Below are 48674 nucleotides of genomic sequence, written 5' to 3'. Positions count from 1 at the left end.
ATGACCATAGCAAGTTGGTCCCACCCCTTCCCATCCCGAACAGGACCGTGAAACAACTTTGCGCCGATGATAGTGCTGCAACCAGTGTGAAAGTAGGTTATCGTCAGGCTTGTTATTCGTAGTAGAGAAAAACCCGTCAAGCAATTGACGGGTTTTTTTTCGTCCGCTGGTTTTGTCTATGCTGGCGATTGCCGGGTTTTTGAAAGGGATATCTTGTCTGCTTTGCATACGCTGGAGCAATTACGTACTGGCCAATTAGCCGGTGTGCGCCGCCTGAAGCTGTCGTGCGGCTTGACCGATTTCCCCCGCGAAATCTTCGAGTTGGCCGATAGCCTGGAAATCCTCGACCTGTCCGGTAATGCGCTGTCGGCGCTGCCTGACGAGCTGCCGCGCCTGCACAAGCTGCGCATCATTTTCTGCTCGGATAATCTGTTTACCACCTTGCCAGCCGTGCTCGGTTCCTGTCTTGCACTGGAGATGATCGGTTTCAAGGCGAACCGGATCCGCCAGGTACCGGCCGCAGCCTTGCCGCTCAAGTTGCGCTGGCTGACCCTGACCGACAATGCCATCGAAGTCTTGCCGGACGAGTTGGGCAAGTGCGCGCAATTGCAGAAACTCATGCTGGCAGGCAATTGCCTGAGCAGCTTGCCAGCGTCCCTGGCGCACTGCGGCCGGCTGGAACTGGTGCGTATCGCCGCGAACCGCTACACGGCGCTGCCCGATTGCCTGCTGTCCTTGCCGCGCCTGAGCTGGCTCGCCTATGCCGGCAACCCCTGTACTGAAGCGCGTGAACTGGCAGCCCTGGCCGAGGCTGGCATGCCAGGCGTGGCGTGGCAGCGCTTGCAGCTGGCGCAGCAGCTGGGCGAGGGAGCATCGGGCGTCATTCATCGCGCCCGGCTGGATGGCCGTGATGATGTTGCCGTGAAAGTTTTCAAAGGGGCGATGACCAGCGATGGCTTGCCGCGCAGCGAGATGGCCGCCTGCGTCAGCGCGGGCGCGCATGCGAGCCTGATTCCCATCCTGGGTACGCTGGACGCGCATCCGCACGGGGCGCCTGGACTGGTCATGCCGCTGATCGATGCTGCCTTTCGCAACCTGGCTGGACCGCCCAGCCTGGTATCGTGCACGCGCGATGTATATGCCGATGGCATGCGCCTGAGCGCGCCGCAAGCGCTGGCGATTGCCCATGGCATCGCCTCGGCCGTGCGCCAGTTGCACGCGCGCGGTATCGTGCACGGCGATTTATATGCGCACAACATCGTGCATGCGGACGCGGGCACCTGCCTGCTGGGTGACTTTGGCGCGGCGTCCATGTTTGCGCCCGGCTCGCCAGACGCGGCCTTGTTGCAGGGGATCGAGGCGCGCGCCTTTGGCGTGCTGCTGGGCGAGTTGATCGAGCATGGCGACACGCCATTGCCGGCCTTGTGGGCCTTGATGGACGCTTGTTTGCACGAAGAAGTATTGCGGCGACCACAATTTGATGTCATCGAGCGGACGCTGCAGGCAATGCTCCCCGCATAAAAAAATGGCGCAGCCTTTGCAGGCTGCGCCATTTTCATTTCAGACTGGCAAGATTCAACCCGCTACTTGACTTTCTTTTTCCGGCAGGGCGATTTGGTTGTCGACGCTGAACTGGTAGTCCTTGAAGACGTGTTCGGCCGTCAGGATCTGGTATTCACCGTTGTCGAGCTGGTGCGTGGTGTCCTTCAGGCGGTAGGTGTAATGGCCGCAGGTCCAGCAGTTGAAGTTGCGCATGTGCGTGCACAGGCAGGTCTTGTCCATCACGACGACCGTTTTTTGCTCCGGATGGGCAGCGACTTCGCGGTTGTACGAGTTGATGTAGGCACAGTTGCCCGTTGCATCGAGCAGGTAGCCATACGATTCGCAGCCCGGACGGATGCCGGCGCCAATGGCTGGCGTGTTTTTCAGCATGCGCATCGGGTAGCCCGTCGGCGAGATGCCGTTGACGATGATGTCTTCTTCCGATGCCTTGTAATATTCCTGCTTGACCTTGTTTGGCAAGCCGCATTCCTTGGTGACGGTAAAGCGCGTCGCCACTTGCACGCCGGCCGCGCCCGCTTCCAGGAAGGAGACGGCGTCGCTGCCCGTGAAGATGCCGCCAGCGGCGATCAGTGGGATGTCGAGCTGTTCGGTCTTCAGGTAAGCCAGGACTTCCGCGGTAATCGTGTGCAGGTCGTAATTGGCCCAGTCCATGCCGAAACCCAGGTGGCCGCCAGCTAGCGGGCCTTCGACGATGATGAAGTCGGGCAGGCGGTCCAGCTTGGCGTTCTTGCGCAGGAAAATCTGCAAGGCGCGCACGGACGAGACGATGATGCCCAGCTTGGCATCGCGGAAACGCGGGTGGTCGGCCATCAAGGCAAACGAGCCGAAGTGCAGGCCGGCCGACAGGGTGATGCCGTCGACACCCGCGTCCAGCGCTGCATTCAGGCGCACGCGCAAGGTTTCGCGCGGGCCATTCATGGTCAGCTTTTCCATGCAATTGACGAAGATCAAGCCATCGCCTTTTTTTGCTTCCATGGTGCGGCCGATATGCAAACGCTGCGCTTCGGCCAGGCGGCCCAGGTCGAACTGCACCACGGCCTTGTCGCTGTTATTGATGTTGAACTTGTACAGTTTCGTCTTGTCTTTGACGAAGGTGGTGTCGAAACGGCGATCCGACACGTCTTCCACCATGGCATCGGAGATATGTCCGATACCGTTCAGCCGGGCCGCTTCCAGGGCCAGCTCCGACGTGGAAATATCCACACCCATTCCGCCTATCATGATGGGCACATATTCTTTTTTGCCAAATCGCAGGCGGAAATCATCAACACGTTTCATTGCTATCCTTAGACTACCGTGGTTATCACTGAGCCAGATGTACTCATGCTCGCCGCCGGTCGGGCGTGCGGGCGCGCGCATGTAGCTGTGCACAGCTTCAATTCTACCCCAAGCGGGCAGGCTCTCCGAGGCAGCTTGCCACCATGGCGGTGCAAGCGCTGGCCGGATCGCGCTTAATCGCGGAAATTGTTAAATTCCAGCGGCATGTCGGGCACGTCCTTGCGCAGCATGGTCATGGCCGCCTGCAGGTCGTCGCGCTTGGCGCCGGTGACGCGTACGGCTTCGCCCTGGATGCTTGCTTGCACTTTCATCTTGCTGTCCTTGATGACGCGCACGATTTTCTTCGCGTCATCCGTTTCAATGCCATTCTTGATCTTGATGATCTGCTTGACCTTGTCGCCGCCGATCTTCTTGATGTCGCCTTCGTCGAGGAAGCGCACATCGACCTTGCGTTTGGTCAATTTGTTCGTCAGCACGTCGCGCACCTGGCTGAGCTGGAAATCCGAATCCGCAAACGCGGTCAATTCGTTTTCCTTGTGTTCGACGCGGGCGTCGCTGCCCTTGAAGTCGAAGCGGGTCGAGATTTCCTTGTTGGCTTGCTCGACTGCATTCTTGACTTCGATCATATCGGCTTCGGAGACTACATCAAATGACGGCATGGTCTGTTCCTTTCATGTTAGGGCGAACGCGCTCGTAGCGCGCCGGGCGCGCGCATTCTTTGTAAAATGGCACAGCCCCGTTAAAGATGCGACATTTTAACGGACAACGGACGGCCTGCCCTTGTCTTGCGCTGGTTTTTTGTCAGTTTCGCTCTATAATCGAGCAAAATAATCGCTATCCCATGTCTGCAGAGCTCACCATCGAACACAATTACTCCCTCCAGCGTTTGAATACCTTCGGCATCACGGCCAATGCTGCCGCCTATGTACGCATCACCTCCCAGGCCCAGTTGCAGGAGGCTCTGCAAGATCCTGCTCTGTCCGCCATGCCGCGCCTGATACTGGGCGGCGGCAGCAACATTGTCCTGACGGGCGACTTTCCTGGCGCCGTATTGCACATGGCCACGCGTGGCATGCGCTTGGCGCAGGCCGATTTCGAAACCATCCTCGTCACGGCAGCTGCCGGCGAAAACTGGCATGATTTCGTGCAATGGACCCTGGCGCAGGGCGTGGGCGGGCTGGAAAACCTGTCCCTGATTCCCGGCACGGTGGGCGCGGCGCCTATTCAGAATATTGGCGCGTATGGCGTTGAAATCAAGGACTATTTGCATAGCGTGAGCGTGATGCACAGCGCCAGCGGCATCGTCTTCGACATGGACCGCGGCGCTTGCCGCTTCGCTTACCGCGACAGCATCTTCAAGCAGGCCGACGGGCGCGACCTGATCGTGCTGGAAGTGACGTTCGCCTTGCCGGCCGAGTGGCAGCCGAACTTGCGTTATGCGGAACTGGCGCAGGCCGTGGCCGAGCGCAATATCGCCGAGCCGACACCACAGCAGGTGGCCGAGACGGTGATGGCGATACGCCGGCGCAAATTGCCCGATCCGGCCGTGATCGGCAATGCAGGCAGTTTTTTCAAGAATCCGGTGGTGTCGCGCGAGCAATGTATGGCCTTGCTGGAACGCTTTCCTGCGCTGGCACACCATGCGCAGCCCGATGGCACGGAAAAGCTGGCGGCCGGCTGGCTGATCGATCAGTGTGGCTGGAAGGGGAAAAACCTGGGGCCTGCGGGAGTGTATCCCAAGCAGGCGCTGGTTCTGGTGAATAACGGCGGCGCTCGTGGCGCGGACATTACCCGGCTGGCCGAAGCGATACAGGATGATGTGGAGGCGAAATATGGCGTGCGCCTGTCGCCCGAGCCTGTGTTTGTTTAATCAAGCGAAGTGGCAGACATAGTCGACAATTTCGACCGTTTCAATATCAAAATAGCTATTGCCCGCTACCTTGAATTCCTGGCCCGCGCCATAGCTGTTCCATTCGGCCGCGTCGGCCAGGCGGACCTTGCACAGGCCGCTGACGATTTCCATCGTCTCCGGCGCGCCCGTGTTGAAGCGCAGCGATGACGCGAAAATTACGCCCACGCTTTTTTTCGTGCCGTCGGCCAGGATGACGTTGTGCGAGACGCACTTGCCATCAAAGTAAATATTCGATTTCTTGACGACGCTGACATTGTCCAGTTGTGTGCTCATGCTTCACTTTCCTTGCGGTTAAAAATTAGTCATTGACGTCTTCGGCGCTCAGCACGCTGTTGCGTCCGCCGCGCTTGGCCGCATACAGGGCTTTATCGGCGCGGTTGATCAATTGCTCGATCGTCGATGCCGGTGATGGCTCGACGGTGGCCACGCCGATCGAGATGGTGACGATGCCGGCCGCTACTGCCGAGTTCTCGATCTGCAAGCCTTCCAGGTGGCGCCGGCATGCTTCGGCGATCAGCAGCGCGCCAGCCGCTTCCGTTTCCGGCAGGATCAGGGCGAACTCTTCGCCGCCATAGCGGGCAGCCAGGTCGGCCGGGCGCTTCAAATGTTCGGTCAGCACGGCGGCGACTTTTTTCAGGCACAGGTCGCCTGCCAGGTGACCGAACTGGTCGTTATAGCTCTTGAAATAGTCGATGTCGCAGAACAACAGGCTAAGCGGCGTCTTGTCGCGCTGGCCCCGCTGCCATTCGAATTGCAGGGTTTCATCGAAGCGGCGGCGGTTGGCGATGCCCGTCAAGCCGTCGAGGGCGGCAAGTTTCTGCAATTCAATATTCGCCTCGGCCAGGTTTTTTTGACTTTCACGCAGGAAACGGAAGGCCTGGTTGCGCTGCAAACGGCTGATGTGCGCCGCTGAGTGGTAGCGTATGCGCGCCAGCAATTCCAGGCGGTCTGGCAGTTTCACCACGTAATCGTTGGCGCCCACGGCAAAGCTGTGCGCCTTGAGTTTCGGGTCATCCTTGGCCGACAGCACGATGACGGGCACGTGCGCCAGCGTTTCGTGTTCACGGTACAGCTTGATCAGGGCGAAGCCATCGATGCCCGGCAGCACCAGGTCTTGCAGGATGACGGTCGGTTGCAAACGCAGCGCCGTTTCCAGCGCCAAGCTGGCGTCGGTCACGTAATGAAACTCGATGTCCTGCTGGTCACTCAGCATGCGCCGGATTGCCTCGGCAATGATCAACTGGTCGTCCACCAGCAGGACGCTGACCTTGAATTCGGTCAATGCCGGTTCGTGCTGGATGAAACTGGAGGAAAATTCTGGCATTGCATTCTTTTCAGATGTTAGGGGAGGGTTCCCACCCATTGTTGGGTTTGACGCCCAGGCGGCTGCGCAGGCTCGCGCCGATCTTATCCAGAGGCAAGATTTGCTGCGCCGCATCAAGTTCTGCCGCCGCGCGCGGCATGCCATACACGGCACTGCTGGCCTGGTCTTGCGCTATCGTCGTCTTGCCAGCGCGGCGCATGGCCAGCAAGCCATCGCCGCCATCGCGTCCCATGCCAGTGAGCAATATACCGATGGCATCGCCGCGCCAGTGCTGCGCCACGCAATGGAAGAACACATCGACGGACGGACGGTACACATAGTCGCGCGGTGCTGCATCGTAACCCAAACGATAATTTTGATCTAGCAGCAGGTGATCATTGGTCTTGGCGATCAGCACCGTGCCGGCCACCAGTTCGTCGCCCTCGCTGATCACGCGTACCGGCATGCTGAGTTGATCATCGAGCCATTTGGCGAAATGCGAGGCGAAAGTTTCGTCGATGTGCTGCACCACCACGATGGCGCAGCCGGGCGGCGCCGTCCAGCCGGAGAGCACCTTGACCACGGCCGAGGGGCCGCCCGTCGAGGCGCCGATGGCCACCAGCGTGGTGGCCTGGCTGTCGCCGCGTTCGCCGCCATTGCCGTGTGCCTGGCGCGGCGGCGGTGCCTCTGCACTGTGGCGTATCAGCTTGCCGATGGTCTTGATCTTGGCCAGCAGTTCGCTGTCGCCGCCGACCTTGCCTTGCAGCATGGGCGTGGCGGTGACGTCGAGCGCGCCCGCACCCAGCGCGCGGAAAACCTGGTTGACATTGTCTTGCGGACGGCCCGTGACGACCAGGATGGCGCACGGGCTTTGCTCCATGATCAATCGCGTCGCCTCGACGCCATCCATCTCCGGCATGTTCAGGTCCATCAGGATCAGGTCGGGGCGGTTGCCCTGGCACATGCGCACCGCTTCGAGGCCCGTGCGGGCTATCCACAGCACCTGGTGCTCCTGCGTGCTGGCCACCACCCGGCGCAAGGCCTCGGCAGCCATCGCGACATCGTTGACAATGGCAATTTTCATGAAGTGCAACTCATAAGCGCGCATCTCCTATCAGGTCGGCCACCGCGTCGAGCAGGGTCTCGTCGTGGAAGCTGCCCTTGGTCAGATAATAGTCGGCGCCGGCGGACAGCCCGCGCGCGCGGTCTTCCGGGCGATCCTTGTACGAGACGATCATCACCGGCAGCTTGTGCAGGTGCAGGTCCTTCTTGATCAGCGAGACCAGTTCGATGCCATCCATGCGCGGCATGTCGACATCGGTGATCACCAGGTCATAGTCGCCGCTGCGCACCACATTCCAGCCGTCGATGCCATCGATGGCCACGTCGACCTCGAAGCCGCGCGCCAGCAGCAGCTTGCGCTCCATTTCACGCACCGTCAGCGAGTCGTCGACCACCAGGATGCGCTTGGCGCGGCGCTGCTGCGCGTGGCCGGCCTGCGCCAGCTGGTGCAGGCCGCCTTCGTGCAGCAGCTTGTCGATCGACAGCAGCAAGTCGGGCACGTCGAGGATCAGCACCGGTTCGCCGTCATCCAACAGGGCGGCGGCGGAAATGTCGCGCATCTTGCCGAAGATCGGGTCGATGGCCTGCACCGCCAGGCTTTGCTCGCCACGGATGGCGTCCACCACCAGTGCATAGCTTTGCTTGCCGCGCCCGATCACCACCACCGGCAAATCCTCGGCGCTGCTGGCGGTGTCGCCCAGTTCGAGCACCTGCGCCGCCGACACCAGGCCCAGATGCTCGCCCTTGAGTTCAAAGAACTGCTTGTTTTCCAGGGTATGGATGGCCGCCTGCGGCACGCGCACCACGCTTTCCACCTTGACGATGGGGATGGCGTAGGCTTCGCCCTGGATGTCGATCACCAGCGCGCGCACGATCGATTGCGTCAGCGGCAAGGTGATCAGGGCGCGAAACCCCCGTCCCGGCTCGGACTCCAGGCGCACGCTGCCGTTTTGCTGGCGTATCGTCTCGTGCACGATATCGAGGCCCACGCCGCGTCCGGATAATTGATTGGCCGTGGCCTTCAGGCTGAAGGCGGGCAAGAACAAAAATTCCAGCAGCTCGCCCGGCGACAAGGCGGCCGCCATGGCAGGGCTGGCCATCTTGCGCGCGATGACGGACTGGCGGATTTTCTCCAGGTCGACGCCGCGTCCATCGTCGCTGATCTCGATGCTCAGCATGCCGGCACGGTGGCGCGCCTCCATGCGTATCGTGCCCTGCGCCTCCTTGCCCGCCTCGATGCGCTCGTACGGGCCTTCCATGCCGTGGTCGACGGCATTTCTCAGCATGTGGTTCAGCGGGCTTTCGATCTTCGCCAGGATGTCGCGGTCGACCAGCGTGTCTTCGCCGTCGATTTCCAGCTGCACGTCCTTGCCCAGGCTGCGCGCCAGGTCGCGCACCATGCGGGGAAACGCGTGGATGCCGTCGCGGAAAGGGCGCATGCGCAGCGCCAGCACTTCGTCGACCATGCCTTGCGAGACGGCCAGCAAGCGCCGTTCATAGGTTTCGGTGTCGGCGATATGTTCCAGCATGAACTGCTTCAGGGGCTGCGTCTTTTGCAGCGCCAGCAAGGATTTTTCCATCAGGCCCGCGTCGCCCGAGCGGGAAATGGCTTCGTGCAGCTGCTCGATGGCAGAAAACAGGCTGCTCTGGTTGCGCTTGAAACGCTGCAGCGCACCGATGAACGGGTGCATCTGGTGCGCATTGATGCGCGACTCGCTGGCCAGCGACAGCAATTTGTCGAAATTTTGCGCCGGCGCCTTGGCCAGCGCGCGCGGTGCGGCAGCGGCCGTAGCCGCTTCGTCGCCAGCGAGCACGTCGATGACGTCAGGCTGCACAGGCGCGGGTGCGGCCGCAGGCGGCGGGGCCGACGGCAGGGCTGGCAATTCCGGCAGCTCGGCGATACCGGCGATGGCGTTCAGGGTCTGGTCGATCTGCGCCGCGTTGGCGGCAAGCCACGTTTCGGCACCCGCGTCATCCAGGCGCGACAGTTGTACGATCAGGTCGACGCCCGACAGCAGCACGTCGACCCGTTCCGGCGTGAGCTTCAGACGACCATGCTGGGCGGCAACAAAACTGTCTTCCATGCCGTGCGCCAGCTGCACCACCACCTGCAAGCCGACGATGGCGGCGGCGCCCTTGATCGAGTGCGCTGCGCGCATCATGGCCTCGATGGCGGCCGCGTCGCCCGCCTGGCGCTCCATGGCCAGCAGGCCATCGGTCAGGATCTGCGTCTGGCTGTCCGCCTCCATGCGGAACAAGTCCAGCATGGAAAACGCACTCAGGTCGCCGTACTGGTCCTGGCTCATCGTAATAATCTCGCAAGTTGAAAGCCGATCAGCGCCGCGTCGAGGCAGCCGATGCGCAGGTCGCCCTCGGTGATCACGCCCGACAGGAAGCGCGACAGGCCTTTGTTGATGGTGGCGGCCGGCGCCTGCACGGCCGCCGAGGCGTAGCGCACGATGCCATGCAGGTCGGCCACGGGCAGGGCATAGGCTTGCTCTTCCCAGCGCATCAGCAGCAGGCGTGCAAACGTATGCCGGCCTTTGGCAAGCGGCGCGTTCAGTTCATCGATGCCCAGCAGGTGTGCCAGCGACATGCACGGATACAGCTTGCCGCTGATATTGACGATGCCGCCCAGGCCACGCCCGCTGCGGTGCGGCAGCGCATGCGGCTTGGCCTGCGGCGCCACGGAGTCGAACACGCGGGTGGGCAGCGCCAGCCATTCGCGGCCGATGCGAAACACCAGCGCCGAGCTGTCGCGCACCGCGCCGCCCGCATCGAGCTGGCGGAAGTGGCTGGCCCAGTCCTGCTGGTAGTGCGCGTCCACGGGGCGCTGCAGGTTGCGCTGGGCGGCGTCGGCATACACATCGCAGTTGCGGCAATGGATGTTGGCCGGTAGCTTGGGGCAGCTCTGGTCGCCGACCACGCCGATATGCTTCCAGCAATCCTTGATGGCTTCCAGGGTCTCGCTGCCGGTGATGGTTGTCATGCGTACCCTTTAGTTGGACGCCTGGCGGCGCTGGTAGATGCGCGCCGCGCGCGCCTTCAGGGTGGCGGCGGCCGTCTGGTTGCCATTGCGTTCGGCCAGCAGGGCCAGATGGCACAGCGCCTCGTAGTGGTCGGGCTGCAGGTAGATGCAGCGGCGCCAGTAGTCGTCGGCCAGGTCCATCTTGCCGGCCAGTTCGTTGATGATGCCGAGCATGAAGTACGCTTCGGCCGCCTCGGACACCCGGGCCAGGTGGGCATGGCATTTTTCGCCCGCTTCGTGCAGCTGGCCACGGTCGGCCAGCAGGCGCGCTTCGGCCAGCAAGTCTGCCTGCGCAGATGGTGCTGGCACGGGCACGGGGCGCGGGCGCGTTAGTGCTGGCAACGGTGCGCTCGGCGTACGGGCAGGCGCCGGCCGTGGGGCCGGCGGCACGCTATGCAGCGCCCGCGCCCGCAGCGGCGGCAAGGCGGCCACCTGGATGACGGCGGCCGGTGGCGTGGCTTCCTTTTTCAGGGCGAAGGCCTGGCGGAACTGCAGCGTCGCAAAGCCGTTCTGGCAAAACGACGGCACTTCCGCATAGCCTGCCAGCAGCATGCCGTCGTTGGCCAGCAGGGCAGAGAGCTTGGCGATGGCTGCGCGCGTGGTCGGTTTGTCGAAATAAATCAACAGGTTGCGGCAAAAGATGACGTCGTAGTGGCGGCTGTAGGCGGCGCTATCGAACTGCAGCAAATTGCCCTGTCTGAACGTGACCTGCTCGCGCAGGGTGTCGATGATGCGGTAGGCATCGTCGGCCACGTGCGTGAAATAGCGTTCGCGAAAGGCCACGTCTTGCGCGCGGAAGGCGTTGCGGCCATACACGCCCGCCTGCGCCCGCTCGATGCAGCCGGGACTGAGGTCATAGGCGTCGATGCTGAAGGCCTGTTTCGGCACGCCGCCGTCGCGCAGCGCCATGGCCATCGAGTACGGCTCTTCGCCGCCGGCGCACGGTATCGACAGGATGCGCGTGGCGCGTCCCCGCGCCCAGCGCTCCTGCACCAGTTCCACGGTGGCGTAAAACGCCTGCGGGTCGCGGAACAGCCACGATTCGGGCACCACCACCAGTTCGATCAATTGCGTCATTTCGGCCGGCGTGAGCGCCTGCAGATAGGCCTCGCTGTCGGCAAATCCCGTCAGCTCCATGCGCTGGCCGACGGCCCGCTCGGCTACCGATTTCGACACGGACAGCCCGGTGGCGCGGTGCAGCAGTGCTTGTGCCGTCATGCCGCGCTCCCGTGTTGAAACAGCAGCGCGCGCACGTCGGGCGCCAGCAAGTGTTCCAGTTCCACCAGTTGCACAATGCCGTCCGCGTCGCTCGCTACCTGGCCCAGGAAGGGCGCCGTCGCCACGCCGCTGTCCTCCAGCTTGTGCGGGTCGATGTCGGCGATGCCGCGCACCTGTGAGGCCATCAGCCCCAGCGCATGCGTGGTGCCGCCAGGGGCGCGGTAGTCGACGACGACGATGCGCGTGTCGAATTGATGCGCTGCCGGCGCCAGCCCCGCCAGGCGCGACAAGTCGATCACGGGCACGGGCGCGCCGTGCAAGTCCATCAGGCCGGCCACATAATCGGGCGTGAGCGGCAACTGCTTCAGTTCCAGCAGTGGCAAGACGCGCACGATGCCGACCAGCGGCAAGCCGTAGCGGTCGCGTCCGATGTGAAAAAGCAGCACTTTCATGGTTCAGATGGTCACGGCGAAGGTCGAGACGCTCGATTGCAGGTCGCCCGCCGCATATTGCAGCTGATGCACCGCTTCGCTGGTGGCCTTCAAGGACTCCACGGTTTGCTGCGTGGCATCATTGAGCTGCATCATGGTGTCGGAAATCTGCGAGGCGCCGATCGCTTGCGATTGCATGCCTTGCAGCACAACATCAAATTGCGGCGTGAGTTTTTGCACCTGGTCCATCACCGACGACAGTTGCTCGGCCACTTGCCGCACTTCGCCCACGCTGCGGCGAATTTCCTCCGAGAATTTATCCATGCCCATCACGCTGGCAGACACGGCCGATTGCATTTCCTTGAGCATTTGTTCGATATCCCAGGTGGAAACGGAGGTCTGGTCGGCCAGGCGGCGAATTTCGGTAGCCACCACGGAGAAGCCGCGCCCCGCTTCGCCGGCTTTTTCAGCCTCGATGGCGGCGTTCAGCGAGAGGATGTTGGTCTGGTCGGCCACCTTGGTAATGGTGATCAGTACGCTATTGATATTGCTGGCTTTTTCCGACAGGGCGGCCAGCTTGGCGTTGATGGAATCGGTGGCCGAGACCATGTGCTGCATGGTCGCATCCATGCGCTTGAGGTTGTTTTGCGCTTCGGCCGTGGCGTTTGTCGTGTAGTCGGCCACGGCGGTGGCGTCTTCCATGGTTTTCAGCAACTGGCTGGTATTGGCCGAGATTTCCTTGGTGGTGCTGAGAATTTCCACGCTGGTTTGCGCTTGCTCAATACCCGTGGCTTCCTGCTGTCGCGCCGAGGCGGCAATTTCCGTGGCCGAGGTCGTTACCTGGATGCCGGCCTTTTGCACATTGTTGAGCAAGCTGCGCAGGTTCTCGAACATCTTCGCCAGGCCATTGCCCAGCTGGCCGATGGCGTCGCTGCCAGTGATGCTGACCTTGCCCGTCAGGTCGCCCGAGGCGGCCTTCGAGACCACTTCCAGCAAGGAGTCGACCTTGGCGCGCAAGCTGTTGGTGGCGGCCAGCTCATTGGCCTGGTTGTCCTGGATAGTTTGCGCCATGCGGTTGAATTCTTCCGTCACCTTGCCCAGCTCGTCGCCCGAAACGATGGCCGCGCGCGCGCCTTGCTCGCCGCCAGCGATGCGTCCGACGGCGTCCGTCAGGTTGTTCAGCGGACCGAGGATGGATTTGCCCAGCAGGTAGGCGATGCCCAGTGCCAGCACGATGCACAGCAGGCCGCCCAGCGCCAGGGTCAGCAGCATGGTTTCCTGCAGCTTGGCACTGGTGGCCGTGCGTTCGGCCAGCAAGCGGGTTTCTTCGGTGGTCGCTTCGTTGAGCAGCTTGTTGGCCTGCGTGATGGCGGGGTAGCCGGCGGGCGGCAGGATGCGCGCCACCGCCTCGGTGGCGCCCGGCGCATTGCCCAGCGCGCGGCGCTTTTCGATCAGCGGGTTGATCCAGTCCTTGACCCAGGTAGTCGTCAGCTGGTCGATTTTCCTGAAACGCTCCGATTGCTCCTTGTTGTCGGCCGTCATGCTGATGGCTTTTTGCGTATGCTGGCCGAGGATCGCCATCTCGTCCGTTTGCGGGTTCAGCGATACTTCATTGCCGGTCAGGAGGTAGCCGCGCGTTTCCACCTGGATTTGCAGGATGGAATTGTGGATCTTGTCGATCTCGACCTGCACTTCCATCGTATGCCGATCCCATTTATTCGCTTCCGACAGGCGCGCAAAACTGTTGTAGGCAACAGCGAGCAAGATCAGGATGATGGCCACGATGGAGCCGAAGCCCAGGTACAGTTTATTCTTGATACGCAGGTCTTTGAACATGGGAGGGCTCCGGAAGCGGGAAGGTCAGCATAATTGCACTGTAGCATTTTGCCACGCCGACAGCGAAATGGGGACAATCCGGGGGCGTGCGGCTGCGTAAATTGCAGCCCAGTGCGCTCCAGACGCAAAAAAGCCGCCCGCAGGCGGCTTGTGGCAAGTCAAGGAGAGGCGATCAGCCTCCCTGGCTATGCTTATTTCTGGCCGCGCTTTTCGCGGGCGATGGCGGCGATGCGCATGCGCAAGGCGTTCAGCTTGATGAAACCGCCAGCGTCGGCCTGGTTGTAGGCGCCGCCGTCTTCGTCGAAGGTGGCGATGTTCATGTCGAACAGCGAGTCGGTCTTCGAATCGCGCGACACGACGATCACATTGCCTTTGTACAACTTGATGCGTACCCAGCCGTTCACGGTTTCCTGCGTATGGTCGATCAGGGTTTGCAGGGCGACGCGCTCAGGCGCCCACCAGTAGCCGTTGTAGATCATCGAGGCGTAGCGCGGCATCAGGTCATCTTTCAGATGGGCCACTTCGCGGTCCAGCGTGATCGATTCGATGGCGCGGTGGGCTTTGAGCATGATGGTGCCGCCCGGGGTTTCATAGCAGCCGCGCGACTTCATGCCGACGTAGCGGTTTTCCACCAGGTCCAGGCGTCCCACGCCATGCTTGCCGCCAACTTTGTTCAGTTCGGCCAGCACGGTGGCGGGCGACATGCGCACGCCGTTGATGGCGACGATGTCGCCTTTTTCGTATTCGATGTCCAGATATTGCGCTTCGTCTGGCGCATTTTCAGGGCTGACGGTCCAGCGCCACATGCTTTCTTCGGCTTCGGCACTCGGGTTTTCCAGGTGGCGGCCTTCAAAGCTGATGTGCAGCAAGTTGGCATCCATCGAGTACGGCGCGCCGCCGTTCTTGTGCTTCATGTCGATGTCGATGCCGGCGTCTTGCGCGTACTGCAGCAGTTTTTCGCGCGACAGCAAATCCCACTCGCGCCATGGGGCGATGATCTTCACGTCAGGTTTCAGCGCGTAAGCACCCAATTCGAAACGCACCTGGTCGTTGCCCTTACCGGTCGCGCCGTGCGAGATGGCGTCGGCGCCGGTGGCGTTGGCGATTTCGATCAGGCGCTTGGCGATCAAAGGACGGGCGATCGAGGTGCCGAGCAGGTATTCGCCTTCATACACGGTGTTGGCGCGGAACATCGGGAAGACGAAATCGCGCACGAATTCTTCGCGCACGTCTTCGATATGGATGTTTTCCGGCTTGATGCCGAACTTGATCGCCTTGGCGCGTGCCGGTTCCAGTTCTTCGCCCTGGCCCAGGTCGGCCGTGAAGGTGACGATTTCGCACTGGTAGTTATCTTGCAGCCATTTCAGGATGACGGAGGTGTCGAGTCCGCCCGAATAGGCCAGGACTACTTTTTTAATGTCGCTCATATTGCTTCCAGTTGTCGTTGTCTATGTATGTGTTGCGATACTGCCAGGTTTTATGCCACTTCCTGGCCAATTACTTGATTTTACCGAGTAACAGGTATTCGATCAGCGCTTTTTGCACGTGCAGGCGGTTTTCTGCCTCGTCCCACACCACCGATTGCGGGCCGTCGATCACTTCGGCGGCCACTTCTTCGCCACGGTGGGCCGGCAGGCAGTGCATGAACAGCGCGTCGGGCGCGGCGCGGGCCATCTTCGCGCCATCGACGATCCAGCCGTCGAAGGCGGCAATACGGGCCGCGTTTTCCGCTTCGTAGCCCATGCTGGTCCACACGTCCGTGTTGACCAGGTGTGCGCCTTCACAGGCATCCGACGGCTTGGCGAAGTAGGTGTAGCGCTCGGTCTTGACTTGTGCCAGGTCAATGTCGTAGCCCTTTGGCGTCGACACGTTGACGTGGAAACCGAACACTTCGGCCGCCTGCAGCCACGAATACAGCATGTTGTTGGCGTCGCCGATCCAGGCGACGACCTTGCCGGCGATCGAGCCGCGGTGTTCGATATACGTGAAGATGTCGGCAAAGACCTGGCACGGGTGGTGTTCATTGGTCAGGCCATTGATCACGGGCACGCGCGAATTGGCGGCGAAGCGCTCGATGATTTCCTGGCCAAACGTGCGCACCATGATGATGTCGCACATGCGCGACATGACCTGGCCCGCGTCTTCCACCGGTTCGCCGCGGCCCAACTGGGAGTCGCGCGTGTTCAGGTAGATGGCTGCGCCGCCCAGCTGATGCATGCCGGCCTCGAACGAGAGGCGGGTGCGGGTCGAGTTCTTTTCAAAGACCATCACCAGGGTGCGGTCGATCAGCGGATGGTAGATTTCGTAATTCTTGAACTTGCGCTTGATCAGATGGGCGCGTTCGATCACATATTCGTACTCTTCCAACGTGAAATCGGAGAACTGGAGGTAGTGCTTGATCGGTTTTTTTGTCGACATAATGACCACTTGAAGATGCGCAGGCCGCCGGCGGCGTGCCTTTCCCGCCGGGTTGCATCAGCAGTAAAACTGCATGCTGATGGTTGCCTCGCCCGGCGCGCTGCTGTGTTGAGCGTCGTCCGCGCAAGCTTGTTGCGTGGAGCGATGCAGTTTGCCAAGTTGTAAATCATGCAATGGCAGGGACTTCAGCCATTCAATTATAAGGGTTTTGCTTTTAGATTGGAAAGACTGGCTGGACGGGTACTTGTGTAGACAAGTACCCGCGTCCGGCCAGCGCTCAATAGATGCTGGCCGGGCCGCTTGCATCGAGCTGGGGCGCCGCCAGTGGCAGATCCAGTGTGAAGCGCGTGCCGGCGGGGCTGCTGCTGACCTGGATGGTGCCGCCCAGGAGGGCCGTGACGATGTTGTAGCTGATCGACAAACCCAGGCCGCTGCCGCCCTGGCCCAGCTTGGTGGTAAAGAAAGGGTCGAAGATGCGCGACAAATACTCTTCAGCAATGCCGCCGCCATTATCGGCAAACACGATCTGCACGCGCGCCGCGTCAGCCGTGGCGCAGAGGCGCATGTAGCCCATGCTGGCGCTGCCGTCGTTGGGCGCCTGATCGAAGGCGTGCAGCAGGGCATTGTTGATCAAATTGGTGAGCACTTGGCCGAACGGACCGGGATAGCTGTCCATGGCGATGCCGAATGCGATCTCCATGTCGATGCGGTGGCCCGAGCTGCGGATGCGGTTCATGACGGTGGCGATGATTTCATTGCTCACTTGCTGCAAGTCAAACTGGCGCCGCTGCTCGGTAGTGCGGTCGACGGCCACCTGCTTGAAGCTGTTGACCAGGCCGGCTGCGCTGTGCAGGCCGCGCATCACCAGCGCCGACGCCTTGCCCGCATCCTCGATATAGCTGGCCAGGTCCGAGCGGCGCAGGCCGGGACCATTCATCAGGCGTTCCACGTCTTCCGTTTTCTGCTGCATGGTGCTGGCGATCAACAAGCTGTTGCCGATCGGCGTATTGAGTTCATGCGCCACGCCCGCCATCAGCGAACCTAAGGCGGCCAGTTTTTCCTGCGACACCAGTTGCGCCTGGGCATCTTGCAACTGGCGGTAGGCGCTGGCGTTGTCGAGCGCGATGGCGCCATACGCGCACAGGGTGCGAAAAATCAGCCGCTCGCGTTTGCCATACGCATTGGCATGGCATGCCTGCACCGTCATCACGCCCAGCACGCGCTCGCCCACCATCAAAGGCACATACAGCACGCTTTGGTTATGCAGCGTGCCGGGCACGGTGTAGGCGTGGCGCCGCGGGGGAACTTGGGCGATATACACTTCGCGCCGGCCCAGCAGGCAGCGCACGGAGTAGGCGCGCAGATTGCTCAGCGCAATAGCATTGTCGGGCAGGGGCCGGCCCGCTTCCATGCCGTGCGCACGGCGCAGCGCCATGCCGGAGGCGTCGAGCATGTAGACGGCGAAGGTGTTGACGGGGAGCAAGGCATGCACATGCCGGTCGAGTACCTGGAACACGGCGTTGGCGTCCAGGTGGGTGGTGATTTCCTGGCCGATGGCCGACAGGCGCTCCAGGGTGTCGCTGGTCTGCTGCAGAACTTCGGCGCGGCGCGCTTCTGAGGCGGCCAGTTCGCGGTGATGATAGCCTTCCGAACGCGCATGTTCCGTCTGATGGTAGACCTGCATGGCGGTAGCGCGGTTGCTTGCTTGCTGGGTGTGGCTTTTTTCACGCGCTACGCCCGCGTCGAGGGCGATGTCGTAGGCGCGCGCATAGTCGCCCGCATGCGCGTATTCGCGCGCCAGCGCATCGAGCAGTTCACCGGGCGGCACATAGCCATCGATGGAGGCCGCCACCTGCAGCGCCTGGTGCAGGAAATGCAGGGCCGGATTGCGTTCAAGCATGCCGGGCGGCGGCGGCAGTTCGTGGCGCGCATGCAGCATGGCCAGCACGCGCAGCGCCGCTACCTGGTGCATGGCGTCGCCTTGCGCGGTGGCCAGCTGGCAAGCCCGTTCGGCCGCCTGCAGCGCTTCGTCCGGACGGTCCAGGTAGGATAGCGCATGCGCGCTGCCGCGCTGCGCCATGCTGCGGAAATCGGCCTGGCCCAGCGCTTCGGCCCGCTGCGCCAGCCGGCTGAAGGCATCGAGCGCCATGTCGTAATCGCCCTTGTCCAGGCTCAATTCGCCGAGGTGGAAGAGGGCGTTGGCATACGTACGCGCGCCGGCCACGGGCGCCAGGATGTGCAGCGCTGCGTGCAGCATTTCCTCGGCCGTGGCAAGGCGGCCCAGCTTGCGCAGGGTTTCGGCCGTATGCGTCTGGCAGGCGCCGATGCTGCGCGGCCAGAGCGTCGGGCGCGCCAGGTCCACCGCGCACTGCATCCATTCCAGCGCCGACTCATGGTCGTTCAGGGTGGCAAAGCAATCGCCGATATTGATGGCGGCCGTGATGGCGCCGCGTACCTGGCCGCTTTCCAGTGCCGCTTCGTAGCTTTGCATGTAGTGGCCTGCGGCCGCGCCCAAGTTGCGCGAATGGTGCGCTTGCAAGCCGTGGAAGTCATGCACCCAGGTGGCCAGCGGCGCGGGCAGCTTGCCGCTGTCGCCCGGGAAGTGGCTGCCCCAGCGGGCCTGGGCGGCCGGCGCGTCGCGCAGCACGGCCCAGCGCGCCGTGGCCGCATCGGCCAGGCTGGCGCGCATGCTGTCGCCAGCGCTGCGCGCCTGTTCGCCTGCCGCTTGCAGCTCGGCATCGCAGCGCGCATGGTCGCCCCGGTCGACGGCGATCGAGGACAGCAGCCAGTGGACGTCGGCGCAGCCGGCGCCATCGTTGTGCGCGCACAAGGTGGCGTGCGCCGCCATGGCCAAGCTCTCGGCCTCGTTCAGCGCGCCTTGCAGCCACGCCACCTCTGCCTGCACCAACTGCAGGCGCGCCTGCGCCTGTTCCAGCGCGGCAGGCTCCAGGCCGGCCAGTGGCAGCAGCAAACGCGTTTCGTCGACCAGGTGGATGGCGCGTGCACAATCGCGCTGGCGCAGATGCCAGGACAGCAACAGCAGCAGTGGGATGCGTTCGGCCCCGCGCAAGGGCAGCAATGCGTCTTCCCACTGCGTTATTTCATGCCCGAGCGCGAACATTTCCATTCGACAAATCTCCCCACTGCGCCAGCCTGCAAGGGATCAGGCCGTACTCCATCGCATTGTAAGCTGCAAACGGGGCAATTGTTCAGCGCATCGGACAGATTTTGCGCGCAGGGCCAGCATCGGCTCCCTGCGCATGCGGGTTCGCCTAGCGAGAGACGAGGCGCACGGAATGCGAGCCTTCGACGCGCATGGCATTGCGGCTGTCGGCGGGCATGCGCAAACCTGGCAATGCCTGGGCATCATCGATGGCCACATGCTCACCGGCGTCGCTGAAGGCGAAGGCGGCGCCGCGCCGGGTGAGGAACACGCCGGACGCCTGCGGGAACAGTTCCACTTCTGTTTTTTCGCGGCGTTCGTTCTTGTCGCTCAGGCGGCCATAGAAATGCCGATTCTGTTCGCGCACGATCAGTATTTGCTCGTTCGACAGCAAATACTGCTGTTCGATCTGCTGCGCTTCCTCTGCAGTGACGTGGTAGGGCGAGCTGACGCTGACGTGTACGCTGTCGGGAGCCGGTGGGGCGCTTTGCGCCAGGGCGCCAGCGCTGGCAAGAGACAACAGTACGGCGGCAATCGGGAAGAGACGTGAGCTTTGCATGACATTCACCTTCAATCAGGGTTGAGGACAGGAGATAGAGCGTGGCGTCACTGCGAGGTTTCCTGCAGCGACTGATGTCAAGGTAGCAAACGCCCTGCGCCATCGCCAGCGACAGGCGATGAACGGCCGGTTTCATGCGCTGGAATGCATAAAACCGGTGTTGAATGGTTTTGGGATTAAACGTGGAAAGCAGCCTCGGCAACAAAATTAAATTTCGCCTGTCTGCCTGTTGCTATCGTGAAATTCGAAATCGGGGCTGTGCCCGGGGGGCTGGTCAGTACAGCGTCTGCGCCGATTCGTGCAGCAGCTGGCCATACAGGGTATGGCGCATCCTGGCGATCTTGCCTTCGGACATGGCTTGCAATATCGCGCATTGCGGCTCGATCAGGTGGCGGCAGTTGTAAAACTTGCAGCCGCCCAGATACGGCTGGAATTCGCGGAAAGCGCGCTCCAGCATGCCTTCGGAGAGGTGGTACAGGCCGAATTCCTGGAAGCCGGGCGAATCGATGATGGAGCTGTTCTCGCCCAGCCCGTCGAGCTTGTACAGGCGCGTGAAGGTCGTCGTGTGCTTGCCCGTGTCGAGCGCAGCCGAAATTTCGCGCACGGCGATGTCGGCGTCCGGCACCAGCAGGTTGATCAAGGAGGACTTGCCCATGCCCGACTGGCCGATGAGGATCGACGACTGGCCCGCCAGCAGGGGCGCCAGGGTGGCCACCGCGTGCTCGGGGTCGGCGCGCGCCGACACTTCATGCACAGGGTAGCCGAGCGAGGAATACGGCAGCAGGCGTTCGCGGGTGCGCTCCAGCGAGGCCGTCACATCGGTCTTGTTGAGGATGATGTGCGCCTCGATGCCGGCCGCGTCGGCCGCCACCAGCGAGCGCGAGATCAGGTCATCGGCAAAGCCCGGTTCCGTCGCCACGACGATGAACAGCTGCGTCAGGTTGGCCGCCAGCAATTTCGATTTGTACTGGTCCGAGCGGTACAGCAGGGTCTTGCGCTCTTCGATGCGGTCGATGACGGCCTGGTCGTTGGAGGTGCGCGTCAGGTGCACGATGTCGCCCACGGCCACATTGGTTTTCTTGCCGCGCGTCACGCATTGCAGCTTGGCGCCATCCACGTCGGCCAGGTAATGGCGGCCGTGGGCGGCGATGATGACGCCGGTCAGCTTGTTTTCCAACTTCGCGTCGCTCATGGGGCTACCTGGCTGCTTTGATAGATGAGGTCTGCCTTGGCGGCGCAGATGAAGTCGTTTTCGGACAGGCCGCCGGCGCCCAGGTTGACCGAGTGCGTGTCGTAGCGCGCGGCGCAGGTTGTGTAAGTAATGATGAGCTCCGGATGGTGATCTTGTGTATGGGTCATGTAGGCCAGGGCATTCACGAATGCCAGGGTCTGGTAGTAATTCTTGAAGCCGAAATCGCGGCACAGCTTGCCGTTTTGCAATGTCCATTGCGGCAACAGGGCTAGCCAGGCGCCGAGGTCGGCGTCATTTATGGCCAGCTGGCGCGGCGCGCAGGCCAGCTGGGCCAGTTCTTGCGTGGTGGCGGGGAGGTTCATGCGGCGGCCCCTTTCAGGTGGCGGATGCGCACGCTGGCCGGTGGGTGCGAGTCATAGAAGGCCGAATGCAGCGGATCGGGCGTCAGGGTCGAGGCATTGTCTTCGTACATTTTTACCAGTGCCGAGACCAAATCGTCGGCCTGCGTGTGCGTGGCGGCAAAGGCGTCGGCCTCGAATTCATGCTTGCGCGAGCTGAGCGAGGTCAACGGTCCCAGCAGGAAAGTGAAGACGGGCAATACCAGCATGAACAGCAGCAAGGCCAGCGCATCGGTCGGCTGGCCAGTCAGCGCCAGGGCGACAGGGTCCACGCCGAGACCCGCGTAGAACCACGGCTGCGTCTTCAGGAAACCCAGCAGCGCCAAAAAGCCCAGCGAGATGAGAAACATCATGCCGATGCGCTTGACGATGTGCTTGAGCTTGAAGTGGCCCAGTTCATGCGCCAGCACGGCTTCGATTTCCTGCGGCGCCAGGCGCGACAGCAGGGTGTCGAAGAAAACGATGCGCTTGTTGGCGCCAAAGCCCGAGAAATACGCGTTGCCGTGGGCGCTGCGCTTCGAACCATCCATGACGAACAAGCCTTTCGAGGCGAAGCCCACGCGCTGCATCAAGCCTTCGATACGGCTTTTCAATGCCTCGTCGGCCAGCGGCGTGAATGTATTGAACAGCGGGGCGATGACGGTAGGAAACAGTACCATCATCAGCAACTGGAAGCCGCTCCAGACGCACCATGCATACAGCCACCACAGGCCGCCCGACTTGGCCATCAGGGTCAGCACCACCCAGATCAAGGGCAAGCCGATGGCCGCGCCCAGCAGCACGCCCTTGAGCATGTCGGTAAAGAACAGCTTGCGCGGCATGGTGTTGAAGCCGAAACGTTGTTCCAGCACAAACTGGCGGTAGTAATCGAAGGGCAGGTCGATCAGACCAGAGATGGCGGCAAAGGCGACGATGAGGCCGATCTGATACCACATTCCCGGGCCCGTCAATTCCTGCAAGTGCTGCGCCAGCCATTGCAGGCCGCCCAACAGGGTAAAGCCGATCAGCACGGCATAGTTGACCAGCAGAGTCAGCAAGCCGAACTTGGTTTTCGCCACCGTATAGTCGGCCGCTTTCTGGTGCGCGGCGAGGGGGATTTTTTCCGCGAATTCGGCGGGGACAAAGGCGCGGTGCGCCAGCACGTGGCGGATCTGCCGCGAGGCGAGCCAGAAGCGCACGGCGAGGGTCAAAACGAGGACGGATACAAACAAAATCGAAAACGCGAGTGAATACATTCTGTGCCTGTGAGAAAATGGCTGATTATTTAGTTTGATTAGGCCAAGAGAGAATTATGTCACAAGCGACCGACTTAGCTGCATCCACCCCCGCACCCGCCGTCCTGCCACGTCCAAATGAGATGAACCTGGTCTGGGTCGACATGGAAATGACGGGCCTGGAGCCCGATACCGACCGCATCATCGAGGTAGCGGTAGTGGTGACGGACATGCATTTGAACCTGCTGGCCGAAGGCCCCGTGTTCGTGATCCACCAGTCGGATGAAACGCTGAACAAGATGGATGCCTGGAACAAGGGCACGCATGGCCGCTCGGGTCTGATCGACAAGGTGAAGGCGTCGACCGTGACGGAAGCGCAGGCGGAAGCGGAACTGATCGCCTTCCTGAAGAAATACGTGCCGGCAGGCAAGTCGCCCATGTGCGGCAACACCATCGGCCAGGACCGCCGCTTCATGGTGCGCGGCATGCCGAAACTGGAAGCATTCTTCCACTATCGAAACGTTGATGTATCGACACTGAAAGAGCTGTGCAAGCGCTGGAAGCCGGAAATCGCCACCGGTTTCAAGAAGCACCAGAAGCACACGGCCCTGGCCGACATCCTGGAATCGATCGAAGAGCTGAAGTACTACCGCGAGCACTTCATCAAGCTGTAATCTGATGACGCCTCACAAAACCTACTGCGCGTCGGTATAGGCGGCCTGCGATGCTCACCGTACTAGAGTACGGTTGCGCTTCTTAGCCACCTCTCCCTTCCGCTCGCTACGGTTTTGTGAGGCGTTGTGAAGGTCCCATTACACTAAAAGGTGAGGCCGGACCAAGTGCCATCCTTGCCTTGCCATTCCAGCGCAAACGGCCCCGTTTGCCGTAAAGTCGTGATCCAGAGTATTTCGCCTGTCTGGCGGAAATACGCCACACACTGCCCGAACGGCTGTTCCAGCCAGCACAGTATCAGTCCTTCTCCCGCCACCGCGCACCATTGCTCATAGACATCGATCAAGGCTGCGGCCGGGTCGCCATAGAAATCGCCCAGGCTGGCTTGCCGGCCATCGGCAGCCGTCATGCTGGCGCACTCATATTCGTGCGTGACAACATAGTGGGTGCTGCGCGCCAGTTCCTGGCGACTCATGCTGCCTCCACGGCTGGCCAGGTAGTTTCCTGGTCGGCGCGCGCCTCGGCGATCAGCCATTCGCAAAAAGCGTGCACGAGCGGGCGCGTTTCCGCCTGGGGTGAGCGCAGCAGGTGATAGCAGTGGGGGCCGCGCACCGCGTGCTCGAACACGCGCACCAGCCTGCCCGCGCGCAAGTCGTCGCCGATCAGGGGGCTGGCGGCAATCGCCACGCCCTGGCCGCTGGCGGCCGCGTCCAGGCACAGGTAGGTGTGCGAGAAGCGCGTGCTGCCGCTATTGCCACTGTAATGCACGCCGCAGCTGTGCAGCCAGCGCGCCCAGTCGATTTTGCCGGGCAGGTGCACTTCCGGCTCGTCGTGCAGCAGCGGATAGCGCAGCAGGTCGGCGGGCTGGCGCAGCTTGGCGGCGCTGGCGCGAAATCCGGGGCTGCAGACGGCGGAAAACCATTCTTCCATGAGTAAATCCACTTTCAGGCCAGGATAGCGGCCCGGACCTAAGCGGATGGCGACGTCCACGCCATCGCGCGCCAGGTCGACCGGGTGCATCGAGGCCAGCACGCGCAGTTCGATCTGCGGATGGCGGTCGCGCAAACGGCCCAGGCGCGGCATCAGCCAGCGCGAGACGAGCGAGCTGGTGGCCGTCACCGTCACCACCTTGTCATCGCCCTGGCGCCGCGCCTGCTCGGACACGTCGGCCAGCTGCTTGAGTATCGGCCCCAGCGTAGCCGCATAGCGCTGCCCGGCGCTGGTGAGCACCACGCCGCGTGGCAGGCGCTGGAACAGCACGATGCCCAGCCATGCTTCCAGCTGTTTCACATGGTGGCCGATGGCGCCGGCCGAGACGTGCAATTCTTCGCCCGCACGCTGGAAGCCTTCATGGCGGGCGGCCGCCTCGAAGGCGTGCAGGGCGGCGAGCGGTGGTAACGGGCGTGACATGGTGGAGCCTTATCTTTTAGCCTCGCTGTTGAGCCTTGGTATTAAGCCTGAATTTTATTGAGCCTATCCGTGAAGAATATTGGTTTGTTTCATTTTGCGCAAGCGAATATGATGCGGCTATGCGTAAATCTACCCGCAATATGATTTATGCATGAACTGATTGCTATAAGTAACCCAGATCAGGTAACGATGTCGCCCGCAGAGGCGTTCCGCCTATCTCGATCTTGCTCACCGTTTTGTCCCGATTTATTTGAAGAGGTTAGTCATGTCTGATCGCCGCGCTGTTGCGCTGGTGTTGCTGTCGGCCGCCGGTTTCGGCAGTTCCGCAGTGTTTGCCAAGGCGGCATATGCGTCCGGGGTCAACCCGTCGACCATGCTGGCCTTGCGTTTTGTCATCGCCGCCATGCTGCTGTTGCCGCTGGTGTGGCTGGGTGGCTGGCGTTTGCCGCGTGGCCGCCTGCTGGCTGGCTACATGCTGATGGGCCTGATGTACACGGTCCAGTCGCAAGGCTATTTCAATGCCTTGCTGTATGCCAGTAGCGGCCTGTGCGCCATGTTGCTGTATGTGTATCCGGTGCTGGTGACCATCCTGGCGCTGGCGCTGGGCTGGGAAAAGCTCGACCGGCGCATGCTGGTGCTGCTGGCGCTGGCCATCGCCGGCATGGCCACCACCCTGGGCGGCAAGCTGCAGGGCCAGCCGATCGGCATCGCGCTGGCGCTGATGGCGGCCGGTGTGTACGCCGTATATATCCTGTTTGGCAACAGTCTGGCGAAAAGCCGCGAGAATATTCACCCTTTGGCGGCTTGCGTGGTGATCATGGGCACGGCGGGCCTGTCGAACAGTGCGATTGCTTTGTGGCAAGGTGTGTCCTTGCCGGGTACGGCGACGGGCTGGCTGGCCGTCAGCGCCATCGCCCTGTTCTCGACGGCGATCGCGATTGCCGCCTTCTTTGCCGGCGTGGCGCAAATTGGCGCAGCCAAGGCGTCCATCATTTCTACCTTCGAGCCTGTCATCACGATGGCCTTCGGCGTGACCTTGCTGAAAGAATCGGTCAGTGGCACGCAATTGCTGGGCGGCGCCATGGTGCTGACCGCCGTGGTCTTGCTGGCGCAGCGTTCCAGCCCCAAGCCGGCTGCCATGCTGGCCGTGCAGGCCAGCGCCTGAGCTCAGCTTTCCTGATCTGATCGGCTATGTCGATCGGTCTCCTTTGGCGCCGCGACGGGTTTCCTGTCGCGGCGTTTTTTTTTCGTCCCGGCTATGTCATCCCGGTTCCAGGCGCGCACGCACAAATAACTCTTGATTGGGAATTATTCTCATTTATAATTGATTGCACGATCGCCCCACCACCAGCCAGCCCACGCCAGCCAGTGTTCGCCTTGAAAGGAGACACCGTGTTGACCACGTCCCCCGCTGCCCCTGTTTGCCATACCGAGTTGATCGCCGGCGAATTTGCCCGCCTGCGCCGCGAAAAGAAAGCCCGCCACCGCGACATCGCCGAGGAACTGGCCATCTCCGAAGGCGAGCTGATCGCCGCGCACGCCGGCCTGTCGCTGGCCGACGGTGCCTTGCTGGGCGCCGAGCGCTTGCAGGCCGACTGGCCCGCCATCATTGCCGCCTTAGAGCCGCTGGGCGAAGTCATGGCGCTGACGCGCAACGCCTCGTGCGTGCATGAAAAAACGGGTGTCTACCGGAAAGCCAGCCACAACAACCATGTCGGCCTGGTGCAGGGTGGCGAGATCGACCTGCGCGTGTTTTACCGCCACTGGGCGCATGGCTTTGCCGTGCGCGAGGTGAACGAAAAAGGGGGCGAACAAGAAGTGCAGCGCAGCCTGCAATTCTTTGATGCTGCCGGCAACGCCGTACACAAGATATTTCTCAAGCCGCAAAGCGAGCGGGCGGCCTATGATGCGCTGGTGGCGCGCTTTGCCGACGCCGACCAGGCGGCAGGCATCGCCGTGGCCGCCGTGGCGCCGGCGCCGGCCGAACTGCCCGACGCGCAGATCGACGTGGCGGGCTTTCGCGCCGCCTGGGCCGATTTGCGCGACACGCACGCGTTTTTCACTTTGCTGAAAAAATATTCGGTCTCGCGCCTGCAGGGCCTGCGCCTGGCCGAGCCGCGCTTCGTGCAGCCGCTGGATAAATCCTGCGTGCTCGACCTGCTCAACGACGCTGCCCGCGAAAAAGTCGCCATCATGGCCTTCGTCGGCAATGCCGGCATGCTCCAGATCCATGCGGGGCCCGTGCACAAGATCGCCGTGATGGGGCCATGGATCAATATCCTCGATGTGCGCTTCAACCTGCATCTGCGCGAAGAGCATATCGCCAGCGCCTGGGTGGTAAAAAAGCCCACCGTCGATGGCCTGGTGACGTCCGTCGAACTGTTCGACGCCAGTGGCGAGACCATCGCCATGTTCTTCGGCGAGCGCCAACCGGGCATGCATGAACTGTGCGAATGGCGCAACGTCGTCGAGCGCGTGGTACAGGAGGGCGAACTATGCGCCGCATGATCGCCGCCAGCGTGGCACGCCGCATCGCGCTGAAAAAAATGGGGGTGGGCGCGCCGCGCGAAAAAAGCCGGGAGGAATGTAAAAACGCCGGGACAGTGCCCGGCGTTGATGTGCTGATTACTCGGCTGCCGGCTCGGCGCCGCAGCATTTCTTGAACTTTTTGCCGCTGCCGCAAGGGCAATCGTCGTTGCGGCCCACTTTCGGCTCTTCGCGCTTGAGCGTTTGCACGGGCGCCTTGCGGCGCGGTACCCAGAAACGGTGGATGGCCGGCAGGTTCGCTTCCAGGTCTTGCCCCAGCTTGTGCGCCTTGACCGGATCTTCCACCAGTTTCAGTTCTGCTTCCTCGATCTCGTCGGCGCCCAGCAGGTAGATTGGCTGCATCAGGTCCGCCACTTCGGAATCCCAGATTTCGTTCCACGAGCCAGGACGCAGTTCCATTCCGTCCCAGAAGCCCCAGCACCAGGCTTCGGCGTCGATCAGGGTCTGACCTTCGTAGTCGTGTTCGACGAACAGCGGCTCGAATTCCTTGGGGGCGACTTCAAACGTCACCAACACTTCGTTCATGAAGCGCATGATCAGGTTGACGATGCGCTCTTCTTCCTTGCTGGTCTTGAATTTTGGTGCATCTTTGGCATCTTCGCCCCAGACGCGCGGCAACCACTCGGCCGGCATGATCGGTTCCGGACCGATGGCGACGGCCGTCAGATAGCCGTGCAGCATATCCATGGTCATCGCGTCCTCGGAGCAGCGCTCCGACAACAGGAATTGGTCTAGTTCTTCGAATTCTTTTTCTGATAATGGCTGTTCGAGTTGCATGGCTTGCTCTTTGATTGAATGTAAGGTGCCAGTATACGCCTAGCGGCCCCAACTCGCCCGATTGTTTATGCGCTGGACGCCGTGCGCGCCTTACAATGGTGCTTATGCACAATGAAAACTCGCCGCACGAGGACGACCGGCCCGTCCATCCATTTTCGGCACTGAGCCCCGATTGCGTGCTCGACGCCCTCGATAGCGTGGGCTTGCGCGGCGATGGCCGCCTGCTGGCGTTAAATAGCTATGAAAACCGCGTCTACCAGGTGGGCATCGAAGACAGCGCACCGCTGGTGGCCAAGTTTTACCGCCCCGAGCGCTGGAGCGACGCCGCCATTCTGGAAGAACACGCGTTCGTGGCCGAACTGGTCGAGCGCGAAATCCCCGTCGTGCCGGCCATGGCCCTGGGTGGCAGCACCCTGCACCAGTTCCAGGGCTTCCGTTTTGCCGTCTTTCCCCGCCACGGCGGCCGCGCGCCCGAACTGGACGACCCGCGCACGCTGGAATGGCTGGGGCGTTTCATCGGCCGCATTCACGCCGTTGGCGCCCTGTCTGCGTACAAGGAGCGTCCGGCGCTCGATCCGGCCACCTTCGGCGTCGAGCCGCGCGACTTCCTGCTGGCGAACAATTTTCTGCCACCTGAACTACTGGCCGCCTATTCCAGCGTGGCGGCGCAGGCGCTCGACGGCGTCAAGCGCTGCTATGACCGCGCCGGCGACGTTGGCATGCTGCGCCTGCACGGCGACTGCCATGGCGGCAATGTGCTGTGGACGGACGCCGGCCCGCATTTCGTCGACTTCGATGACAGCCGCATGGGACCGGCCATCCAGGACCTGTGGATGATGCTGTCGGGCGAGCGCGGCGACATGGTGCGCCAGATGAGCGACATCCTGGCCGGCTATGAAGATTTTTGCGATTTCGACCCGCGCCAGCTGTACCTGGTCGAGGCGCTGCGCACCCTGCGCCTGATTCACTACTCGGCCTGGCTGGCGCGCCGTTGGGACGACCCTGCCTTCCCCGTCGCCTTCCCGTGGTTTAACACGCAGCGCTATTGGCAGGACCGCATCCTGGAATTGCGCGAGCAGGTGGCGCTGATGGATGAAGCGCCTTTGTGGCCCATTTAAGTTAAATAGCGAAAAGGGTGGTAAAAGGCCCTCTTCTTGCCGCGCTGATTTGCGCATGATTGCTCGATAATGGTGCTTACAACCCCATCAGCAGCGGGGTTCACCCGAATAAGCGAGAAATCATGCAAGCACAGCAAAATCAGCGCCAGGCCGCTACCCTCACCGTCGCCTATTGCGCCGACGACGAGTTCGACCAGGACAGCATCGTCTCGCTGCATGATTTCAAGGACCTGGAGCGCAAGGCGCCAGCTGCCGCCAGCATGCCCCTGCCGCTCGTGCAGGCCGAGCCAGAAGCCGAGCAGGAAGCTGATTTCAAGGCGCCGGCCAGCGGCCGCCAGCAAATGGAACTGAAAGCCATCCACGAAGCCATCGCCCGCGTCGAAGCGGAAGCGAAAGCCACCTGCGCCGCCGAGAGCCGCGCCCTGGCTGACGCGCGCGTGCGCTCGCTGGCCGAGGACCGCGCCGCCATCGATGTCGCCGCCGCCGCCGCCGCGCAGGAGAACGCGCAAGCTGCCGAAGAATCGATTGCCGCCAACCGCGACCGCCTCGATACCATGCGCGCCGCCGCGCAAGCGAGCGTGGCGCGCCTGGAAGCGGTCAGGCAGGAAACGGCCGAACTGCGGGCCCGCGTGGAATCCGACAATGCCATCCGCCTGGCCGCCGAACAGCGTTCTCGGGCCGAGCAGGAAAGCCGTTTGCGCGCCAGCGAACAGGTAGCCGTGCAGTCGGAACTGGCCGAGCAGGCGGCCCGCGCCGCCGAAGAATTGCAGGTGCACACGGAGCAGGCGCGCCTGCAGGCCGTCGAGCGCGTCGCTGCCGTGCAGGCGGCCAAGGATGAAATGGTGGGCATCGCCTCGGCGGACGCGCGTGTCGCCGTGCTGGCCCGCGAGCGCGAGCGCCATGCCCACGGTGCGCGCCAGACGGCGCAGATGCTGGCCGAAGCGGAAAGCGAAGCGCTGGAATTGACGGTGCAGCGCGAGCGCGCCGACCAGATCGCTTTGGCCTCGGCATTTAATCGTGCCGCCGCCGAAGTGCGCGCACTGGAAGAAGCACGCGCGCTGGCGCACCTGGAGCAGGAACGCGAAGCCATCGCCCTGGCGCAGGCGGAATCGGAACGCCACGCGGCGCAGTCGCTGCATTTGCGCCTGCAAACGGAAAAGGAGTTGCGCGACGCGGCCATCCACCGCGAGCGCCTGGAGATGGTGGCCGTCGCCAGCGCCCAGGCGCGCCGCGACGCCGATGTGCGTATCTTCGCTGCCACCGAAGCGCGCATCGAAGTGGACCGCCAGTTGCGCGCCGTGGCGCTGGCCCGGGTCGCCGCCGAACAGGATGCGGAAATCGCCGGCCACGCCAGGCTGGAAGCGGAAACGGCCGCGCTCGAACAAACCAGGGCGTGTAAAGCGGCCGAACAGGCAGCCGCCGCTGCCGCCGCGCTGGAACTCGATGAGCAGCAGCGTGCCGCCAGCCTGGCGCATGAACGCGCGGAACTGGCGCGCCAGGCGGCGCAACTGGCCACCAATAAGAATGCGGCCGAGCAGGCCGAGGTAGACGCTTGCACAGCGCAACTGGCGGTGCAGGCGCAAACGTCGCAACTGGCGCAGGAAAAAGCGCAGCAGGCAGCGCACTTGCTGCAGGCCGAGCAGCAGCGTCTTGATGCGGAACAAACGGCCATCGCCGCGCTGAAGACCAGGCTGGAAGCGGAAGCGCTGGCGTTTGCCGCAGCGCAGGAGCGCGTCGCCGCCGAGCAGGCGCAAGCCGAACTGCTGCGCGGCCAGCATGCTGCCGAACAGGCCTTGCAGCAAGCGTCCGAAAAAGAAGCCAATGCCATCCGCATCCTGATGGACCAGGCGCTGGTCGAGGGTGAGCAGAAGGCGGCTGCCGCGCAAGCGGTGCAGGCGCAGGCGCGCCTGGCCGTGGAGCTGGGGCAGGTGCACAGCGAGCGCGCCCGCGTGGAAGAAGAAAAAGCCCAGGCAGCCGATGCGCTGCTGGCGTCCGAGCGTGATTTCGTGGCGGCCGAACGCGAATCGCTGGCGCTGATCGCGCAAAAACTGGTGCAGCAGCGCCAGACGAGCGCTGCCGAAGAACGCGCTTCGAACGCCATCGCCGGCCGCCTGGAAGCGGAAAAGCAGGCGACGGCAGCCGCTGAAGCGCGCGCCGCCATGGAACAGCAGGCGCTGGACGCCACGCGCCAGCGCGAACAGATGGAACTGGGCGCGCAGCAGGCCGCCAGCGACAAGCTCGCGGCGCAGCAAGCCTTGCTGGCCAGCGCCCAGGCCCACGCGGCCCTGCAGCGCAAGGCTGCCGACACCACGCGCGCCATGGCCGAGGCCCGCCAGCAATTGCTGGAACTGGACATGGCCCGCGCGCAGCAGCAGGAGCGCGACCTGGCCGCCATGCGCGCCCGCCTGGAACAGCAGCAAAGCACGTTTTCCAGTTCCTTGGCCGCCGCCCGCGCCAAGGCCGAACAAGCCAGTTCGGCCAGCCTGACGCGTGAAGTGATCGAGCGCTTGACGCAGCCGAATGAGTCGGCTGGTGCCGTCTGGCGTTCGCGTTAATCCGCTCTTGGGTCAGTCCCGCCGGGACTGACCCAAGCCATCAAAACTTCCGTCCCACCCCCACCAGTATCACATCGGCATCGCGGTGATAATCCGTGATGACGCGGTTCCACGCCACTTGCGCCACCCAGCGGCGGTTGAAGTGGTAGCGGCTGGCGGCCGACAACAGGCCTGTCAGGCGCGTACCGTGGCCCTGTATGTCGCGCCCATCCCAGGCAAGGTAAGGGCCGGCGCCCATGCCGAATTCCACCTTTTCATTGAGCGAACGGACCAGCCATAGCTGAGCGGCAGCGCCGCGCCGGTGCGCCAGGTCGGTGCTGCCTTCGTCGACGACGGTGGCGGTCCAGTCCACATATTTTCCCGCCGCGCGCCGATATTCCAGGGTGAACGGGCGCGAAGTCTCCGAGCGGAAGCTGTTGATGATGGTCTGGCCCGTCGACATGGTGAAAGTGTCGTCGTGCGCCCAGTTCTGCAAGTGCAGCTTGGCGCCCGGCACGCCGTCGTAGCGGTAGCCCGCACCGACCAGCAGATGCGTGGTGGCGTCCTTGCCATTGGGCAAGATGCGGTTCACTTGCGCTTGCGCATACCAGCGGTTGTCGAATTGCCAGCGCGCCTGCAGGCTGAAGATGGAGCCCCAGCCGTGGTCATTGTCAAAATTGTGGGGAGCGTCGTCGGTCTTGGCCGTGTCGAAGAAAAAGTAGCGGCCCACGCCGGCGCCGAGCATCAGGCCCTGCTCCACGTTTTTGGTGCGCAGCCAGACTTGGCCGGCCATGCCGTCGCGGTGATGGTCTTCCGGGTGCCCTTCATTGATGTACGACAAACTCATGGCATTGTAATTGCCCACCGGCTGCGTGTAGCTGATGGCGGCGACAAAGGTGCGCTCATTGCTAGCGTTGACTTTCAGGGCGCCGGCCATGCCCGACAGATCCTGTGCCTGGGCGGACAAGGGAAGTGTGGCGGCCAGCAGGGTCAGGGCGGCAAGGCGTAGGCGCATGGTGTTTCCAGTGATGGTGATACATGCTGAAGGTCGGCTGGCTGAGCGTCTTGCACTAGCGCAATAATCACGCACCTTGACTGCATGCGTAAAACTTCTCAGTCAGAACTAATGACGAGTGTATAAGAAAGTGAGAATGTGTGAGGCGCGCGAGCAATTTATTGCTGAAGGTTATTGCTGGAAAGAAATTATTGCGGAAGACAGGGGAAGGGGGCGCCGGCACGAGAATGGCTGGCCGGCGCCGGACTGCTGGACTGCTGTGTTACTGGCTCAGCACGACCTTGCTGGCATAGTATTCCGTCTCGCCGAAGCATTGTGACGGCACGCCCTTGTGCTGGCTGTAGGTGACGAGGATGCGCTTGCCGGATGCCGCCGTCAGCTGCTTGGCCACGTCTTCATCGCGCACGCTGAACTGGAATTTTTCCGGGATGGTGCCCGGCAGCGCCGTCAGCAGCAGTTCACCTTCCCAAGTCTTGCAAATCCAGCCCCGTTTGGAGAACTTTTGCAGGTAGCCCGCCCGTTCGCCTTCCGAGTACGAGAAGCTGAGGGTCGTCCAGGCATAGGCAGCGAGCAGCAGGAAGCCGGCCACGAGGAAGATGACGAAGGCGAAGGTGACTTTTTTGGTCGTAGGGGTCATGGTAGGGTTATCAGGTTAAAGAATCAGTCCTTGCGGCCGGCTTTCCAATTGAGGCCAAAGTTGTATCGTTCGTCCATGGCCTGGTGCGCCGTGATTTTACCTTGGCCACCGAAGTATTCCACCAATTTTGTCACCTGCAGGTTGCCGCCGTGGTTTTCCAGCATGGCGATGGCGCACATGGCGTGCTGGCTGTCTGTATCGAGGCGTACTTCGACGGTAGGCTGGCCGGGAATTTCGATCGTCACCATGCCATCGGTGGCGGCCCAATTCGGCACGCCTTCGTAGATGAAGGCATACACCAGCACGCGCTTGATCTGGTCGAAGTGGGTACCGTTGATGAAGATGTTTTCGCCGCTGCTGACGCTGCCCGTGCGGTCGTCGCCTTCCAGATGGATGTAGGGCGGCTTGTCATACGCGCCCCAGCTGTTGCCCAGCGCCTGTACCGCACTTTTTGTCCCATTGCCCATTTCGAACAGGCAGCCGATATCGAGGTCGATGCCGCCCGAACGGCTGGCCGGCTTGTTGAACAGTTTGCCGAGGAAGCCCGTGTCGAGCTTCGAGGCAGGTGCCTGGCCTTGCGCGGCGTTCTGGTTCCAGTTCAGGTTGACACGGATGCGGCCATAGCCACCGCTGTCGCGCTTGTCGAGCGAGATCTTGTCGCCGCGCTTTTCCAGGCGGATCTTCGACAGCGAGATCTTTTTCGCCGCTGGCGGCGCCGCCGGCGTGGGCACGGCAGCAGGGGCCTGCGTCGGTGCCGGCGCCGGTGAAGATGCGCCAGCCTCGCTGCCGCCAAAGTGCGTCAACAGCGCTGCCAGGCCGCCGGCAAAGCCCTGGCCCACGGCGCCGAAGCGCCAACTGCCGTCGCGGCGATACAGCTCGCCGATGATGACGGCTTTTTCATCCTGGAAGTCGGCGCCTGAAAAGGCAAACGTGGCCGCCTGGCCCAGCGCCATGTTTGACGCCCCCAGCGCGCGCATGCTGCCTTGCTCCGTCGCCGCCGTAAATACCAGTTTGTCGATCGAGGCGGGCAGGCGGGAAAGATCCACCTGGAAGACCGAACGGGGGCCGTTCAAGTCCACCGTGATGGCGTTGTCCGGCGCGCTTTTCTGGTTGAAGAACACCATGTAGCGGTCGTCCGACAGCTTGCCGGCGGCATCGACGCCGAAGCAGCTGACGTCTACTTCCATCGAGCCCGATGCGATATCGAGAGTGACGGCAAAGGGACCATTCAAGCCCAGGTCAGCCAGTTTGCCTTTTTGTCCGCGTGTGAAATTGGTCATGGTCGTGCCGTCCCTTCGTCGCTGGTGGATTTAATCAATGCGTGATTTGAATTGGATGCCGTGGTGCCGTCGCCGGCATGGCGGATGCCGAACAGGCGCGCCTGCTCGATGATGCGCAGCGCCCAGCTTGAGTGGGTCGCCACTTCGCACATCGATTCCTGCATGCGGAACACGGCCGGGCTGTCCGGGTCGATGATGCGCAGCGCCAGTTCGATATCCGACTGCGCCACCTGGTAGTGGCGCTCGATCTGCGGCACCTGATCCGGGTGGATGGCGGTCTTGGCGATCATGCCGTGCGCCATGTCCTGCGCCACTTCGGCGTCCAGCCAGCTGCCCTGCGACAGGTGCTCGAAGACGGGCGCCGTCAGCTGGAAGCCGTGCGGCTTGAAGATCGTCACCAGGCGGCCGATGACCTGGCCCAGCGGCGTCTGATAGATGGTGCCGCTGGTGGGGCGGCGCAAGCCCAGCAACGCCAGCAAATCGTTGCCGCCGATGCGCAGTGCCAGGATGCGGCGCCGCACTTCCGGCGCGGACAGGGCGAGGCGGAACTGCTTCATTTCCTCATCGTCGAACACTTCCGCCGTTTCCAGCGTCGGCATCAGCAAATGATGCGTATGGCGCACCAGTTCGAAGTAGGCGAAAAAATTGTGGCGCGTGGACTTGGGCAGCACGAAGCCACTCAATTTGTCGGCGCCCGGCATGCCCAGCACGCGCGCCAGCACCTCGACATTGCGCACGCGCACGAAGCGCAAAGTGTCCGACGCGTCGCACATGTTTTGCAGCGTCAGCGACAGGTTGAACAGCGCGTAACTAAGATCGCGTTCGGCGATGGCGTCTTCGGTGCACAGAATCACCGAACGCAAATGGCTCAATTTGTCGCCATTGGCAATGGCCAGCAAGTCCTTGTGCGTGGTCGGCACATACATGGAGGCGCCCAGCGCCGCCTTGTGTTCACTTTGCGGATGTAGGGCGTTGTTATCCATCGACTGCGCTCCTGATGAGGGCGACCGCCTGATAGGGCAGCGCCGGTTCTACGGTGACGGGTATGGCTTTTTCCTGCGCTAGAAGCAGCAAATGTGCCACGTCCGGTGCATTCGTGTCGCGCACGATCAGGCGCTCGGGAACGCGGCGCAGCAGCACGCGCGTTGCCTCGCCGATGCCCGGTTTGATCAGGTTGATGTCGCTGATGCCGTATTCCTGCTGTGCCTGGGCCATATAGGCTTGCGAACGGGCCGCCATCGCCGGCGCATCGGTTGCTTCGGCCAGCGGAATGCCGCTGCTGGCGGCGATCGCCATGGCGTCAGCCACCAGGCCGTCGGCGAAATCGCGCGACTGGTCGTGCGCCTCGAACTGCGCGTAGTACACGCAGCCATGGAAATCGTCGGGGCCGATGGCATCGTTGAGCACGGAGCGGCTGACCAGGCCTGACACGGTGGCATTCAAAATGCTCGATGGGATCAGGTAGTCGCTCGATGAGGCGGCGCAGGCGGCCGTGCCGGCCAGGTCGGACAGCACGAACAGGCCGCCGTCAATGGCCATGCCATGCGCGGCATTGTAATCATTGACCGTCTGGCGCAGTTCGCGCGAAATCACGCCCTTGCCGGTCCAGCCATCGACGAAGACGATGGAGTCAGCCGCGTGGTCCTGCGCCAGGATATGTTTGAGGGCATTGGCGTCGATGCCGCGGTCGCGGATGATGGAGACGGAGTAATGGCTGCATGCGCGCTGGAAGACCTGGCGCAGCAAATGCCCCAGGATGACGCCCACGGGCGTGCCGGCGCGCGCCAGCGAGACCAGGGTGATGGGCCCCGCGCGGCGCGCCGCGATCAGGGCGGCCAGGCGCAGGCAGTCGCGCGCCATTTGCAGGCGGTTGGCGGCAAACGCACTCTGGAACAGCGCCAGGTAGGCAGGCGAGGGCAGGGACTCGGGCGACAGCATCTCGCTGTAGTGGCGCAGGCCTGACTGGATCAAACGTTCCTTTTCGGCCAGGTCGCGGATCGGTTCGAGCGCCATCGGCGTGAGGAGGACCTCGACGTCTTCCTGACGGTAGCTGCCGCTGAAATGCTGCGTGCCCTGAACCTGTGCATTCATAGCGCCGCCACGGTGAGGGCCGCCAGCTGGGTGCCGTTGGGGATGATGGCGTAGTCGCAGGCGGCCATGAAGCGCGCATCCGAACGGCTGTCGCCCATGCCGAAGCTCAGGATGGGGCCATGTTCGGCTTCCAGCTCCGCGCGCAGATAAGCCACCGCACGCGCCTTGTTCAGCGTTTTTGGCAGCACGGCCAGGTTGTTGCCGTTGCGGTGGATGAAGTAGTCGGCGCCTTCTGTCGCGATCCACTGCTGCAGCACTTGCTCTTCGATGTCGGCCAGGCGTTCGCCGCGCGCTTCATGGTCCTTGACGACGATGTAGAACGGCGTGTTGTAATCCTCGATCAGGCGCGCACGCGAGGGCATGCCTGCCTTGAGCTGGAAATCGTCGATGATGCGCATGGCGTCCTGCAGACCGGGCAGCGCCGTCTGCATGTCGCTTTGCATCAGCGCCAGCCAGCCCGCGTCGAGCGCGCCGCCCGGCTGCAGCACGATGCCGCCGTAATCGAGCACGCTGTAGCTGGTAAATGGCAGGTCGACGCGGCGAAACGCGTCGCCATTTCTCGCCGTGGCGGGAATCAGGGTCATGCCGCTTTGCGCAAAGTCAAAGAAGGCGCGCTGGCGCGCCGTCGTATATGAGCAGGCTTCGCCATTTTTCAAATAGGCAGCCGGCTGCAGATCGGTCTCGCCGGGGCATTTTTTCGGGGTCTGGAACAGTGTGTCGTCCAGGTCAACAAACAGGAATTTCTTCAATTTTGGTCTCTGACTGAAAGTGGAACAGGCGGCCGTTCAACTGGCCGGCGAGTTGCATGAGGGCCGGGCTGGCCGGGGTTTCATGGCAGATAAATACGTGCTGGTACTGGCCAGGCGCCACGTTGTACAAATAGTTGGCGATGCCTTCGCCGTAATTGTCGTCGCAGGAGACGATATGGCCGACGGAGCCCCACGACAGAATCGGCGAGCGCGTGGTGGACTGCACCACCACGCTCTTGCCCAGCGTTTCCAGTTCGCGCGCCAGCAGGAACGACGGGTGCATGAATTCGCCCGTGCCCAGCACCAGCACGGAGTCGCCGGTGGCGATTTCCTGCGCCAGCTGCACTGCCAGGCCCTGCGGTGGCGTCAAGGCGCGGCCTACGCCGATGCGCCCGAACGCTGGGCTGGCGCCGCGTTCCTCGTTGGCCTCGAAGCGCTGCGCGCTGCCGGCCACCGGAGCCGGTGCATCACTGGCCTGGAATTCGTAGTGGCCGGAAAGCGCCGCGCCGATGCTGGTGGGCAGGCCGAAACGCTGCGTGAGGCCCGCGTTGGCGGCCTTGCCCATGAAATTGGTGATGACGCCCAGGTGCAGCTTTTCCAGCTGCGGATAGCGCGCGCGGCACACTTGCACCAGGTTGCCGAAGGTATTGCCGGTCGACGCTTCGTCGTCGATCAGCACCAGGCTGCGCGCCGTCGAAAAGAAGGCGCTGGCCGCGTCCGATAAATGCAGGAACTGGCGCGGCGCATGGCTGTGCGACTCTTCGAATTCGAAGAAGGGCACCGTGCCGACGCGGTAGCGCGAACTGTGCAGGAACAGCGCCTTGCAGGAATAGCCAGGATTGGCGCGCAGCCAGGCTTCGAACACGCCCTGGCCCAGGCCGACGGCCGTTTCGGCCATGGCGATGAAGACCACGGGGCCGGGCAGGCTGGGCGGAATTTGCGCCGCCAGGTCATCGTGGATGGCTTCCATGGCGCGCGGCGTGACGGGCCAGTGCTTGCCCAGTACCTTGGAGAGGAAAAGAAAACCGCGCTTGGCGTTGGCGCGCGCGGCAAAGCCGATCAGCGAGTCCAGCGGAAAGCGCGCCTCGTCCACCTTGAGGGTCAGTTCGCCCGTGGGCATCTGTTGCTTGACGAGCTTCATGGCAGTTCCACGGCGTAGGCGGATTCGCCCACGCGCATGCCCTCGCGGATGGCGGGCACGCTGAGCTTGTCAAAGCCCTGGTCGAAACCTGCCAGCGCCAGGTAGGGCAGATTCGGGCCTGCCGCGCAGGCCATGCCGATGCCGCCCGACATGCGCGGGTTGATTTCCAACAAAGCCAGGCCATTCGCGCCCTCGCGGAACTGGATGTTGAACACGCCGTTCAGGCGGTAGTCGCGTGCCAGTTTTGCGCAGGCCGCCAGCAGGTCTTCGCGCAGTTCGATCAGCTGGCCGCTGCCGCCCGCGTGCAGCTTCTTGCGCGGCACGGCGCACACCAGCGCGCCCTGGTTGGCGACGCAGTCGGCGCTGTATTCGTAGCCATCGAGGTATTCCATCAGCAGCAGGGTCTTGAAGGTTTTCAACTGCGCCAGGCCGCTGCGCAATTCCTGCGCATTGATCTGGTAGGCGGCGCCGGCCAGCAGCAACTGGGCGCTGGAACGCTCTTCATCGAGCACGGCAAAGCCCAGGCCATACACGGATTCGGACGGCTTGATGCACAGCTTGCGGTGCAAAGGACGCAGCTCGGCATAGGCGGCGTCGTATTCTTCGATGCTGGTGACGGCGCGATAGTCGGCCGGGCGCGCCAGGGCCAAGTCGAGGCCGTCGCAGAAGCGCGCCTTGTCGTGCATCAAGGCCAGGGTATCTTCACTGGCCACGCTGAGCACGCGTGTGCCGATGGCGGCGAAGCGCGCACTGGCGCTGCCGATCAGGCCCGCTTCCTTGCCGGGCCAGAAAATCGTGATGTTGCGGTCGCGGCAAAACTCCAGGCACCACTCCACATAATTGAGGCCCGTCAGCCCCGATGGCTCGACGGCGTATTCGTGGGCCGACAAAAAAGCCGCCGCGTGCGCGTTCGTATTGCTGCACACGATATGGTAGCGCGGCTTGCCGCCAGTGGCGGCCAGGTCGGCCTCGCGGATCAGGCGCATGGCCGTGCCGACCGAGGAAAATGTTTTGTTGAACCAGACTCTTTGCATGTACGGTGACCGGGTAAAGAAAGGGAAAGCCGCGCGCAGGTGCGCGCGCGGGAATTCTAAGTGGCCAGACTTAACCTGGCCTTAGTAGATTTTTTTGAACTACAAACTAGCAGCGCAATTTGGCCAGCTTTCTTAGCTAGCCTTGCCCGTAGCTGTCCACTTCAGGAAGGCGTCGCGGTTGCGCGAGCAGATGAAGACCTTGCCCGAGCCGGAAAAGCGCAGCACGATGCCTTCGCCGCTGGTGACGCTGTTGACGATATTGCCGAGGAAGCCGCCGATGCCGCCGCCGCTGCCTGCACCGCCGCCCGTGGTCACGGAAATGTCGTATTTCAGGCTATTGTCCCAGCACACCACGTGGGAATTGTCGATGACGACATCCTTGCCCGGCTCGACGTCGAGCTGGAACATGGAGCCGAAACCGGACACCACCACTTGTCCCGTGCCGGCCGTCTCCATGACGAAGAAGCCGCCCGACTGGGCGAACAGCGCGTTGCCGATGCTTTGCGTGCGCACCTTCATTTCCGTGCCCGAGGTGGCGGCGACGAAGGCGCCGTCATTGAGCAGGTATTGGCGGGCACCCACGTCGACTACTTCGATGGCGCCCGGCAAGGTCGGCGAGAGCAGGCAATCGCCGCTGCCGCGCACCGCTTCGATATGCTGCTGGAAGAACGATTCGCCATTGGCGAAGCGGCGCATGATGGCGCTGCCCAGGCCACCCGTCATCTTGCCTTTCAAGTCCAGCGCCGTCTCCATCATCACCATCGCATCCGATTCGCAATAGATGGTTTCGCCCTGCTTCATGCTGACGTGGAGGAAAGGATCGACGTCGCCGGTGACACTAAATACTGGCATGGTAATCTCCAAAAAAAAGCCGCCTGAAAACGTCCAGGCGGCTGTGTTTAGCGCATATGACGTTTAAGCATTCACACCGAACGAGCGTGCGAGGGGGCCGAGGCCGCCGTTGAAGCCCTGGCCGATGGCCTTGAACTTCCATTCGCCGTTGTAGCGGTAGATCTCGCCAAAGATCATCGCCGTTTCGGTCGAGCTGTCTTCTGACAGGTCGTAGCGGGCGATTTCTTTTTCGCCTTCCGCGTTCAGGCAGCGGATGAAGGCTTTCGAGACCATGCCGAAGTTCTGGCGGCGCGCGTCGGCGTCATGGATCGTCACGGTGATGCTGACGCGGTCGATCTCGGCTGGCACGCGCGACAGGTCGATTTCGATGCGCTCATCGTCGCCTTCGCCTTCGCCGGTGGTGTTGTCGCCCGTGTGGACGACGGAGCCGTCGGTCGACTTCAGGTTGTTGTAGAAGATAAAGTCAGAGTCGCCACGGACTTTGCCGTCGCTTTTCAGAAGGAAAGCGCTGCCGTCAAGGTCGAAGGTGGCGCCGTCGGTCGAACGAGGATCCCAGCCGAGGCCGACGATGATCTTCTTCAGGTTCGGTGCTTCCTTGCTCAGGTTGACGTTGCCGCCTTTTTGCAAACTGATTGCCATGTGGTGCTCCTTTTCAGTAATTAAACTCAATTATGCCTTCATGGGATGAGCGCCAGGGCGCTCGTGCCATTACTCTCTCAATTGGGGGCGGAACCCCCGATTTCAAGTTTGTGCCGCGTGCCGCTTGCGATAACGCAAGGACGACCACAGCGAGACGAGGATGAAGGCCACGCCCGACAGGCCCGTGAACCACTCCGGAATATGGTACTTGACGGATGCCAGCATGATCAAGGCCAGGATGCCGATCGCATAATGGGCGCCGTGTTCGAGGTAGACGAATTCGTCCAGGGTGCCCTTGTGGACCAGGAATACCGTCATCGAACGCACGAACATGGCGCCGATGGCCAGGCCCAGCATGATGATGACGACATCGTTGGTGATGGCAAAGGCGCCGATCACGCCGTCAAAGCTGAACGAGGCGTCCAGCACTTCCAGGTACAGGAAGCCGCCGATGCTGCCGCGCGCCACCGTTTTCACCAGGTCGCCATTGCCGCTCTTCGCTGGCGCAGCGTCTTCCTCGTCGTTCTGCAGGTCCGGTTCGCCTTCCTCCAGCAAGCCGCTGATCCAGTTCACGCCGATGTAGACGGCGATGCCGACGATACCGGCTGCCAGCACGCTGTATTTTTCATCGACTGGGCCCATGGCCACGCAGGCGGCCACGGCGCCCATGGTGATCAGGATGGCCAGGCCCTCGGTGCCCAGGGCGTTGACCTTTTCCTCGGCCCAGCCCAGCCAGTGCAATTCTTTTTCATCGTCGAACATGAAGTTCAGGAACACCAGCAGCAAGAAGGCGCCGCCGAAGGCCGCCACTTGCGCGTGGTTGTCCGTCAGGTGCTTGGCATACACTTCCGGCGTGGTGGTGGCCATGGTCCACACATCGACCAGGCCCAGGCCCGTGGCAACGGAAACGATGACCAGCGGGAACAGCAGCCGCATGCCGAAGACGGCCACGAGGATACCTACCGTCAGGAACAGTTTTTGCCAGAATTCATTCCAGTGGCGCAAGACCGAGGCATTCACCACCGCATTGTCGAACGACAACGACACTTCCATGATGCCCAGCACGCCTGTGATCCACAGGGCATTGATCATCCCGCTCGTGCCGCCGTGGCTGTAGCCCCACCAGCCGGACACCGCCATCAGGATGAAGGTAACTAAAAAAGAAATTCTGAAATGCCGCATGGGGACCCCGTTGCAAGTGTGAAAGACGTTTGATTATCAGCGCCGCGCATCGCGCCGCACCCAGTGTTGATATACGTCAATTGTTGTATACGCCATGATTTTATATTATTGCCGCTGCGCGCGGCGTTTTGTCGGTGTCGACAGACAGTTCTGCTGGTGCGCTTGATCTGCGATAATTGCGGCGCGCCTGCCTGGCTGCCGCAGCCCCTGACACACACTACATATATATAGAAGAAGGAATACCCCGTGGATATCGCTTACCTCGTCACGCCCCTGATCACCTGGATCCTGGTCGGACCGATCAAATTCCTGATCAACAGTGCCCGCACGCGCCAATGGGCGTTCGGCCTGGTCGGCAATGGCGGCTTTCCCAGCAACCACAGCGCCGTCGTTTCCAGCATGGCGACCCTGATTGCCTTGCGCGAAGGCATCGGCCATCCCGCCTTCGGCGTGGCCGTCACCCTGGCTTTCATCGTCATCATCGACGCCAACAGCCTGCGCCAGCACGTGGGCAAGCAGGCGGCGGCCATCAACCGCCTGGCCAGGGAGGCGGGCAGTGCGGCGCACACGACGCTGCGCGAGCGCATGGGCCACACGCTGGTGGAAATCACTGGCGGCCTGTGCACGGGCGTGGTGATCGGTTTCCTGGTCAATGTCGTGTTCGGCCGCTAGGCGTCATTGCCCCCCCCTGCAAAACCCCGCCTGAAGGCGGGGTTTTGCGTTTCAGGGCGTAAAAACTACGTTTCATCCATTGATTAAAGCATTACAGGAAACCGCCGATTGACATGGCCAGACACGCTCATGGATACTTTGGCGCTTGTGGTTTTAATAAAACAATAAATACCTGCCTATCGCTTGCCTGCCCTATCCGGGCCGCCGGGCTGATAGCGGTCCAATCTATCCGGAGAGTTATCCATGTTGCGCAAAACCCTGTTTGTTCTGGCAATCGCTTCTGCCTTGGCCGCCTGTGGCAAAGAGTCTAAAGATCCTGGCAAAGGCACTGGCAAGGACGGCAAGGACGAGAAGGCCAGCGCCGCCGTCAATTTACTGGTATCGCCGGAAGACTTGCTGACCATTCAAGGCAATGCGCTGGCGTCCGGTCCCGTCATCACCGGCTCGGTGCAGCCTGAGCGCAACGCCGACCTGCGCGCCGAAGTGTCGGCCGTGGTGATCCAGGTACTGAAAGAGAATGGCGAAGCTGTCAAACGGGGCGACGTGCTGGTGCGCCTGGACGAAACGTCGATCCGCGACAGCCTCAATTCGGCCGAGGAAGCGAGCCGCGCCGCCAGCCAGGTGCTGGAGCAGTCCGAACGCATGTTCCAGCGCATGAAAACCCTGCGCGCCTCGGGCATGACTTCGACGCAGGCGCTGGAAGACGCGGAAATCCGCCGCAACAATGCGCAGAGCGACCTGTCGGCCGCGAAGAGCCGCGCCGTGCAGGCCCGCCAGCAGTTGCAGCGCACCCTCGTGCGCGCACCGTTCGACGGTATCGTCAGCGAGCGCAAGGTATCGAATGGCGATACGGCGCAAATCGGCAAGGAATTGATCAAGGTCATCGATCCGACCAGCATGCGCCTGGAGGGTCTGGTCTCGGCCGACAAGATCGGCGTCGTCAAGGTGGGCCAGCCGGTGTTGTTCCGCATCAATGGTTATCCGGGACAGGATTTTGCGGGCAAGGTGCGCCGGGTCGACCCTGCCGCCAACGCCATCACGCGCCAGGTGGCCGTGCTGGTCGATTTCAATGACAAGGAGCAACCGAGGGTGGCGGGCCTGTATGCGGAAGGACGCATCGAAGCGGCCACCGTCAGCGCGCTGATGATCCCCGATTCGGCCCTGGTGAAGGCTGGCGACCAGACCTATACCTGGAAAGTCAAGGACAAGGCCTTGCAGAAGGCCGTCTTGCGCATCGGCGCGCGCGATGTGCGCACGGGCCAGTGGGAAGTGCAAAGCGGCCTGGCCAGTGGCGACACCGTGCTGCGCACGCCGGGCTCGACCTTCAAGGATGGCCAGAAAGTCGAACTGACTGCCGCCAAGGCCGTGCCAGCGGCCGCCATGGCCAGCAGCAGCACCGCCGTTGCCGGTAAAGGAAACTAAGCCATGTTCCTTTCCGATTTCAGTATCAAGCGGCCCACCGCCACCATCGTCCTGATCCTGGCGATGATGTGCGTCGGCTTGCTGGCGCTCAAGAAACTGCGCGTCAACCAGAATCCGGACGTCGAAGTGCCGTTCATCGTCGTCAGCATTCCTTACCCTGGCGCATCGCCCGATACGGTCGAGCGCGAAGTGGTCAACCGCTTGGAAAAGTCGCTGCAAAGCATTTCCGGCGTGACCGAGGTCAATAGCAGCGCCAACGAAGGCTCGGCCAGCATCTTCCTGCAGTTTTCGTTCAAGACCAACCTGATCGAGGCCTCCGACGATATCCGCAACGCCATTGCCGCCGTGCGCTACAAGCTGCCGACGGAAATGCGCGAACCGATCCTGCAGCGCATCAACCCTTCGGCCGAACCGATCATGCAGCTGGCCTTGTCGTCGAGCACGCAAAGCCATGCGGAAATCTCGCGCCTGGCCGAAGACGTGCTGTCGGACCGTTTCCGCGCCGTCGATGGCGTGGCGCTGGTGAATGTGGGCGGTTCGCTGAAACGCGAACTGTCTGTCCTGCTGCGCGCGGAAAAGTTGCGTGAATACAATGTTTCCGTCAGCGATGTGGTCACCGCCTTGCGCAACCAGAATACCAACGCGCCGGTCGGCAAGGTGCGCGGCACCCTGGACGAGAAAAGTATCCGCCTGGTGGGCCGCATCGAGTCCCCAAGCGATTTCGAACAGGTGGTGATCAAGCGCCGCGGCGAGGAAATCGTGCGCCTGGCGCAAGTGGCGACCATCCAGGATGGCTTTGCCGAAATCAACAGCTTGAGCGTGCGCAGCGGCAAGCCCAACGTGGGCATATCGATTACCCGCGTGCGCGATGCCTCCACCGTCAGCGTGGCCAACAAGATCCGCGACATGATCGGGGAAATCAACAAGACCTTGCCGAAAGGCACGCAGTTGCAAGTAACGCGCGATGGCGGCGAGAACGCCCAGCATAGCCTGAACAATGTGATCGAATCGCTGGTGCTGGGCGCCGTGCTGACCATTTTCGTCGTCTACGCCTTCCTGAACTCCTGGCGCTCGACCCTGATTACGGCGCTGAGCCTGCCGACTTCCGTGATTGCCGCCTTCATTGCCGTGTGGCTGTGCGGCTTTACCCTGAACTTCATGACCCTGCTGGGCTTGTCGCTGGCCATTGGCGTGCTGATCGATGACGCCATCGTGGTGCGCGAAAACATCGTGCGCCACATGCAGATGGGCAAGGATCGCCGCACGGCGGCGCTGGAAGGTACAGCCGAGATCGGCATGGCCGTGGCTGCCACGACCTTCTCGATCATTGCCGTCTTCATTCCCGTGGCTTTCATGCCCGGCATCTCGGGCGAATGGTTCCGTCCGTTCGCCCTGACGGTGACGTGCTCGGTGCTGGTCAGCCTGGGCATCTCGTTTACGCTCGATCCGATGCTGTCGGCCTTCTGGGGCGACCCGGTCGAGGAACATGCGGCGCCGAAAAAAGGCATCGGTCGCGTGCTGGAGAAATTCAATCACTGGTTCGACCACCAGGCCGACCGCTACGGCAACGTCATCGCCTGGGCCCTGCATCACCGCCGCTGGATGGCCGTGATCGCCTTTGGCAGCCTGGTGGGCGCCATCGCGCTGCACGCCACGCACGGTGGCACCAGTTTCCTGCCAGCATCCGATTCGGGCAACCTGATGATCAATGTGCGCACGCCATCGTCGAGCAGCATCGAGTATTCGCGCCTGAAACTGGAAGCGGCGGCCGTCCTGGCGCGCTCCTTGCCTGAAACCAAGGATACCAACAGCTCCGTCAATGCGAACGGCGGGCGCGTGTATGTCGATATCGGCAAGCGCAACACCCGCAAGCGTTCTGCCAAGGAAATCGCAGTCGAGCTGCGCGAAAAGATGTCGCGCCTGGTGGGCGCCGAATACGTGGTGCAGGACGACTTGAGCAACGGTTCGCAAAAACCGGTCCAGGTGGAATTCACAGGGCCGGACTCGCGCAAGCTGATGGAAATAACGAATGCCTACATGGACAAGATGCGCCTGATCCCTGGCGCCGTCGACGTCGGGCTGTCCGAGCAAGACCCGAAGAACGAGTTGCAGATTGAACTCAACCGTGGCCTGGCCAACTCGATGGGTATTTCCGTCAATGATGCAGCGCAATCGTTGCGCGTGGCGTTTGCCGGCGTGGAAGTGGGCGACTGGGTCGATCCGACGGGCGAGACGCGCGACGTGGCCGTGCGCCTGCATCCCGACGACCGCGTGGCGTCCGAAAACATCGAGCGCCTGCCGATCAGCGTGACGGGTACCTCGCAAATGGTGCCACTGGACCAGATCGCCACCATTACCATGGGCAAGGGCCCGTCCGGTATCGAGCACAAGAATGGCAAGCGCACGATTACCGTGTCGGCCAATGCGCAGGGCCGTTCGAACGGCGAAGTGACTACCGACGCCATGAATCTGGCCAAGGCCATCGATTTTCCTCCCGGTTATGGCCTGGCGCTGGGCGGTGCCGGCCAGGACCAGCAAGAGCTGTTCACGGAAATGCTGATCGCCCTGGTGATGGGTATCGGCCTGATGTATTTGATCCTGGTCATGCAGTTTGGTTCCTTCACGGCGCCGGTGGCCGTGATGATGTCCTTGCCGCTGAGCCTGATCGGCGTGGTGGTGGCCCTGGTGATCACGAATAACACCCTCAACCTGATGAGTTTTATCGGCATCATCATGCTGATGGGCCTGGTGGCCAAGAACGCCATCTTGCTGCTGGACGCGGCGCGCAAGCGCGAGGAAGAAGGCTATGGCCGCGAAGACGCACTGATGTATGCGGGCCGCATGCGTCTGCGCCCCATCCTGATGACGACGTTTGCGCTGATCGCCGGCATGTTCCCCGTGGCGCTGGGCCTGGGCGAGGGCGGCGAGTTCTACCGCCCACTGGCGATCGCCATCATCGGCGGCACGATCACCTCGACGATTTTGACCCTGCTGGTGGTGCCGACCTTCTATGACAGCATCGAGATCGCCCGCGATGGCGCCGTGGCCAAGTTCCACCGCCGTGCCGAACGCATGCCCGTGGCTGTAGCCATGATCCTGACCCTGCTCGAATGCGTGCTGACCTTGCTGATGCTGCGCTTCGTCTACCGCATGCTGAAGATGGCGGTGCAGTTCCTGATGGGCCGCCGCACCCTGAAGGCCGCTTCGGTCAGCCTGCAAAAGTAAAACCGGGCCAGGGCCAGCTTGCGCTGCGCCGTGGTATTTCAAGAGCCTTCTGCGGAAGGCTCTTTTTTTGCCTGCAGAGTGGCCAGCACACTGCGCTAGCTGTTGCGCGGCGGCGGCGAGCCCGTGCCTGTCGCCGCTCCCGGTGGGGTGGCGTTGGCGGGCGGCTCGCCTGGTGGCGGCGAGGTGCTGCCTTCGGGACTGGTGGTGGTGCCGGGCGTGGTCGATGGCGTAATGGCTGGTGGCGTCTTTGGCATGGTGGCCGCTGGCGCCGTTGCCGGCTCGGTGGCCGCTGGCGTGGTGGTGCTGGTATCGCTGCGCTTGTTGCAGCCGCCCAGCAGCGCGCAGACGATGGCGCTGGCGAGGAGAAGCTTGCTGGTAGTTGGGAGTGGAGCCGTCATGATTGTTCCTTTTCGGTGAAAGGCTATCGTGGGAACGCATGCCTCGCACGCCTGGCACGCCTCAGCCGCCTCCATCACTGGCAGCTGGAGCACGCTGGCATTGCTTGCAAAAATTAGAGTAGGCGGGTGGGCGCAGGTTCACCGGCGTTACAAATCAGCGGCGCTGGGATGGTGCAAAGAGAGCCTGGTTTGATCTGCAACAAACCTACAGCCGAAACGCTGGCGAGATGGGGCAGGCCATGGCATATCCTGACTGTTGGTGAAGGTCAGGTCATGCAGGCTGTTCAGGCAGACCGGCGGCTTGCCCTTGTGCTGGCCGGGAATGGGCGCGCCTGTAGCGGCGCGCCCGGGAGGCGTGCTTATATGACTAAATAATGCAACAAACAGATGGGCAATTACGCCGTGTGTTCCGCTTCGTCGAGGTCGGGTGCGTCGTCGCTGTTGTAGACGGCCAGGTCGGTCTCGCCCATGACGCGGCTGGTGACGGTGCCGGCCGTAATCGATCCGCTGACGTTCAGCGCCGTGCGGCCCATGTCGATCAGCGGTTCGACCGAGATCAGCAAGCCGGCCAGCGCGACGGGCAAGTCCATCGCCGACAGCACGATCAGCGCGGCAAACGTGGCGCCACCGCCCACGCCGGCCACGCCGACGGAACCGATGGTGATGATGGCCAGCAGCGGCAGCAGGAAGCTGACGGTAAATGG

At 62.4% G+C, this 48674-nt stretch carries 44 protein-coding genes and 1 rRNA gene (1 of these 45 running past the window's edge); 12 read left to right on the top strand and 33 right to left on the bottom strand.

All coding sequences use genetic code 11. From position 1 onward, the window contains the following. Together rrf and ACQ4W6_RS23075 are read left to right on the top strand one after the other, a co-directional pair. A 5S ribosomal RNA gene (gene rrf / locus ACQ4W6_RS23080) occupies positions 1-109 on the top strand; the annotation flags it as partial. A 113-nt stretch (positions 110-222) separates the two neighbouring features. Beyond that, complete coding sequence (locus ACQ4W6_RS23075; RefSeq protein ID WP_436569510.1) at positions 223-1521, top strand: leucine-rich repeat-containing protein kinase family protein; 1299 nt, start codon at positions 223-225, stop codon at positions 1519-1521. Positions 1522-1575: 54 nt separating this feature from the next. Here ACQ4W6_RS23075 and ACQ4W6_RS23070 read toward each other — a convergent pair whose 3' ends face one another. Together ACQ4W6_RS23070 and ACQ4W6_RS23065 are read right to left on the bottom strand one after the other, a co-directional pair. Beyond that, positions 1576-2841 (bottom strand): nitronate monooxygenase, encoded by a 1266-nt coding sequence (locus ACQ4W6_RS23070; RefSeq protein ID WP_436569505.1) that lies wholly within the window; start codon positions 2839-2841, stop codon positions 1576-1578. Between the two features lie 173 nt (positions 2842-3014). Continuing rightward, positions 3015-3500: a YajQ family cyclic di-GMP-binding protein gene (locus ACQ4W6_RS23065; RefSeq protein ID WP_436569504.1), complete on the bottom strand. Its 486-nt coding sequence runs from the start codon at positions 3498-3500 to the stop codon at positions 3015-3017. Between the two features lie 182 nt (positions 3501-3682). Here ACQ4W6_RS23065 and murB point away from each other — a divergent pair, with 182 nt between their 5' ends. Further along, positions 3683-4711, top strand: coding sequence for a UDP-N-acetylmuramate dehydrogenase (gene murB / locus ACQ4W6_RS23060; protein ID WP_436569503.1), 1029 nt, complete (start codon positions 3683-3685; stop codon positions 4709-4711). Here murB and ppnP read toward each other — a convergent pair whose 3' ends face one another. The 15 genes from ppnP to ACQ4W6_RS22985 all read right to left on the bottom strand — a co-directional run bounded on the left by ppnP (position 4712) and on the right by ACQ4W6_RS22985 (position 22596). Beyond that, positions 4712-5026 carry a pyrimidine/purine nucleoside phosphorylase gene (gene ppnP, locus ACQ4W6_RS23055; RefSeq protein WP_436569502.1) on the bottom strand — a complete coding sequence of 105 codons (315 nt, stop codon included), beginning with the start codon at positions 5024-5026 and terminating at the stop codon, positions 4712-4714. It lies immediately after the preceding gene. Positions 5027-5051: 25 nt separating this feature from the next. Beyond that, positions 5052-6077, bottom strand: coding sequence for a diguanylate cyclase (locus ACQ4W6_RS23050; RefSeq protein ID WP_436569501.1), 1026 nt, complete (start codon positions 6075-6077; stop codon positions 5052-5054). Positions 6078-6087: 10 nt separating this feature from the next. After that, positions 6088-7140 carry a chemotaxis-specific protein-glutamate methyltransferase CheB gene (gene cheB / locus ACQ4W6_RS23045; protein ID WP_436569500.1) on the bottom strand — a complete coding sequence of 351 codons (1053 nt, stop codon included), beginning with the start codon at positions 7138-7140 and terminating at the stop codon, positions 6088-6090. Between the two features lie 10 nt (positions 7141-7150). Further along, the gene (locus ACQ4W6_RS23040; RefSeq protein WP_436569499.1) at positions 7151-9424 is read right to left on the bottom strand and encodes a hybrid sensor histidine kinase/response regulator; all 2274 of its coding nucleotides are present in this window, start codon (positions 9422-9424) and stop codon (positions 7151-7153) included. Next, complete coding sequence (locus ACQ4W6_RS23035; RefSeq protein WP_436569498.1) at positions 9421-10107, bottom strand: chemotaxis protein CheW; 687 nt, start codon at positions 10105-10107, stop codon at positions 9421-9423. Before ACQ4W6_RS23035 ends, ACQ4W6_RS23040 begins: the two co-directional genes overlap by 4 nt. Before the next feature lie 9 nt (positions 10108-10116). Continuing rightward, the gene (locus ACQ4W6_RS23030; RefSeq protein WP_436569497.1) at positions 10117-11364 is read right to left on the bottom strand and encodes a CheR family methyltransferase; all 1248 of its coding nucleotides are present in this window, start codon (positions 11362-11364) and stop codon (positions 10117-10119) included. Beyond that, a complete protein-coding gene (locus tag ACQ4W6_RS23025) occupies positions 11361-11816 on the bottom strand; it encodes a chemotaxis protein CheW (protein ID WP_436569496.1) in 456 nt (151 codons plus the stop codon). Before ACQ4W6_RS23025 ends, ACQ4W6_RS23030 begins: the two co-directional genes overlap by 4 nt. Positions 11817-11819: 3 nt before the next feature. After that, entirely contained in the window at positions 11820-13631 is a 1812-nt protein-coding gene (locus ACQ4W6_RS23020) for a methyl-accepting chemotaxis protein (RefSeq protein WP_436569495.1), read from the bottom strand. A gap of 191 nt (positions 13632-13822) precedes the next feature. Further along, positions 13823-15058 carry an argininosuccinate synthase gene (locus ACQ4W6_RS23015; protein WP_436569494.1) on the bottom strand — a complete coding sequence of 412 codons (1236 nt, stop codon included), beginning with the start codon at positions 15056-15058 and terminating at the stop codon, positions 13823-13825. A 70-nt stretch (positions 15059-15128) separates the two neighbouring features. Next, positions 15129-16049 (bottom strand): ornithine carbamoyltransferase, encoded by a 921-nt coding sequence (gene argF, locus ACQ4W6_RS23010; protein WP_436569493.1) that lies wholly within the window; start codon positions 16047-16049, stop codon positions 15129-15131. A gap of 277 nt (positions 16050-16326) precedes the next feature. After that, a complete protein-coding gene (locus ACQ4W6_RS23005) occupies positions 16327-19176 on the bottom strand; it encodes an ATP-binding protein (RefSeq protein WP_436569492.1) in 2850 nt (949 codons plus the stop codon). 145 nt (positions 19177-19321) lie between these two features. Continuing rightward, entirely contained in the window at positions 19322-19771 is a 450-nt protein-coding gene (locus tag ACQ4W6_RS23000) for a hypothetical protein (RefSeq protein WP_436569491.1), read from the bottom strand. A 274-nt stretch (positions 19772-20045) separates the two neighbouring features. Further along, positions 20046-20963 carry a ribosome small subunit-dependent GTPase A gene (rsgA, locus tag ACQ4W6_RS22995; protein ID WP_436569490.1) on the bottom strand — a complete coding sequence of 306 codons (918 nt, stop codon included), beginning with the start codon at positions 20961-20963 and terminating at the stop codon, positions 20046-20048. Further along, positions 20960-21325, bottom strand: coding sequence for a 4a-hydroxytetrahydrobiopterin dehydratase (locus ACQ4W6_RS22990; protein ID WP_436569489.1), 366 nt, complete (start codon positions 21323-21325; stop codon positions 20960-20962). The genes rsgA and ACQ4W6_RS22990 overlap by 4 nt, the downstream gene beginning before the upstream one ends. Continuing rightward, a complete protein-coding gene (locus ACQ4W6_RS22985) occupies positions 21322-22596 on the bottom strand; it encodes a M48 family metallopeptidase (protein WP_436569488.1) in 1275 nt (424 codons plus the stop codon). Before ACQ4W6_RS22985 ends, ACQ4W6_RS22990 begins: the two co-directional genes overlap by 4 nt. Positions 22597-22652: 56 nt before the next feature. On the opposite strand from ACQ4W6_RS22985, the gene orn reads away from it, so the two are divergent. Beyond that, positions 22653-23249, top strand: a complete 597-nt coding sequence (gene orn, locus ACQ4W6_RS22980) for an oligoribonuclease (RefSeq protein ID WP_436569487.1) — start codon at positions 22653-22655, stop codon at positions 23247-23249. A 143-nt stretch (positions 23250-23392) separates the two neighbouring features. On the opposite strand, the gene ACQ4W6_RS22975 is transcribed toward orn, so the two are convergent. Then, positions 23393-23722: a hypothetical protein gene (locus ACQ4W6_RS22975; protein ID WP_436569486.1), complete on the bottom strand. Its 330-nt coding sequence runs from the start codon at positions 23720-23722 to the stop codon at positions 23393-23395. Further along, positions 23719-24657: a transcriptional regulator GcvA gene (gene gcvA / locus ACQ4W6_RS22970; RefSeq protein ID WP_436569485.1), complete on the bottom strand. Its 939-nt coding sequence runs from the start codon at positions 24655-24657 to the stop codon at positions 23719-23721. Before gcvA ends, ACQ4W6_RS22975 begins: the two co-directional genes overlap by 4 nt. A 265-nt stretch (positions 24658-24922) precedes the next feature. Between gcvA and ACQ4W6_RS22965 the strand changes: the two genes are divergently transcribed. From ACQ4W6_RS22965 to ACQ4W6_RS22955, 3 genes are all read left to right on the top strand, one after another. Then, positions 24923-25822: a DMT family transporter gene (locus ACQ4W6_RS22965; protein ID WP_436569484.1), complete on the top strand. Its 900-nt coding sequence runs from the start codon at positions 24923-24925 to the stop codon at positions 25820-25822. A gap of 230 nt (positions 25823-26052) precedes the next feature. Continuing rightward, entirely contained in the window at positions 26053-27165 is a 1113-nt protein-coding gene (locus ACQ4W6_RS22960; RefSeq protein ID WP_436569509.1) for a hemin-degrading factor, read from the top strand. Continuing rightward, positions 27153-27320, top strand: a complete 168-nt coding sequence (locus ACQ4W6_RS22955; protein WP_436569483.1) for a hypothetical protein — start codon at positions 27153-27155, stop codon at positions 27318-27320. Before ACQ4W6_RS22960 ends, ACQ4W6_RS22955 begins: the two co-directional genes overlap by 13 nt. Here the strand turns inward: ACQ4W6_RS22955 and ACQ4W6_RS22950 are convergent. Beyond that, a complete protein-coding gene (locus ACQ4W6_RS22950; protein WP_436569482.1) occupies positions 27283-27981 on the bottom strand; it encodes a UPF0149 family protein in 699 nt (232 codons plus the stop codon). The genes ACQ4W6_RS22955 and ACQ4W6_RS22950 overlap by 38 nt on opposite strands. A 104-nt stretch (positions 27982-28085) precedes the next feature. Between ACQ4W6_RS22950 and ACQ4W6_RS22945 the strand changes: the two genes are divergently transcribed. Together ACQ4W6_RS22945 and ACQ4W6_RS22940 are read left to right on the top strand one after the other, a co-directional pair. After that, positions 28086-29099 carry a serine/threonine protein kinase gene (locus ACQ4W6_RS22945; protein ID WP_436569481.1) on the top strand — a complete coding sequence of 338 codons (1014 nt, stop codon included), beginning with the start codon at positions 28086-28088 and terminating at the stop codon, positions 29097-29099. Positions 29100-29221: 122 nt separating this feature from the next. Beyond that, positions 29222-31654, top strand: coding sequence for a coiled-coil domain-containing protein (locus ACQ4W6_RS22940; RefSeq protein WP_436569480.1), 2433 nt, complete (start codon positions 29222-29224; stop codon positions 31652-31654). A gap of 40 nt (positions 31655-31694) precedes the next feature. Here the strand turns inward: ACQ4W6_RS22940 and ACQ4W6_RS22935 are convergent, their stop codons facing one another. The 11 genes from ACQ4W6_RS22935 to ACQ4W6_RS22885 all read right to left on the bottom strand — a co-directional run bounded on the left by ACQ4W6_RS22935 (position 31695) and on the right by ACQ4W6_RS22885 (position 42253). Beyond that, positions 31695-32648, bottom strand: a complete 954-nt coding sequence (locus tag ACQ4W6_RS22935) for a hypothetical protein (protein ID WP_436569479.1) — start codon at positions 32646-32648, stop codon at positions 31695-31697. 262 nt (positions 32649-32910) lie between these two features. Next, entirely contained in the window at positions 32911-33285 is a 375-nt protein-coding gene (locus tag ACQ4W6_RS22930; protein WP_436569478.1) for a DUF8785 domain-containing protein, read from the bottom strand. Between the two features lie 23 nt (positions 33286-33308). Further along, positions 33309-34565 carry a TerD family protein gene (locus tag ACQ4W6_RS22925; RefSeq protein ID WP_436569477.1) on the bottom strand — a complete coding sequence of 419 codons (1257 nt, stop codon included), beginning with the start codon at positions 34563-34565 and terminating at the stop codon, positions 33309-33311. Then, positions 34562-35548 (bottom strand): HpcH/HpaI aldolase/citrate lyase family protein, encoded by a 987-nt coding sequence (locus tag ACQ4W6_RS22920; protein ID WP_436569476.1) that lies wholly within the window; start codon positions 35546-35548, stop codon positions 34562-34564. Before ACQ4W6_RS22920 ends, ACQ4W6_RS22925 begins: the two co-directional genes overlap by 4 nt. Beyond that, complete coding sequence (locus ACQ4W6_RS22915) at positions 35541-36656, bottom strand: cysteine protease StiP family protein (RefSeq protein WP_436569475.1); 1116 nt, start codon at positions 36654-36656, stop codon at positions 35541-35543. Before ACQ4W6_RS22915 ends, ACQ4W6_RS22920 begins: the two co-directional genes overlap by 8 nt. Next, positions 36653-37405: an HAD family hydrolase gene (locus ACQ4W6_RS22910; RefSeq protein WP_436569474.1), complete on the bottom strand. Its 753-nt coding sequence runs from the start codon at positions 37403-37405 to the stop codon at positions 36653-36655. Before ACQ4W6_RS22910 ends, ACQ4W6_RS22915 begins: the two co-directional genes overlap by 4 nt. Then, positions 37383-38546, bottom strand: a complete 1164-nt coding sequence (locus ACQ4W6_RS22905) for a phosphoribosyltransferase domain-containing protein (protein WP_436569473.1) — start codon at positions 38544-38546, stop codon at positions 37383-37385. Before ACQ4W6_RS22905 ends, ACQ4W6_RS22910 begins: the two co-directional genes overlap by 23 nt. After that, positions 38543-39580 (bottom strand): ATP-grasp domain-containing protein, encoded by a 1038-nt coding sequence (locus ACQ4W6_RS22900; protein ID WP_436569472.1) that lies wholly within the window; start codon positions 39578-39580, stop codon positions 38543-38545. The genes ACQ4W6_RS22905 and ACQ4W6_RS22900 overlap by 4 nt, the downstream gene beginning before the upstream one ends. A gap of 132 nt (positions 39581-39712) precedes the next feature. Further along, a complete protein-coding gene (locus ACQ4W6_RS22895; RefSeq protein WP_436569471.1) occupies positions 39713-40432 on the bottom strand; it encodes a TIGR00266 family protein in 720 nt (239 codons plus the stop codon). Positions 40433-40495: 63 nt separating this feature from the next. Next, positions 40496-41071, bottom strand: a complete 576-nt coding sequence (locus tag ACQ4W6_RS22890; RefSeq protein ID WP_436569470.1) for a TerD family protein — start codon at positions 41069-41071, stop codon at positions 40496-40498. Positions 41072-41173: 102 nt separating this feature from the next. Further along, positions 41174-42253, bottom strand: a complete 1080-nt coding sequence (locus ACQ4W6_RS22885; RefSeq protein ID WP_436569469.1) for a DUF475 domain-containing protein — start codon at positions 42251-42253, stop codon at positions 41174-41176. Positions 42254-42499: 246 nt separating this feature from the next. On the opposite strand from ACQ4W6_RS22885, the gene ACQ4W6_RS22880 reads away from it, so the two are divergent. The 3 genes from ACQ4W6_RS22880 (at position 42500) to ACQ4W6_RS22870 (ending at position 47572) form a co-directional block, all read left to right on the top strand. Further along, a complete protein-coding gene (locus ACQ4W6_RS22880) occupies positions 42500-42925 on the top strand; it encodes a divergent PAP2 family protein (RefSeq protein WP_436569468.1) in 426 nt (141 codons plus the stop codon). A gap of 243 nt (positions 42926-43168) precedes the next feature. Continuing rightward, on the top strand, positions 43169-44347 hold the full coding sequence (locus ACQ4W6_RS22875) for an efflux RND transporter periplasmic adaptor subunit (RefSeq protein ID WP_436569467.1): 1179 nt from the start codon (positions 43169-43171) through the stop codon (positions 44345-44347). A gap of 3 nt (positions 44348-44350) precedes the next feature. Further along, a complete protein-coding gene (locus ACQ4W6_RS22870; protein ID WP_436569466.1) occupies positions 44351-47572 on the top strand; it encodes an efflux RND transporter permease subunit in 3222 nt (1073 codons plus the stop codon). A 95-nt stretch (positions 47573-47667) separates the two neighbouring features. Here ACQ4W6_RS22870 and ACQ4W6_RS22865 read toward each other — a convergent pair whose 3' ends face one another. Next, the gene (locus ACQ4W6_RS22865) at positions 47668-47970 is read right to left on the bottom strand and encodes a hypothetical protein (RefSeq protein WP_436569465.1); all 303 of its coding nucleotides are present in this window, start codon (positions 47968-47970) and stop codon (positions 47668-47670) included. A 395-nt stretch (positions 47971-48365) separates the two neighbouring features. Continuing rightward, positions 48366-48674, bottom strand: the final stretch of a protein-coding gene (locus ACQ4W6_RS22860) for an L-cystine transporter (protein WP_436569464.1). It continues 1092 nt past the right edge of the window; only the last 309 of its 1401 coding nucleotides appear in the window; its start codon lies off the right edge, out of view; it ends in the stop codon at positions 48366-48368.

It is taken from the genome of Janthinobacterium woesei, assembly GCF_051380875.1.
GTDB lineage: Bacteria > Pseudomonadota > Gammaproteobacteria > Burkholderiales > Burkholderiaceae_D > Janthinobacterium.
The sequence above is the reverse complement of the archived record's forward strand: the minus strand, read 5'-3'. Positions and strand labels throughout refer to the sequence as shown.

Excerpts from the sequence above, each read along its gene's own strand:
- ACQ4W6_RS23070 (WP_436569505.1), bottom strand. The coding sequence starts at position 2,841 with ATGAAACGTGTTGATGATTTCCGCCTGCGATTTGGCAAAAAAGAATAT.
- ACQ4W6_RS23065 (WP_436569504.1), bottom strand. The coding sequence starts at position 3,500 with ATGCCGTCATTTGATGTAGTCTCCGAAGCCGATATGATCGAAGTCAAG.
- murB (WP_436569503.1), top strand. The coding sequence starts at position 3,683 with ATGTCTGCAGAGCTCACCATCGAACACAATTACTCCCTCCAGCGTTTG.
- ppnP (WP_436569502.1), bottom strand. The coding sequence starts at position 5,026 with ATGAGCACACAACTGGACAATGTCAGCGTCGTCAAGAAATCGAATATT.
- ACQ4W6_RS23050 (WP_436569501.1), bottom strand. The coding sequence starts at position 6,077 with ATGCCAGAATTTTCCTCCAGTTTCATCCAGCACGAACCGGCATTGACC.
- cheB (WP_436569500.1), bottom strand. The coding sequence starts at position 7,140 with ATGAAAATTGCCATTGTCAACGATGTCGCGATGGCTGCCGAGGCCTTG.
- ACQ4W6_RS23040 (WP_436569499.1), bottom strand. The coding sequence starts at position 9,424 with ATGAGCCAGGACCAGTACGGCGACCTGAGTGCGTTTTCCATGCTGGAC.
- ACQ4W6_RS23035 (WP_436569498.1), bottom strand. The coding sequence starts at position 10,107 with ATGACAACCATCACCGGCAGCGAGACCCTGGAAGCCATCAAGGATTGC.
- ACQ4W6_RS23030 (WP_436569497.1), bottom strand. The coding sequence starts at position 11,364 with ATGACGGCACAAGCACTGCTGCACCGCGCCACCGGGCTGTCCGTGTCG.
- ACQ4W6_RS23025 (WP_436569496.1), bottom strand. The coding sequence starts at position 11,816 with ATGAAAGTGCTGCTTTTTCACATCGGACGCGACCGCTACGGCTTGCCG.
- ACQ4W6_RS23020 (WP_436569495.1), bottom strand. The coding sequence starts at position 13,631 with ATGTTCAAAGACCTGCGTATCAAGAATAAACTGTACCTGGGCTTCGGC.
- ACQ4W6_RS23015 (WP_436569494.1), bottom strand. The coding sequence starts at position 15,058 with ATGAGCGACATTAAAAAAGTAGTCCTGGCCTATTCGGGCGGACTCGAC.
- argF (WP_436569493.1), bottom strand. The coding sequence starts at position 16,049 with ATGTCGACAAAAAAACCGATCAAGCACTACCTCCAGTTCTCCGATTTC.
- ACQ4W6_RS23005 (WP_436569492.1), bottom strand. The coding sequence starts at position 19,176 with ATGGAAATGTTCGCGCTCGGGCATGAAATAACGCAGTGGGAAGACGCA.
- ACQ4W6_RS23000 (WP_436569491.1), bottom strand. The coding sequence starts at position 19,771 with ATGCAAAGCTCACGTCTCTTCCCGATTGCCGCCGTACTGTTGTCTCTT.
- rsgA (WP_436569490.1), bottom strand. The coding sequence starts at position 20,963 with ATGAGCGACGCGAAGTTGGAAAACAAGCTGACCGGCGTCATCATCGCC.
- ACQ4W6_RS22990 (WP_436569489.1), bottom strand. The coding sequence starts at position 21,325 with ATGAACCTCCCCGCCACCACGCAAGAACTGGCCCAGCTGGCCTGCGCG.
- ACQ4W6_RS22985 (WP_436569488.1), bottom strand. The coding sequence starts at position 22,596 with ATGTATTCACTCGCGTTTTCGATTTTGTTTGTATCCGTCCTCGTTTTG.
- orn (WP_436569487.1), top strand. The coding sequence starts at position 22,653 with ATGTCACAAGCGACCGACTTAGCTGCATCCACCCCCGCACCCGCCGTC.
- ACQ4W6_RS22975 (WP_436569486.1), bottom strand. The coding sequence starts at position 23,722 with ATGAGTCGCCAGGAACTGGCGCGCAGCACCCACTATGTTGTCACGCAC.
- gcvA (WP_436569485.1), bottom strand. The coding sequence starts at position 24,657 with ATGTCACGCCCGTTACCACCGCTCGCCGCCCTGCACGCCTTCGAGGCG.
- ACQ4W6_RS22965 (WP_436569484.1), top strand. The coding sequence starts at position 24,923 with ATGTCTGATCGCCGCGCTGTTGCGCTGGTGTTGCTGTCGGCCGCCGGT.
- ACQ4W6_RS22955 (WP_436569483.1), top strand. The coding sequence starts at position 27,153 with ATGCGCCGCATGATCGCCGCCAGCGTGGCACGCCGCATCGCGCTGAAA.
- ACQ4W6_RS22950 (WP_436569482.1), bottom strand. The coding sequence starts at position 27,981 with ATGCAACTCGAACAGCCATTATCAGAAAAAGAATTCGAAGAACTAGAC.
- ACQ4W6_RS22945 (WP_436569481.1), top strand. The coding sequence starts at position 28,086 with ATGCACAATGAAAACTCGCCGCACGAGGACGACCGGCCCGTCCATCCA.
- ACQ4W6_RS22940 (WP_436569480.1), top strand. The coding sequence starts at position 29,222 with ATGCAAGCACAGCAAAATCAGCGCCAGGCCGCTACCCTCACCGTCGCC.
- ACQ4W6_RS22935 (WP_436569479.1), bottom strand. The coding sequence starts at position 32,648 with ATGCGCCTACGCCTTGCCGCCCTGACCCTGCTGGCCGCCACACTTCCC.
- ACQ4W6_RS22930 (WP_436569478.1), bottom strand. The coding sequence starts at position 33,285 with ATGACCCCTACGACCAAAAAAGTCACCTTCGCCTTCGTCATCTTCCTC.
- ACQ4W6_RS22925 (WP_436569477.1), bottom strand. The coding sequence starts at position 34,565 with ATGACCAATTTCACACGCGGACAAAAAGGCAAACTGGCTGACCTGGGC.
- ACQ4W6_RS22920 (WP_436569476.1), bottom strand. The coding sequence starts at position 35,548 with ATGGATAACAACGCCCTACATCCGCAAAGTGAACACAAGGCGGCGCTG.
- ACQ4W6_RS22915 (WP_436569475.1), bottom strand. The coding sequence starts at position 36,656 with ATGAATGCACAGGTTCAGGGCACGCAGCATTTCAGCGGCAGCTACCGT.
- ACQ4W6_RS22905 (WP_436569473.1), bottom strand. The coding sequence starts at position 38,546 with ATGAAGCTCGTCAAGCAACAGATGCCCACGGGCGAACTGACCCTCAAG.
- ACQ4W6_RS22900 (WP_436569472.1), bottom strand. The coding sequence starts at position 39,580 with ATGCAAAGAGTCTGGTTCAACAAAACATTTTCCTCGGTCGGCACGGCC.
- ACQ4W6_RS22895 (WP_436569471.1), bottom strand. The coding sequence starts at position 40,432 with ATGCCAGTATTTAGTGTCACCGGCGACGTCGATCCTTTCCTCCACGTC.
- ACQ4W6_RS22890 (WP_436569470.1), bottom strand. The coding sequence starts at position 41,071 with ATGGCAATCAGTTTGCAAAAAGGCGGCAACGTCAACCTGAGCAAGGAA.
- ACQ4W6_RS22885 (WP_436569469.1), bottom strand. The coding sequence starts at position 42,253 with ATGCGGCATTTCAGAATTTCTTTTTTAGTTACCTTCATCCTGATGGCG.
- ACQ4W6_RS22875 (WP_436569467.1), top strand. The coding sequence starts at position 43,169 with ATGTTGCGCAAAACCCTGTTTGTTCTGGCAATCGCTTCTGCCTTGGCC.
- ACQ4W6_RS22870 (WP_436569466.1), top strand. The coding sequence starts at position 44,351 with ATGTTCCTTTCCGATTTCAGTATCAAGCGGCCCACCGCCACCATCGTC.
- ACQ4W6_RS22865 (WP_436569465.1), bottom strand. The coding sequence starts at position 47,970 with ATGACGGCTCCACTCCCAACTACCAGCAAGCTTCTCCTCGCCAGCGCC.